General features: G+C 69.8%; 59 protein-coding genes and 1 pseudogene (1 of these 60 only partly in view). 27 read left to right on the forward strand and 33 right to left on the reverse strand.

The genetic code is table 11. The features are described from left to right. Positions 1–407: 407 nt before the first annotated feature. Positions 408–836: a type II toxin-antitoxin system VapC family toxin gene (locus tag PV396_RS41635; RefSeq protein ID WP_319213570.1), complete on the reverse strand. Its 429-nt coding sequence runs from the start codon at positions 834–836 to the stop codon at positions 408–410. After that, a complete protein-coding gene (locus tag PV396_RS41640) occupies positions 833–1105 on the reverse strand; it encodes a hypothetical protein (protein ID WP_319213571.1) in 273 nt (90 codons plus the stop codon). Before PV396_RS41640 ends, PV396_RS41635 begins: the two co-directional genes overlap by 4 nt. A 408-nt stretch (positions 1106–1513) precedes the next feature. On the opposite strand from PV396_RS41640, the gene PV396_RS41645 reads away from it, so the two are divergent. From PV396_RS41645 to PV396_RS41660, 4 genes are all read left to right on the forward strand, one after another. Next, positions 1514–2896 carry an alpha-amylase family protein gene (locus tag PV396_RS41645; protein ID WP_319213572.1) on the forward strand — a complete coding sequence of 461 codons (1383 nt, stop codon included), beginning with the start codon at positions 1514–1516 and terminating at the stop codon, positions 2894–2896. Positions 2897–3002: 106 nt separating this feature from the next. Beyond that, the gene (pulA, locus tag PV396_RS41650) at positions 3003–8447 is read left to right on the forward strand and encodes a pullulanase-type alpha-1,6-glucosidase (RefSeq protein WP_319213573.1); all 5445 of its coding nucleotides are present in this window, start codon (positions 3003–3005) and stop codon (positions 8445–8447) included. A 70-nt stretch (positions 8448–8517) separates the two neighbouring features. Continuing rightward, positions 8518–10161 carry a fused response regulator/phosphatase gene (locus PV396_RS41655; protein WP_319213574.1) on the forward strand — a complete coding sequence of 548 codons (1644 nt, stop codon included), beginning with the start codon at positions 8518–8520 and terminating at the stop codon, positions 10159–10161. Between the two features lie 48 nt (positions 10162–10209). Further along, entirely contained in the window at positions 10210–10566 is a 357-nt protein-coding gene (locus tag PV396_RS41660) for a 5-carboxymethyl-2-hydroxymuconate Delta-isomerase (protein ID WP_319213575.1), read from the forward strand. Between the two features lie 22 nt (positions 10567–10588). Here the strand turns inward: PV396_RS41660 and PV396_RS41665 are convergent, their stop codons facing one another. From PV396_RS41665 to PV396_RS41685, 5 genes are all read right to left on the reverse strand, one after another. Then, a complete protein-coding gene (locus PV396_RS41665) occupies positions 10589–11308 on the reverse strand; it encodes a TetR/AcrR family transcriptional regulator (protein ID WP_319213576.1) in 720 nt (239 codons plus the stop codon). A 56-nt stretch (positions 11309–11364) separates the two neighbouring features. Continuing rightward, positions 11365–12438, reverse strand: coding sequence for a PDR/VanB family oxidoreductase (locus PV396_RS41670; protein WP_319213577.1), 1074 nt, complete (start codon positions 12436–12438; stop codon positions 11365–11367). Next, a complete protein-coding gene (locus tag PV396_RS41675) occupies positions 12438–13316 on the reverse strand; it encodes a metal-dependent hydrolase (RefSeq protein ID WP_319213578.1) in 879 nt (292 codons plus the stop codon). Before PV396_RS41675 ends, PV396_RS41670 begins: the two co-directional genes overlap by 1 nt. A 154-nt stretch (positions 13317–13470) precedes the next feature. After that, a complete protein-coding gene (locus tag PV396_RS41680) occupies positions 13471–15399 on the reverse strand; it encodes a hypothetical protein (RefSeq protein ID WP_319213579.1) in 1929 nt (642 codons plus the stop codon). 50 nt (positions 15400–15449) lie between these two features. Further along, the gene (locus tag PV396_RS41685) at positions 15450–15959 is read right to left on the reverse strand and encodes a tetratricopeptide repeat protein (protein ID WP_319213580.1); all 510 of its coding nucleotides are present in this window, start codon (positions 15957–15959) and stop codon (positions 15450–15452) included. Between the two features lie 140 nt (positions 15960–16099). On the opposite strand from PV396_RS41685, the gene PV396_RS41690 reads away from it, so the two are divergent. Further along, positions 16100–16561 (forward strand): hypothetical protein, encoded by a 462-nt coding sequence (locus PV396_RS41690; protein ID WP_319213581.1) that lies wholly within the window; start codon positions 16100–16102, stop codon positions 16559–16561. A gap of 101 nt (positions 16562–16662) precedes the next feature. Here PV396_RS41690 and PV396_RS41695 read toward each other — a convergent pair whose 3' ends face one another. From PV396_RS41695 to PV396_RS41725, 7 genes and pseudogenes are all read right to left on the reverse strand, one after another. Continuing rightward, positions 16663–18360 (reverse strand): DUF1996 domain-containing protein, encoded by a 1698-nt coding sequence (locus tag PV396_RS41695; protein WP_319213582.1) that lies wholly within the window; start codon positions 18358–18360, stop codon positions 16663–16665. Positions 18361–18582: 222 nt separating this feature from the next. Continuing rightward, positions 18583–19236, reverse strand: coding sequence for a response regulator transcription factor (locus PV396_RS41700; protein ID WP_319213583.1), 654 nt, complete (start codon positions 19234–19236; stop codon positions 18583–18585). Next, complete coding sequence (locus tag PV396_RS41705; protein WP_319213584.1) at positions 19221–20528, reverse strand: sensor histidine kinase; 1308 nt, start codon at positions 20526–20528, stop codon at positions 19221–19223. The genes PV396_RS41700 and PV396_RS41705 overlap by 16 nt, the downstream gene beginning before the upstream one ends. A gap of 116 nt (positions 20529–20644) precedes the next feature. Continuing rightward, complete coding sequence (locus PV396_RS41710) at positions 20645–21244, reverse strand: winged helix-turn-helix domain-containing protein (protein ID WP_319213585.1); 600 nt, start codon at positions 21242–21244, stop codon at positions 20645–20647. 329 nt (positions 21245–21573) lie between these two features. Beyond that, positions 21574–22602 (reverse strand): glutamine synthetase, encoded by a 1029-nt coding sequence (gene glnII / locus PV396_RS41715; protein WP_319213586.1) that lies wholly within the window; start codon positions 22600–22602, stop codon positions 21574–21576. A gap of 259 nt (positions 22603–22861) precedes the next feature. Further along, positions 22862–23533: a hypothetical protein gene (locus tag PV396_RS41720; RefSeq protein WP_319213587.1), complete on the reverse strand. Its 672-nt coding sequence runs from the start codon at positions 23531–23533 to the stop codon at positions 22862–22864. 116 nt (positions 23534–23649) lie between these two features. Continuing rightward, positions 23650–23928, reverse strand: a pseudogene (locus PV396_RS41725) (ArsC/Spx/MgsR family protein); the annotation flags it as partial. A gap of 502 nt (positions 23929–24430) precedes the next feature. Here PV396_RS41725 and PV396_RS41735 point away from each other — a divergent pair. Together PV396_RS41735 and PV396_RS41740 are read left to right on the forward strand one after the other, a co-directional pair. Continuing rightward, entirely contained in the window at positions 24431–24739 is a 309-nt protein-coding gene (locus PV396_RS41735) for a hypothetical protein (protein WP_307625557.1), read from the forward strand. 299 nt (positions 24740–25038) lie between these two features. Further along, positions 25039–25296, forward strand: coding sequence for a hypothetical protein (locus tag PV396_RS41740; protein WP_319213588.1), 258 nt, complete (start codon positions 25039–25041; stop codon positions 25294–25296). Between the two features lie 36 nt (positions 25297–25332). Here PV396_RS41740 and pspAB read toward each other — a convergent pair whose 3' ends face one another. Continuing rightward, complete coding sequence (gene pspAB / locus PV396_RS41745) at positions 25333–25950, reverse strand: PspA-associated protein PspAB (RefSeq protein WP_319213589.1); 618 nt, start codon at positions 25948–25950, stop codon at positions 25333–25335. Between the two features lie 30 nt (positions 25951–25980). Continuing rightward, entirely contained in the window at positions 25981–26901 is a 921-nt protein-coding gene (gene htpX / locus PV396_RS41750) for a zinc metalloprotease HtpX (RefSeq protein ID WP_319213590.1), read from the reverse strand. Positions 26902–27213: 312 nt separating this feature from the next. On the opposite strand from htpX, the gene PV396_RS41755 reads away from it, so the two are divergent. Continuing rightward, on the forward strand, positions 27214–28545 hold the full coding sequence (locus PV396_RS41755; protein ID WP_319213591.1) for a chloride channel protein: 1332 nt from the start codon (positions 27214–27216) through the stop codon (positions 28543–28545). A gap of 36 nt (positions 28546–28581) precedes the next feature. Here PV396_RS41755 and PV396_RS41760 read toward each other — a convergent pair whose 3' ends face one another. Next, entirely contained in the window at positions 28582–28866 is a 285-nt protein-coding gene (locus PV396_RS41760) for a hypothetical protein (protein WP_319213592.1), read from the reverse strand. Positions 28867–29182: 316 nt separating this feature from the next. Here PV396_RS41760 and PV396_RS41765 point away from each other — a divergent pair, with 316 nt between their 5' ends. After that, complete coding sequence (locus tag PV396_RS41765; protein ID WP_319213593.1) at positions 29183–30601, forward strand: DUF2252 domain-containing protein; 1419 nt, start codon at positions 29183–29185, stop codon at positions 30599–30601. A gap of 78 nt (positions 30602–30679) precedes the next feature. On the opposite strand, the gene PV396_RS41770 is transcribed toward PV396_RS41765, so the two are convergent. Beyond that, positions 30680–31048: a carboxymuconolactone decarboxylase family protein gene (locus PV396_RS41770; protein ID WP_319213594.1), complete on the reverse strand. Its 369-nt coding sequence runs from the start codon at positions 31046–31048 to the stop codon at positions 30680–30682. 172 nt (positions 31049–31220) lie between these two features. On the opposite strand from PV396_RS41770, the gene PV396_RS41775 reads away from it, so the two are divergent. Further along, positions 31221–31631, forward strand: coding sequence for a hypothetical protein (locus PV396_RS41775; protein ID WP_319213595.1), 411 nt, complete (start codon positions 31221–31223; stop codon positions 31629–31631). Positions 31632–31811: 180 nt separating this feature from the next. Next, the gene (locus PV396_RS41780; RefSeq protein WP_319213596.1) at positions 31812–32003 is read left to right on the forward strand and encodes a DUF6381 family protein; all 192 of its coding nucleotides are present in this window, start codon (positions 31812–31814) and stop codon (positions 32001–32003) included. Between the two features lie 107 nt (positions 32004–32110). On the opposite strand, the gene PV396_RS41785 is transcribed toward PV396_RS41780, so the two are convergent. From PV396_RS41785 to PV396_RS41815, 7 genes are all read right to left on the reverse strand, one after another. Next, positions 32111–33475: a diacylglycerol/lipid kinase family protein gene (locus PV396_RS41785; protein WP_319213597.1), complete on the reverse strand. Its 1365-nt coding sequence runs from the start codon at positions 33473–33475 to the stop codon at positions 32111–32113. Positions 33476–33531: 56 nt separating this feature from the next. After that, positions 33532–33981: a hypothetical protein gene (locus PV396_RS41790; RefSeq protein WP_319213598.1), complete on the reverse strand. Its 450-nt coding sequence runs from the start codon at positions 33979–33981 to the stop codon at positions 33532–33534. Between the two features lie 30 nt (positions 33982–34011). Then, positions 34012–34476, reverse strand: a complete 465-nt coding sequence (locus PV396_RS41795) for an SHOCT domain-containing protein (RefSeq protein ID WP_319213599.1) — start codon at positions 34474–34476, stop codon at positions 34012–34014. Positions 34477–34554: 78 nt separating this feature from the next. Continuing rightward, positions 34555–35331 carry a ribonuclease BN gene (locus tag PV396_RS41800; protein ID WP_319213600.1) on the reverse strand — a complete coding sequence of 259 codons (777 nt, stop codon included), beginning with the start codon at positions 35329–35331 and terminating at the stop codon, positions 34555–34557. Positions 35332–35469: 138 nt separating this feature from the next. Next, positions 35470–36837 (reverse strand): hypothetical protein, encoded by a 1368-nt coding sequence (locus PV396_RS41805; RefSeq protein ID WP_319213601.1) that lies wholly within the window; start codon positions 36835–36837, stop codon positions 35470–35472. A gap of 132 nt (positions 36838–36969) precedes the next feature. After that, on the reverse strand, positions 36970–37644 hold the full coding sequence (locus tag PV396_RS41810) for an HdeD family acid-resistance protein (protein ID WP_319213602.1): 675 nt from the start codon (positions 37642–37644) through the stop codon (positions 36970–36972). A 278-nt stretch (positions 37645–37922) separates the two neighbouring features. After that, the gene (locus tag PV396_RS41815) at positions 37923–39119 is read right to left on the reverse strand and encodes an RNA-guided endonuclease TnpB family protein (RefSeq protein WP_319213603.1); all 1197 of its coding nucleotides are present in this window, start codon (positions 39117–39119) and stop codon (positions 37923–37925) included. A gap of 152 nt (positions 39120–39271) precedes the next feature. Here PV396_RS41815 and PV396_RS41820 point away from each other — a divergent pair, with 152 nt between their 5' ends. Beyond that, a complete protein-coding gene (locus tag PV396_RS41820) occupies positions 39272–39913 on the forward strand; it encodes a potassium channel family protein (protein ID WP_319213604.1) in 642 nt (213 codons plus the stop codon). A 21-nt stretch (positions 39914–39934) separates the two neighbouring features. Here PV396_RS41820 and PV396_RS41825 read toward each other — a convergent pair whose 3' ends face one another. The 7 genes from PV396_RS41825 to PV396_RS41855 all read right to left on the reverse strand — a co-directional run bounded on the left by PV396_RS41825 (position 39935) and on the right by PV396_RS41855 (position 47767). Then, positions 39935–40132, reverse strand: coding sequence for a hypothetical protein (locus tag PV396_RS41825; protein WP_319213605.1), 198 nt, complete (start codon positions 40130–40132; stop codon positions 39935–39937). Between the two features lie 126 nt (positions 40133–40258). Further along, positions 40259–40735 carry a hypothetical protein gene (locus tag PV396_RS41830; RefSeq protein WP_319213648.1) on the reverse strand — a complete coding sequence of 159 codons (477 nt, stop codon included), beginning with the start codon at positions 40733–40735 and terminating at the stop codon, positions 40259–40261. Between the two features lie 122 nt (positions 40736–40857). Next, entirely contained in the window at positions 40858–42468 is a 1611-nt protein-coding gene (locus PV396_RS41835) for an MFS transporter (protein ID WP_319213606.1), read from the reverse strand. Positions 42469–42574: 106 nt separating this feature from the next. After that, positions 42575–45259: a helix-turn-helix transcriptional regulator gene (locus tag PV396_RS41840; protein WP_319213607.1), complete on the reverse strand. Its 2685-nt coding sequence runs from the start codon at positions 45257–45259 to the stop codon at positions 42575–42577. Between the two features lie 46 nt (positions 45260–45305). Continuing rightward, entirely contained in the window at positions 45306–46169 is an 864-nt protein-coding gene (locus PV396_RS41845) for a class II glutamine amidotransferase (protein ID WP_319213608.1), read from the reverse strand. Positions 46170–46339: 170 nt separating this feature from the next. Then, complete coding sequence (locus tag PV396_RS41850) at positions 46340–46606, reverse strand: hypothetical protein (protein WP_319213609.1); 267 nt, start codon at positions 46604–46606, stop codon at positions 46340–46342. A 417-nt stretch (positions 46607–47023) separates the two neighbouring features. After that, positions 47024–47767 carry a GntR family transcriptional regulator gene (locus PV396_RS41855; protein WP_319213610.1) on the reverse strand — a complete coding sequence of 248 codons (744 nt, stop codon included), beginning with the start codon at positions 47765–47767 and terminating at the stop codon, positions 47024–47026. A 227-nt stretch (positions 47768–47994) separates the two neighbouring features. Between PV396_RS41855 and PV396_RS41860 the strand changes: the two genes are divergently transcribed. The 12 genes from PV396_RS41860 (at position 47995) to PV396_RS41915 (ending at position 53990) form a co-directional block, all read left to right on the forward strand. Next, on the forward strand, positions 47995–48240 hold the full coding sequence (locus tag PV396_RS41860; RefSeq protein WP_319213611.1) for a helix-turn-helix domain-containing protein: 246 nt from the start codon (positions 47995–47997) through the stop codon (positions 48238–48240). Between the two features lie 5 nt (positions 48241–48245). Continuing rightward, positions 48246–48734, forward strand: a complete 489-nt coding sequence (locus tag PV396_RS41865) for a DUF6907 domain-containing protein (RefSeq protein WP_319213612.1) — start codon at positions 48246–48248, stop codon at positions 48732–48734. Next, positions 48731–49183, forward strand: a complete 453-nt coding sequence (locus PV396_RS41870) for a DUF6907 domain-containing protein (protein WP_319213613.1) — start codon at positions 48731–48733, stop codon at positions 49181–49183. Before PV396_RS41865 ends, PV396_RS41870 begins: the two co-directional genes overlap by 4 nt. A gap of 94 nt (positions 49184–49277) precedes the next feature. Continuing rightward, on the forward strand, positions 49278–49472 hold the full coding sequence (locus PV396_RS41875) for a hypothetical protein (RefSeq protein ID WP_319213614.1): 195 nt from the start codon (positions 49278–49280) through the stop codon (positions 49470–49472). After that, positions 49469–50272, forward strand: coding sequence for a DUF2637 domain-containing protein (locus PV396_RS41880; RefSeq protein WP_319213615.1), 804 nt, complete (start codon positions 49469–49471; stop codon positions 50270–50272). The genes PV396_RS41875 and PV396_RS41880 overlap by 4 nt, the downstream gene beginning before the upstream one ends. Then, entirely contained in the window at positions 50269–50442 is a 174-nt protein-coding gene (locus PV396_RS41885) for a hypothetical protein (protein ID WP_319213616.1), read from the forward strand. The genes PV396_RS41880 and PV396_RS41885 overlap by 4 nt, the downstream gene beginning before the upstream one ends. After that, positions 50439–50756: a hypothetical protein gene (locus tag PV396_RS41890; protein ID WP_319213617.1), complete on the forward strand. Its 318-nt coding sequence runs from the start codon at positions 50439–50441 to the stop codon at positions 50754–50756. The genes PV396_RS41885 and PV396_RS41890 overlap by 4 nt, the downstream gene beginning before the upstream one ends. 2 nt (positions 50757–50758) lie before the next feature. Then, positions 50759–50947: a hypothetical protein gene (locus PV396_RS41895; RefSeq protein ID WP_319213618.1), complete on the forward strand. Its 189-nt coding sequence runs from the start codon at positions 50759–50761 to the stop codon at positions 50945–50947. A gap of 110 nt (positions 50948–51057) precedes the next feature. Further along, positions 51058–51240 (forward strand): hypothetical protein, encoded by a 183-nt coding sequence (locus PV396_RS41900; RefSeq protein WP_319213619.1) that lies wholly within the window; start codon positions 51058–51060, stop codon positions 51238–51240. Then, on the forward strand, positions 51233–51445 hold the full coding sequence (locus PV396_RS41905) for a hypothetical protein (protein WP_319213620.1): 213 nt from the start codon (positions 51233–51235) through the stop codon (positions 51443–51445). The genes PV396_RS41900 and PV396_RS41905 overlap by 8 nt, the downstream gene beginning before the upstream one ends. Positions 51446–51447: 2 nt before the next feature. Then, the gene (locus PV396_RS41910; RefSeq protein WP_319213621.1) at positions 51448–51783 is read left to right on the forward strand and encodes a DUF6257 family protein; all 336 of its coding nucleotides are present in this window, start codon (positions 51448–51450) and stop codon (positions 51781–51783) included. A gap of 86 nt (positions 51784–51869) precedes the next feature. Continuing rightward, positions 51870–53990 carry a cell division protein FtsK gene (locus PV396_RS41915; RefSeq protein ID WP_319213622.1) on the forward strand — a complete coding sequence of 707 codons (2121 nt, stop codon included), beginning with the start codon at positions 51870–51872 and terminating at the stop codon, positions 53988–53990. A gap of 154 nt (positions 53991–54144) precedes the next feature. Here PV396_RS41915 and PV396_RS41920 read toward each other — a convergent pair whose 3' ends face one another. Beyond that, on the reverse strand, positions 54145–54711 hold the full coding sequence (locus tag PV396_RS41920) for a hypothetical protein (protein WP_319213623.1): 567 nt from the start codon (positions 54709–54711) through the stop codon (positions 54145–54147). Positions 54712–54877: 166 nt separating this feature from the next. Between PV396_RS41920 and PV396_RS41925 the strand changes: the two genes are divergently transcribed. The 3 genes in view from PV396_RS41925 to PV396_RS41935 are tightly spaced (each overlapping or abutting the next) and all read left to right on the forward strand, a layout consistent with a single transcriptional unit that may run on beyond the window. Beyond that, positions 54878–55096 carry a helix-turn-helix domain-containing protein gene (locus tag PV396_RS41925; protein WP_319213624.1) on the forward strand — a complete coding sequence of 73 codons (219 nt, stop codon included), beginning with the start codon at positions 54878–54880 and terminating at the stop codon, positions 55094–55096. After that, complete coding sequence (locus PV396_RS41930) at positions 55093–55404, forward strand: hypothetical protein (protein ID WP_319213625.1); 312 nt, start codon at positions 55093–55095, stop codon at positions 55402–55404. The genes PV396_RS41925 and PV396_RS41930 overlap by 4 nt, the downstream gene beginning before the upstream one ends. Next, positions 55401–55410, forward strand: the 5' portion of a protein-coding gene (locus PV396_RS41935; protein WP_319213626.1) for a bifunctional DNA primase/polymerase. 860 nt of this gene lie beyond the right edge of the window; 10 of the gene's 870 nt are visible here — the first part of the coding sequence; its start codon is at positions 55401–55403; its stop codon lies beyond the right edge, outside the window. The genes PV396_RS41930 and PV396_RS41935 overlap by 4 nt, the downstream gene beginning before the upstream one ends.

Here is a 55410-nt window from a genome sequence, read left to right on the forward strand (position 1 = left end):
TTCATCGGCGAACGCCCCGTCAACGCCGCCATCCACCCTGCTGGCCTGCCCATCAACACCTCCGAGGACGAGGTGTTGCAACGACCAGTTGAATCCGCCCTTGAACGCTCCAGGCCTCGACGCAGCAGTTAGACCGGGTCAACGCCCGTTGTTGTGAAGAGATTCCGCGCGCGAGAAGAGGAGTGTCCCAAGGGTGGCGAACAGGTTTCGGTAGTTGTCGTTCCATACCTGAAGCGTTCCGGCTCATCCCATGGCCGACCAGAGCGCAAAGTACTCAGCTCCACCCGAGTACGGAGTACTTCGCTGATCACCGGCCTGGCGCAGGCCGCTGCCACTCGCGCCCCCCATGGTGAACGGGGCCACTGTGCCTCACGGACATCAGTACGGAGCACTGACGCTGCGGCCACCTACAGTTGCTGCTCCCACGGATTGACCACCAGAGCCCCGGTTCGGGCCATGTGCTTGATGTTGCGTGTCGCCACCGTCCAGCCGTTGGCCAGAGCGGTGGCGGCGATCAGGGCGTCCGGTGGGTCAATGCTGGTGCCAGCGGCCTTGAGCGTCTTGTGGATGGTGAGATATGCGGCCGCTTCCGGTTCGCCGATCGGCGCGATGCGGTCACGGAATTCGTGCCGTACCGCAGCGAGGGCTTGTGCGTAGCGGGCTTGCCGTACGGGATCCGGGGCGGCGGCAACGCCGACCTCGATCTCGGCCACGGTGATCACGCTCAAGAAGCGGTTGGGTCGGGCAGTGGACAGGAACCAGGCCAGGACGCGCGGGTCAGGCTTCGCCCGGGTCGTGAGCTCGGCGACGACATTGGTGTCGAACAGGTAGATCACTCGGCGTCCGTCTGCGCATCGTAGGAGCGGGCGCCGAACTCCAGACCCTCGAAGGGGCGGGAGAGCAGGAACTCCTCGAAGCCGTCGTTGCTCAGCGTCACCCAGCGTTGCAGCATCTCGGGCAGCGCCTCGATCTCCGTGTCGGCCAGCTCCGCGTCGAAGTGCCGACGCTGGTCCTCAGGAAGGGACTCCCGGATGTCACGAATGGTCCGCAGCGGGTGCGACGACGGAGGCGGCGGGTGAGGCACACCGCTCGGAGCTGTGGTCATCGGCATCCCCTCCGCGTGCTCGGGCTGCGTACTGCTGCTGGTCCCAGGTTACGGGAAGGGCCAGCTCAGGAGGGAATCCTTCCCGGCTGACCCTCAGCGTTTCGGGAACGCGCCGGGTCACCACCGTCGGTGTCGTGAAGCGACGGAAGGTCCTGTGTGAAGAAGTCGAGGTACTGGCTCCCGCATCCCGGTTGCGCAGGCTCCGCGCGCGCTCCTCGAATGCGCCCTCGGCTGCGATGAGGGAGGACTTCACCCGAGCACCGTGCACGCGTGAAGAGGAAGCGTCCCAAGGGTTGACCGTCCAACAAGTGGGCTCGTACTTTCTGCTCTGTTGAAAGTTTTCAGTCGTCTTGCAGCAAGAACCGGTAACAGATCTTGCCTGGACCTTCAACGGAGAAGGACCCCCACATGGCCAGAAGAACCCTTTCCGGCGCGCTCGCCCTCGCCGCGGGCGCGTCGATCGCGCTAGCCGTCCCGACGGGCGCCGCCCACGCCTCCCCGCCCGGTACCAAGGACGTCACCGCTGTCCTGTTCGAGTGGAAGTTCGCCTCGGTCGCCAAGGAGTGCACCAACACCCTCGGCCCCGCCGGCTACGGCTTCGTCCAGGTCTCGCCGCCCGCCGAGCACATACAGGGCTCGCAGTGGTGGACGTCGTACCAGCCCGTCAGCTACAGGATCGCGGGTCGGCTCGGTGACGCCGCCGGCTTCAGGAGCATGGTCGACACGTGTCACGCGGCCGGCGTCAAGGTCGTCGTGGACACCGTCATCAATCACATGTCCGCGGGAAGCGGCACCGGCACCGGCGGTTCGTCGTACAGCAAGTACAACTACCCCGGCCTGTACTCCGCGCCCGACTTCGACGACTGCACCTCGACGATCAGCAACTACCAGGACCGCTGGAACGTCCAGCACTGCGAACTCGTGCAGCTCGCCGACCTGGACACGGGCGAGGACTACGTCCGTTCGGCCATCGCCGGGTACATGAACTCCCTGCTCGGCTACGGCGTCGACGGCTTCCGGATCGACGCGGCCAAGCACATCCCGGCGGCCGACCTCGCCAACATCAAGACGCGGCTGAGCAACCCCTCGGTGTACTGGAAGCAGGAGGTCATCTACGGCAGCGGCGAGGCCGTCCAGCCCACCGAGTACACGGGCAACGGCGATGTGCAGGAGTTCCGTTACGCCTACGACCTCAAGCGCGTCTTCAACAACGAGAACCTCGCCTACCTGAAGAACTACGGCGAGGGCTGGGGCTACATGAGCAGCTCGGCCGCCGGTGTCTTCGTCGACAACCACGACACCGAGCGCAACGGCAGCACGCTCAGCTACAAGGACAACGCCAACTACACGCTCGCCAACGTCTTCATGCTGGCGTATCCGTACGGCGCCCCGGACATCAACTCCGGGTACGAGTTCTCCGACACGGACGCCGGGCCGCCCAACGGCGGTACTGTCAACGCCTGTTGGCAGGACGGCTGGAAGTGCCAGCACGCCTGGCCGGAGATCCTGCGCATGGTCGCCTTCCGTAATGCCACCCGTGGTGAGCCAGTCGGCAACTGGTGGGACAACGGGAACGACGCCATCGCCTTCGGGCGGGGCTCCAAGGGCTTCGTCGCCATCAACCACGAGTCGAGCAGCCTGAGCCGGACCTACCAGACCTCGCTGGCCGCCGGGACCTACTGCAACGTACAGAACAACACGACGGTCTCCGTGAACGGTTCGGGTCAGTTCACCGCGACCCTCGGCTCCAACACCGCCCTCGCGATCTACGCGGGCAAGTCCAGCTGTTGAAAATTCTTTCCATTGCTTTCAGGACCCTTGCTGTAAACCTTTCGGCGGCGATACGGTCGCGCGGGGTCGGACCCGCAAGAGCCGCGATCGCAAGGAGTCCACGTCCGTGATACCGAGATGGCCGGCGCAGCCGAGGCTTCGTACCACCCGTACCGCCCGTCCAGGCCGGGTCGCTGCGGTCACCGTGACCGCGTTGGCCGCAGCGCTCGTCCAGCCCCTGGCCGCCGGGGCGGACACCTCGCCCCCACCCCCGCCCCCACCGCCGTCCGACAGGAGGCTCGCCGCCGAACCGGCCCGGCACGACGCCACCCGCGAGCAGTTCTACTTCGTCCTCCCGGACCGTTTCGCCAACGGCGACAAGCGCAACGACAAGGGTGGACTCACCGGCTCCCGCCTCGCCACCGGCTACGACCCCACCGACAAGGGCTTCTACCAGGGCGGCGACCTCAAGGGCCTCACCAACAAGCTCGACTACATCAAGGGCCTCGGCACCACCGCCATCTGGCTGGCCCCGATCTTCAAGAACGCGCCCGTGCAGGGGACCGGGTCGGACGCCTCCGCCGGCTACCACGGCTACTGGATCACCGACTTCACGCAGGTCGACCCGCACTTCGGCACCAACCAGGACCTCGAGACCCTCATCTCCAAGGCGCACGCCAAGGGCATGAAGGTCTTCTTCGACGTCATCACCAACCACACCGCCGACGTCGTCGACTACGAGCAGAAGTCCTACGACTACCTCTCCAAGGGTGCCTTCCCGTATCTGACGAAGGACGGGAAGCCCTTCGACGACGCCGACTACGCGGACGGGAAGCATCACTTTCCGTCCGTCGACGCCGACTCCTTCCCGCGCACGCCCGTCGTCCCCGCCGCCAAGAAGAACGCCAAGGTCCCTTCCTGGCTCAACGACCCGACGATGTACCACAACCGGGGCGACTCCACCTGGGCCGGCGAGTCCGCGACATACGGCGACTTCGTCGGGCTCGACGACCTGTGGACCGAGCGCCCCGAGGTCGTCTCCGGGATGGAGAAGATTTACGAGAAGTGGGTACGGGACTTCGACATCGACGGCTTCCGCATCGACACCGTGAAGCACGTCAACATGGAGTTCTGGACCCAGTGGGCCACCGCCCTGGACAAGTACGCGGCTCGGCACGGCCGCGACGACTTCTTCATGTTCGGTGAGGTGTACTCCGCCGACACGTCCGTGACCTCCCCGTACGTCACCCAGGGCCGCCTGGACTCCACGCTCGACTTCCCCTTCCAGGACGCGGCCCGCTCGTACGCCTCCCAGGGCGGCAGCGCGCGAAAGCTCGCCTCCGTCTTCGGCGACGACTACAAGTACACGACCGACAAGGCCAACGCCTACGAGCAGGTCACCTTCCTCGGCAACCACGACATGGGCCGGATCGGGACCTTCATCGAGCAGGACAACCCGAACGCCACCGACGCCGAACTCCTCGCCAAGGACAGGCTCGCCAACGAGTTGATGTTCCTCAGCCGTGGCAACCCGGTCGTCTACTACGGCGACGAGCAGGGCTTCACCGGCGCCGGCGGCGACAAGGACGCCCGCCAGACGATGTTCGCCTCACGTGTCGCCGACTACCTCGACGACGACGAACTCGGCACGGATCGCACGCACGCAAGCGACTCGTACGACACGAGAGCACCGCTCTACCGGCAGATCAGCGCTCTCGCCAAGCTGCGCAAGGCCAACCCGGCCCTCACCGACGGCATCCAGACCGAGCGCTACGCGACCGACGGCGACGGCCCCGGCGTCTACGCCTTCTCCCGCACCGACGCCAAGTCCGGCACCGAGTACGTCGTCGCCCTCAACAACGCGCCCGAGGCGCGGACGGCGACCTTCGCCACCGGCTCGGCGGACATGCCCTTCAGCGGCATCCACGGCACCCACGCCAAGGTGACCAGCGGCACCGACAGGAAGATCACCGTCACCGTCCCGCCCGGCTCCGCCATCGTCCTCAAGGCGACCGGCAAGCTCCCGGCCCCAGCCGCAAAGCCCACCCTCACCCTCTCCGCCCCGCCCGCCGGCGCCACCGGCACGGTCGACATCACCGCCGACGTCGCGGGCGGCGGGCTCAACCGTGTCGTCTTCGCCGCCCAGACCGGCAACGGCAAGTGGCGGACCCTCGGCTCCGCCGACCACGCGCCCTACCGGGTCACCCAGACCATCGACACGGCAACCGCCCCCGGAACGCCCCTGCGCTACAAGGCGGTTGTAGTCGACCGCGCCGGACGCACCGCAAGTGCCATGGCCGCCTCCACCACGGGCACCCCGCCCGCCCCCGAGGTCCCCACGGCCTCCTCGCGCGACTACGCGATCGTCCACTACAAGCGCGCCGACGGCGACTACACCGACTGGCGCCTGTACGCCTGGGGCGACATCGCCGATGGCGAGGGCACGACCTGGCCGGCCGGCCACGACTTCGTCGGCCGGGACGCGTTCGGTGCCTTCGCCCATGTCAGGCTCAAGCCCGGTGCCTCCAACGTCGGTTACCTCGTCATCGACAAGGACGGCACCAAGGACGTCTCCGTCGACCGCTCGATCGACGTCACGAAGACGGGCGAGATCTGGGTCGAGCAGGGCAAGGAGGCCGTCCTGACCGAGAAGCCCACCGCCGACTATCCCGAACAGGACCCGACCAAGGCGGTCATCCACTACCACCGCGCCGACGGCGACTACGACGGCTGGGGCCTGCACGTCTGGTCCGGCGCAGCGAACCCCACCGACTGGGCCAAGCCTCTGGCGCCGGTACGCACCGACGCCTACGGCGCGGTCTACGAAGTACCGCTCAACTCTGGTGCCACCAGCCTCAGTTACATCCTCCACAAGGGCGACGAGAAGGACCTCCCCACCGACCAGGCCGTCGACCTCAAGGCCAACGGCCACGAGGTCTGGCTCCTGAACGGCCAGGAGAAGTACCTGCTCCCACAGCCCGCGGGCAGCGCCGGGGCCCTCGACCTGACCACCTCCAAGGCGATCTGGATCGACCGGAACACCGTGGCCTGGAACGGCGACGACACCACCGCCTCCACCCAACTGCTCTCCTCCCGCACCGGCTCGATCACCGCGAAGGACGGCACGCTCACCAGCACCGACGAGCGCTGGCTACGCCTCTCCAAGTCCGCCCTCACCGACGCCCAGAAGGCGAGGTTCCCGCACCTCGCCTCGTACACCGCCTGGACGGTCGACCCACGCGACCGCGACCGGGTCCGCGAGGCCCTGCGCGGCCAGCTCGTCGCCTCTCAACGGGCGGCGAACGGAGCTGTGTTGGCGGCGACAGGGGTTCAACTCGCGGGCGTACTCGACGATCTCTACGCCGGCGCCTCGCACGCCCACCTCGGACCGACGTTCAGCAAGGGCCGCCCCACGCTCTCCGTCTGGGCGCCCACAGCGCAGTCGGTGAAGCTCGACCTCGACGGCTCCACGGTCGCCATGAAGAGGAACGGCACCACCGGCGTCTGGTCCGTCACCGGCGCCAAGTCCTGGAAGAACAAGCCCTATCGGTACGTCGTGAAGGTGTGGGCCCCGAGCGTCGCCAAGATCGTCACCAACCGTGTCACCGACCCCTACTCCGTCGCCCTGACCACCGACTCCGAGCGCAGCCTCGTCGTCGACCTGGACGACAAGTCCCTTGCCCCGCACGGCTGGACGACCTACTCCAAGCCGAAGGCGGTACCCCTGCGCGACGCCGAGATCCAGGAACTGCACGTCCGGGACTTCTCGGTCGCCGACGACACCGTGCCCGCGAAGGACAGGGGCACCTACCTCGCCTTCACCGACAAGAACAGCGCCGGCTCGGGGCACCTGCGCGCACTGGCGAAGGCCGGCACCTCGTACGTGCACCTCCTGCCCGCCTTCGACATCGCCACCATCCCCGAGAGGCGGGCGGACCAGGCGACCGTCGACTGCGACCTGTCCTCCTACGCTCCCGACTCCGACCAGCAGCAGGCGTGCGTCGCGAAGATCGCCGCGAAGGACGCGTACAACTGGGGCTACGACCCGTACCACTACACCGTCCCGGAGGGCTCGTACGCGAGCGACCCGGACGGCACACGGCGCACAGTCGAGTTCCGGCAGATGGTGAAGTCGCTCAACAGCGACGGGCTGCGGGTCGTGATGGACGTCGTCTACAACCACACCCCCGCCAGTGGCCAGGCGAAGACCAGCGTCCTCGACCAGGTGGTCCCCGGCTACTACCAGCGGCTGCTCGCGGACGGCTCGGTCGCCAACTCCACCTGCTGCGCCAACACCGCGCCCGAGAACACCATGATGGGCAAGCTCGTCGTCGACTCGATCGTCACCTGGGCCAGGGAGTACAAGGTCGACGGCTTCCGCTTCGACCTGATGGGCCACCACCCGAAGGCCAACATCCTGGCGGTCAGAAAGGCCCTCGACGCACTCACCCTCAAGAAGGACGGCGTCGACGGCAGGAAGATCATCCTGTACGGGGAGGGCTGGAACTTCGGCGAGGTCGCCGACGACGCCCGCTTCGTGCAGGCCACCCAGAAGAACATGGCGGGGACGGGCATCGCGACCTTCTCCGACCGGGCCCGTGACGCGGTACGCGGCGGCGGTCCCTTCGACGGGGACCCGGGCGTACAGGGCTTCGCGTCCGGCCTGTACACCGACCCCAACTCCTCGGCCGCCAACGGTACTTCGGCCGAGCAGAAGGCCCGACTCCTGCACTACCAGGACCTGATCAAGGTGGGCCTGAGCGGCAACCTCGCCGCCTACCGCTTCACCGACACGGACGGCAGGGACGTCACCGGCGCCCAGGTCGACTACAACGGCCAACCCGCCGGTTACGCGGACGCCCCCGGCGACGCCCTCGCCTACGCCGACGCGCACGACAACGAGTCGCTGTTCGACGCGCTCGCCTTCAAACTGCCCGCCACGACGAGCGCCGCCGACCGGGCCCGTATGCAGGTCCTCGCCATGGCCACGGCGACCCTCTCGCAGGGACCGGCGCTCTCCCAGGCGGGCAGCGACCTGCTGCGCTCCAAGTCCCTGAACCGCAACTCCTACGACAGCGGCGACTGGTTCAACGCCATCCACTGGAACTGCGCGGACGGCAACGGCTTCGGGCGCGGACTGCCCCTGGCCGCGGACAACACCCCCAAGTGGCCCTACGCCAAGCCCCTGTTGACCTCGGTCGGTGTCGGCTGCGAACAGATCGAGGGCGCGTCCGCCGCGTACCGGGACCTGTTGAGAATCCGTACGACGGAGAGCGACTTCTCCCTCGGCACGGCCGGCCAGGTGCAGTCGAAGCTGTCCTTCCCGCTGTCCGGCAAGGACGAGACACCCGGCGTGATCACCATGGAACTCGGCGATCTCGTCATCGTGTTCAACGCGACGCCCCGGCCGAGCGAGCAGCGGGTCGGCCCGCTCGCCGGGATCCCGTACGAGCTGCACCCCGTCCTGCGGGCGGGAGCCGACCCCGTCGTCAGGTCGGCGACGTACGAACGGGAATCGGGCACGTTCGCCGTTCCGGCAAGGACCGTCGCGGTGTTCTCCCGTACCTCCTGAGAAGGGCATATCTTGGTGGGGCAGACGCGGATCCCGGTCTGCCCCACCGGTGTGTCCAAGGGCGGGCGGGATGGACAGCAACGGCAAGCGGACCGACATCACCGACATCACCGTGCTCGTCGTGGACGACTCCGCGGCCGGCCGGTACGCCATGAGTGCCCTGCTTCGCCGGGCCGGCCATCAGGTCGTCCCGGTCGCCGGCGGCCACGAGGCGCTCGCCGAACTCGACGTACGGCTCCGGAAGGGCACCCTGCCCGACGTGGCCCTCGTCGACGTGGACCTGCCCGACATGAGCGGGGCCGAGCTGTGCCGCCGGCTCAAGGCCCGGCCGCACATGGCGGGCCTGCCCGTCGTGCACTTCTCGGCCTCCGCCGTGTCGCCGGGCGCCCGCTGCGACGGACTCGACGCGGGCGGGGAGGCCCATCTGACGGTGCCGGCCGAGCCCGAGGAGATCGACGCGGTGCTGCGAGCCGCCGTGCGCGCGTCGCGGCTGCGGGCCGACGACCAGGCACTGGCGCGACGGCTGACCCTCCTGTCGGAGACGGTCTTCACCATCCAGGGGGCACGCTCCCTGCAGGAACTCGCCGACGCCGCCGCCGAGGGCACCGCCCGGCTCACCGGCTCGACCGCCGCCGTGTTCTTCCTCGGCCCGGACGACGAGCTGTACCGGGCCACCTCCCGCAACCGCACCTCGCTCGCCATGCCGGACGAGAGCGCCCACCGGGTCGTCGCGGGCCTGCTCCGCCGCCTCACCCGGGGCCACAGCGGCGTCCAGATCACCACGGTGCCCGCGCCCCTGTGGCCCGCCGGGTTCTTCCGGCCAGGCGTGGAGCACGACGCACGACTGGTGCTGATCCCCACCGAGGACGGCCGCGCCTCGGTGTGCCTTGCCACGCCCACCCGGGGGATGCGCAGAGTGAGCCCCGAGAAGGAGTCCCTGGTGGCCCGGCTCGCCCAGGCCACCGTCCTCGCCGCCGAACCGCTGCTCATGTACCAGGTCGAGCGCCATGTCGCCCTCACCCTCCAGCACAGCTTCCTGCCCCGCCCCGACCGGCTGCCCGAGCTCCCCGGCATCGACGTCGTCGTGCGGTACGTGCCCGCGTCCCGGGACGCCGAGATCGGCGGCGACTTCTACGCGGCCCTGCGCACCGACGACGGCGTGCTCACCGCCGTCGGCGATGTCGTCGGACACTCGCTGGACGCGGCCACCGTGATGGTCGAGATCAGGCACGCGCTGCGCGCCTACTGCGTCGAGGAGAGCGACCCGGCCGTGCTCGCCGAGCGGCTCGACCGGATGCTTCTGCGCTACCACCCCGAGGTCACGGCCACCGTCTGCCTGGTGCTTGTCGACCCGGCCACCGGACGCACCCGTATCGCAAACGCCGGCCACATCCCGCCGCTGATCATCCGGGACGGCGGCGGCGCCGACTACGCCAAGGCGGAGGGCCCGCTGCTCGGCGTGGGCCTCGCCCATCCGCCGCCCACCGAACTGTTCCTCGAGCCCACCGACCGGCTCCTCATGGTCACCGACGGTCTGATCGAGACCCGGGGCACCGACCTCGCGGACTCCCTGGAACACCTCCGCGCCGCCGCCTCCGGCGCGCTGCCCGGCCTGGACGCCCTGTGCGACACGCTGCTGGTCTCCTTCGGCCATGACCGGGAGGACGACATCGCGATGCTGGCACTGAGGGTGGCCGATCAGGGCTCCGGTTAGGGTGTGGTGGCCGTGCCGTCCCACAAGCCCTAGAACAGGGGATTTTCCATGCCGCAGATCACCGTCGACTACTCGGACTCGCTGGCCGAGGCCTTCGACCGGCGCGGGTTCGCGCTCGCGCTGCACGACGAGGTCGTCGCCACGGCGAAGGCGAAGCCCGAGGCGTGCAAGACACAGTTCCGTCGCACCGAGGACGCCACCGTCGGGGCGGACAGCGACGGCCACGCGATCGTGCACGTCTGGATCGGCATGCTCACCGGGCGCACCACCGAGACGAAGAACCAACTGACCGAAGCCGTACTGGAGTTGGTGCGCGCCCATGTGAAGCCGGTCGCGGACCTCGCCCTGCACGCCTCGGTCGAGGTCCGCGAACTCGACGACTCCTACCGGAAGTTCGACAACTGACCCGTCGGACGGGTCATGCGGGCTAGGACGCGAGTGAGATGAGCCGTGCGACCAGATCGCTGAACGGACCGTCGGCGGGCTCCTGTTTGAGCATCCGGCGCAGCAGTCCGGCCATCTCCTCGTCGTAGGCGGCGCTCACGGCGGCCAGCGCCGCGAAGTCGTGCACGAGCTGCGCCTCCAGCTCGGCGCGCGGCACGCGCCGCCCGTCCAGCCAGATCAGCGCGGTCGACTCGACGAGCGATATCCACGTCCGGATCACCAACTCGAGCCGGGCAGGCGCCTCTTCGACCTCCAGCTCCAGATGCGACAGGATCTGGACGTACGCGGCCTGGCGTACGGCGTCGATGAGCGCGTTCGTCGTCGGGGAGCTGTTGGCGCGCACCTCGTCGGCGGAGACCGCCGGGCCGCCGCGCATCAACGCCGCGAAGCCGGGACCGTGTTCGTCGACGAAGTCGAAGAACCGGCGCATCACCCGGAGCAGCCGCGCCCCCAGCGGACCCTCCTGCGGCTCCACGAACCGGCCCGCCAGATCGTCCGACGCACGCTTCAACGCGGCCTCGTACAGGCTGAGTTTGCCGGGGAAGTAGTGATAGACCAGTGGGCGCGAGATGCCCGCGGCCGACGCGATCTCATCGATGGAGACCTCGTCGGGCGAGCGGCGGCTGAACAGTTCGAGGGCGACGCCGATCAACTGCTGCCGGCGTTCCTCGACTCCCATTCTGCGGCGAACCCCGGTTGTCATGCGAACACCTTACCGATCGGATACGGCCCCCAATGGGCGGGTCCGACCATGGGTGTTCACAAGTCCAGCACAAGCGGACCGCCTCGTGCCCGTGACACACAGATCAGCATCGAGTCGGCCCGTTCGGCATCGGTCAGCAGCTCGTCACGATGGTCGATCTCCCCTGCCAGCACCCGCTGCCGGCAGGTTCCGCAGAACCCCTGCTCGCACGAGTACGCGGTGTCCGGCAACTCCGCCCGTACGGCGGCCAGCACGCTCGAGTCGGAGCTCACCGTCAACGTCCGCCCGCTGCGCCGGAGTTCGACCTCGAAAGCCTGGTCGTCCCCGATCGACGTACGCGGGGTGAAGCGCTCCGTACGTAGTACGGCGCCCTCGGGAATCCTCGCCTCGACCGCCGCCATCAGTGCCTCGGGGCCGCAGCAGTGGATGGCGGTGCCCTCGGGCAGTTCCGCCGCCACGCCCGCGAACAGCGCGTCCAGGTCGGGCAGCCCGTCCTCGTCCTCCGCGACGACGCGGACCCGGTCGGTCCCGGCCCCCAGTTTCTCGATCTCCGCGAGGTACGGCATCGAGGCCCGGCTGCGGCCCCCGTACAACAGCCGCCATTCCAGGCCGGGTTGGGCGTCCACGGCCCGGAGCATCGGCAGAATCGGAGTGATGCCGATACCGCCCGCCACGAAGACGTACGCAGGGGCCGGGGTGAGCGGGAAGCGGTTGCGCGGGCCGCGCACCTCCACGGTCATGCCCGCCCGCAGCCCTTCGTGCACCTCGCGCGAACCCCCGCGCCCGTCCGGCACCAGCCGCGCGGCGACGGTGTACGAGGAGGTGTCCGCCGGGTCCCCGCACAGCGAGTACTGCCGTACGAGCCCCGACGGCAGCAGCAGGTCGAGATGCGCGCCGGGCTCCCAGCCCGGCAACTCCCGTCCCTCCAGCCGAAGTTGTACGACCTTCTCGGCGACCGTCTCGTGCGCGGCGACCGTCAGCCGCAGGGCCCGTGAACGCGGCCGTCCGGAGACGGGCTCCGCCAGCGCGGGCAGCGGCCACAGCGGCGAACCCTCGATCCGGCGGCGCACGGCCCGCCGCGCGAGCAGCGCGGCACCGGCGGTGAGCGCGAGAGCCAGCGGTCGGGCCATCAGGCGGCGCCTCTGTCGGCGGCGACGGCAGCGGGGGAGGAGGCCAGATAGGCGACGGCCTGCTCGGTCGAGCCCTCCTGGGAGGGGTGATAGCCACGGGCGAGATAGCGCGGCACCGACCTCAGCATGGCCGGGGTCGACGGCAGCAGACCTCGCTTCCCGCGCACGTAGAAGCCCCGGAAGGTCGGCTTGCTCAGGCCCGGGGCCGGGTCGTTCGCCATGAAGAACCGCACCCCGCGCTGCCACAGGAAGAACATCGCCAGCAGCCCGGTCAGCCAGGTCCGCACGCGCCGCCCGTAGCCCCCGTCGACATGCGTGAACAGGTCGAAGGCGACCGACCGGTGCTCGACCTCCTCGGCGCCGTGCCAGCGCAGCAGGTCCAGCATCGTCGGATCGGCGCCGCGCCGGTCGAGCTCCGACGCGTTGAGTATCCAGTCGCCGAGGAACGCCGTGTAGTGCTCGATGGCCGCGATGACGGCGACCCGTTCCATGAGCCACCACTCGCGGGCCCGGCGGCCCGGCAGGGGGAACCGGTCACCGAGCAGCTTCTCGAAGATCCAGTCGAGCTGGGCGGTGTACGGCGTCGGGTCGAGCCCCGACTCCCGCAGATGCGGGAGGACTTCGTCGTGCGCCTGGGAGTGCATGGCCTCCTGGCCGATGAACCCGAGGACGTCCGCGCGCAGTCGCTCGTCCCTTATGTAGGGCAGCACCTGCTTGTACACGTGCACGAACCACCGCTCACCGGCGGGCAGCAGCATGTGCAGCACGTTGATGGTGTGCGAGGTGAAGGGGTCCCCGGGTACCCAGTGCAGCGGGGTGTCCTTCCAGGAGAAGGACACCTTGCGTGCCTTGAGGCGTATGTGCGGTGGGTTGGACATGGCGTCAATGTACTGAGGGGTAGGGGGTGGGGGAACCCTTGTGCGAGGGCTTGTTGACGTGAGTGTCAGCGAGGCGCTCCGCAGGGTGGGTTGTTTGTCGTCCGCGGGGCGGTGGGGGCTTGTCGCGCAGTTCCCCGCGCCCCTATGGGGCGCTTTACCGCAGGCCTGAGATTTGGCGGCCGTCCTTGAGTGTCCCCTTCAGCTCGGCCTGGGTTCCCTGCTGGGTCTTCGCCGTCAGTAGAGATCCTCGGCTGGATGCGCTCATTCCGCCCGTTGCCGTGATCGTCGCGGTGTTCTCCGCGCCGGCGGCCAGCATGTACCACTCGCCTGCCCCCGACTTCCACAGCACGCCGGCGAGTACGTTCGGGTCCCGGGGGCCGCAGGCCGGCGTGTTCGCGGACTTCGCCGCTACCGCCCCGTACTGGCCGCCCGGCGTGTGGAACTGGGCCAGTACCTGTGCCCCGTCGCCCCGCCAGGTCTCGGCGCGGGTGCACACCCAGTCGGCGACGCCGCTCGCGTCGGGCATCGGCTGACGCGCGTACAGCCAGGCGTTCACGGAGCGCACGCCCTGGGAGTGCATGGCGGCGAGGGAGCAGGCGAACGGCGACCACCTCGCCAGCGCGTCCGGAGCCGAGGCCTCGCGAAGGGAGGCCGGGCGGCCCGTGGTGAGGTGCGCCGGGACCAGTTCGGCGAGGTCGCTCAGCAGCCGGGGGGTGCCCCCGGCGACCGTCACCTGGAGCGTGTTCCAGGACTGGCAGGCGCCCTTCTGTGCGACGGGGCTGGCCAGCGGCCCGCTCACCCCGTCCTTCAGCCCGAGGTCGATCGGCGTCGCGGCCGGCCTGCGCAGGTCCCGCATCTCCGTCCTGAGCACCCAGGGGGCCGTCAGATAGCGGACGTTGCCGTCGGCCCGGTCGAGGACCACCGCGTCGGCCTCGGCGCCGCTCGCGCCGTCGACGCGGGCGAAGTCGAGGGCGGCCCCGCTGGTGCCGTCCCTCGGTTCGGCGTACCGGGCGATGCGCAGACCGTCGTACAGGATCACCACGCGGGCCGCGTCGACCGTGCCCGCGTACAGCAGCTGGGGCGGGCCGGCCGGGCCGCCGGACGGGGTGCCCGGGGTCGCCGAGACGAGGACCCTCTCGCCGGGGCGGGCCCAGACGGCGAGGGCGCGGCGCAGCAGCGCGCTGTCGCCGGTCAGGTCGCCGCGCGCGGGCCAGACGGAGAAGTCGGTGCGGGTGGAGGACTTCCAGGCGGCGGCCGGTACCAGGGACAACCGGGCCGGATCCAGGGCGGCTTCGGCGGCCGGGTTCTGCGCGTACGCGGGGGCGGCGGCACCGTTCGGGGCCCAGCCGTCGCCCGGCAGACCGAGCAGCGTGCCGCACACCGCGACGGCCGCGGCGGCGACGAGCGCGGCCTTCAGGTGCTGCCTGCGCCGCATCAGGTCGGTGGGGCGGGCCTGGAGCGAACAGGCGTCGAACTCCGCGGACTCGAGCAGCGCGTACCGCGCCGGCACCTCGTCCGCCTCCCGCAGCGCGTCGATCGGCCGGTCGACCCCGGCGGCCTCCAGCGCCGTGCGTACGTCGGAGTCCGCGAGCTTCTCCAGACCGCGCAGGACGTACGCGGCCCTGGCCGGGCCGGAAAGCGCCGACAGCCTTTGGTCCAGGGCGAGTTCCTCGGCGCCACCGGACCGGGGAAAGAGCCGCAGGCCCCACACCTGGGGAAGCAGCGGCAGCTGCGACCGCTTCGGCAGAGTGCGGCCCCGCCACGGCCGCCCCGCCTCGAGTGCCGTACGCAGCACCTGGAGGCGGACGAGCGCGTAACCGGGGTCGCCCGCACGGCCCTTCGACTGGCTCGGCAGTACCGGCGTGGCCGTGCGGCCCCTGGGCAGCGCGCGCTGGGTGAGGGCGTGCGCGGTCAGGACACGGCGGCCCAGGCCCAGGCTCGGCGGCAGCACCAGATAGGCGAGCCGGACGAGCCGGGGGTAGTGCTCGACGAGCGCGGCCTCGGCCTGCTCCACGTCGACGACGGGGCGGCCCTTGGCGCTCTTACCGGTGGCGGGGCTGAAGGCGACATCCTGTGACTGCACGTTCAGCAGAACGAGCGAATCGTTGGATGGTCACCTCGCCCTGGCGGGAGTTACTCCCCGGGGTCGGTCAGCAGCCGTGCGTAGTTCGCCATCGACCGCTGATAGCGCGGCAGATGGGGAGCGAGGGCGCCGAGGACGAGCGAGAGACCCTCGCGGTCGCGGCCGAGACTGGAAAGGCACAGCGCCAGGCACGCCCGTACGGCGTCGTCCAACTCGTCGGAGGGGGCGTCCAGTTCGGGTGTGAGCAGCTTGACGCCCTCGTCGGCCTGGCCGATGTTCCGCAGCGAACTCGACAGCTGGATCTTGGCGCGGCGTCCCTTGTAGCCGCTGGTCTCGCTCAGCCCGAGCGCGAGTGCCTCCCGGTAGAGCGGTACCGCTCGGTCGGAGTGGCCCGTCGAGTCCCAGGCGGAGGCCTGTTCGAAGGGGGCCAGGGGGCTGTCGGCGGGCAGTTCGGCGACGAGTGTGTCGATCAGGGCGCGGAAGTCCGCCCCGTGCTCCTCGTCGTAGTCGTCGATGGTGGCCCAGGCGGCGGCCACACGCTCTTCCCAGTCTGCGTTCACTTGCCCACTCTCGCACGCCCGTTCCCTGATTGAGTGGTCTGTGCCCGGCAGCCGTATCGAGAGGGAGGGCTCCTCGACGGAGTCTCCCGCGGCATGGGCCGAGAATGATGTCGGCGCCGAACGGACCGGAGGAAGAACAGATGATGGTGACGCGACCGAAGCTCGCGGCTGCCGCGGTCACAGCCGTGGCGGCGCTGGCCCTGACCGGCTGCTCGGGCGGCGACAGCGACCGTGCGGGCGCGGAGATCGACGCCACGCCGGTCGCCGCCACCGGCAGCCTGGAGCACATCGCGAGCGAGGCGGGCTGCGAGCCCGTCATCCAGATCGACGCGGACGAGCTCCGGCAGGCGGCCTGCAAGACCAGCACCTACGGCAAGTTCCTGCTCCTGACCTACGCCACCGACCGAGGCCAGCGCGAGTGGATCAACGGGGCCAAGGACTACGGCGGGTTCTACCTCCTGGGCCGCAAGTGGACGGCGGTCGGTGACCAGAAGGTGATCGCGAAGCTGCAGGGCAAGCTCGGCGGGACCACCGAGGTGGGCGCCGACCACCACGCGGGCGCCGGCGCCGAGGCGAGCCACTCCGCCGGCCACGAAGGCTGAACCCGCGGGAAGCACAACAGAAAGCCGGTGGCGGGAGAACCCGCCACCGGCTTTCTCAGGTGGAGCTCAGGTGGACCACCATCGGTGGTCCACCGGTGGAACTACTGGCACTTCTTGCCGGTGTTGATGCAGTTGACCATCTTGTTCATCGTGTTCACGGAGAAGAAGTTGATGAAGTCGTTGTGGTCGGTGATCGGCTTGTGCAGGTTCTCCGGGAAGGTGTCCACCGCGTACGGGTTCACGACCGTTCCGTTCTGCAGCTTCGGGGCCGGGACGTTGTAGACCAGACGGACCTGGAGCTGGGGGATCGCCTTGAAGCCGTTGGCGCACTGGCCGTTGCCCTGGACGAAGGCCACGTGGGTGCGGTGGTTGGCGCTGTCGATGTTCTGACCGTCCCAGCAGCTCTGGAAGTTGGTCGTGCGCACCACCTGGCTGCCCTGCGGGCAGATCGGGTACTTGTCCTTCAGCTGCACCTTGTTCTCGAAGCCGGTGCAGCTCCAGTTCACGTTGGCGTTCGCGTTGCCGTTGACGAAGGCCTTCGCGTCACCGGTGATGATGCGCAGGGCGGTCGGCATCGCGACGACGTTGCCCGTCTTGTTGCCGACGAACTTCAGCTGGGCCTGGGCCGGCTGGAGGATCTTGCCGACGTTGCCCTCCTTGCCACCACCGTCGTTGTTCTGGTCGAAGTCCTGCGAACCGTCCTGCAGACGCAGCACCGGCCAGAAGTACGACGACTTGTCGCCCTGGTTCTGGCAGCTGGTCTGAGCCGCGGCCAGCTCCTGGTCGCTCGCGAACGCGTCGTTGCTCTGGTTGCCGACGTAGTCGTGCAGGTGGTGAGCACCGTTGCTGACACCGGGGGCGACGATCACGTTGTCCGTGTTGTGGTTGTCGTTCCCGTTGGTGCCGCACTTCGTGGTGAAGGAGCCGCGCGAGCCGCTGTTGCCGTTCGCGGGGAGGCCGTTCTGGCCCACACCCAGCTGGGCGTTGCCCTGGACCTGGGTGATGTCGACGAAGTCGGCAGCCACCGGGCCGTTGCCGCCCTGACCGCCACCGGCGTTGCCCTGGCCCTGGCCCTGGCCGTTGTTGCCCTGGCCGTTGTTCTGGCCCTGGCCGTTGTTGCCCTGGCCCTGACCGTTGTTCTGGCCACCGTTGTTCTGGCCGTTGTTGTTCTGACCCTGGCCGTTGTTGCCCTGGCCGTTGTTCTGACCCTGGCCGTTGTTGTTCTGGCCCTGGCCGTTGTTCTGGCCACCGTTGTTCTGGTTGCCGTTGTTGTTCTGGCCGTTGCCCTGGTTGTTGTTGCCCTGGCCCTGGCCGGCGTTGGTCTGCGGCGCGGCCGCGACACCGGTGCACTGGGCGAGCTGCCCCAGGTTGTCGGCCCCGGAACCACCGGCCCGCTGGATGTTGATCCGGATCCGGTCGATCGCCGCGAAGCGCTTGTCCTTCAGCGGACCGACGATCGCGTTCTGCACGAAGCCCGGGTCACCGGCCTGCGCCTGCCGCGTGGAGGCGAGACGGGCGTAGGCCTCGGTGATCTGGGTGTCGAGGTTCGCGAGCTCCCTGTCCACACCGGCGCGGGCACCCGCCGGGACGTTCGTGAGCTTCTGGCCCACGTCAGGGCAGTCGATCGTGGCGATCTGCGCCGCGGCGGCCTTGGTCTGGTTCTGGGCGCCGTTCTCCTCATGTGCGGAGGCGTAGAAATTCGCCCAGACAAGTCCACCACCACCGATCGCGAGGGCCGCGGATGCGGCCACGGCGCGAACGGCCAGTGGTGAGCGTCGTTTACGTGCATTGCGTCCCATGGAACTCCTCTGGCTTCCTTGCGGGGCTATCGAGGCGCCCGACAGGAGTGAAGCGGCGCCATCCATTACGAGGAGGACCTCAGGAGTGTTCAGCCGCCTCAGAAATTGATGAGAGATTCGTAGGACAATTCATCCTCAACTCCGCCGGGGATACCGGGAGTTGCGGATCTCTTACGGCAAGTGTTCGGCCGGGGCACGGATATCTCCGAATTTGGCGTGCTTTCAACGCCCCTGGTCGAGATGGGCGAGTACCGCCAGGACGCGCCGGTTGTCGTCGTCCGACACCTCGAGTCCCAGTTTGGCGAAGATGTTCGACGTGTGCTTGGTGACCGCCCGCTCCGTGACAACGAGATGCCCGGCGATCGCCGCGTTCGAACGTCCCTGGGCCATGAGTTCCAGCACCTCCAGCTCCCGGGGCGTCAGCCGCCCCAGCGGCCGGCCGTCCCCGGCCCGCCCCGCCAGCAGCTGCCGGATCACCTGCGGATCCATGGCGGTACCGCCCGCCGCGACCCGTCGTACGGCGTCCACGAACTGTTCCGCGTCGAACACCCGGTCCTTGAGCAGATAGCCGACCCCGCCGTCCCCGTCGGCCAGCAACTCCCGCGCGTACAGCCGCTCCACGTGCTGCGACAGCACCAGCACCGGCAGCCCCGGCCGCGCCCGGCGGGCCCGCAGCGCGCACCGCAGCCCCTCGTCGGTGTGCGTCGGCGGCAGCCGTACGTCGACCACGGCGACGTCCGGGGCCAGTTCGGCGAGCGCACGGTCCAGCTCGGGGCCGGTCTCCACCGCCGCGGCGATCTCGAAGTCGTACGCCTCCAGCAGCCGGACCAGTCCGTCACGCAGCAGGAACAGGTCTTCGGCTAGGACAACTCGCAAGGAATCTCCATGGTCACCGTGGTGGGACCGCCAACCGGACTGCTGACGGCCAGGACGCCGTCGAATGTACCGAGCCGCCGCTCCACCCCGGCCAGCCCCGACCCGCCCCCGACCCGTGCCCCGCCCCGCCCGTCGTCGCGGACGGCGATCCGCAGCGAGCCGTCCGCATACCGCACGTCGACCGACACGCGCTCGGCGCCGGAGTGCTTGACGGCGTTGGTCAGTACCTCGCTCACCGCGAAGTACGCCGCCGACTCGACGGGCGCGTCCGCCCGGCCGTCCTCCACGTCCCCGGTGACCTCGGTGTCGACGGGCAGCCGCAGTGCCAACGCCCGTACGGCGTCGCCCAGTCCACGCTCGGCGAGCACCGGCGGATGGATGCCATGAATCAGGTCGCGCAGCTCGGCGAGCGCGTCGGCGGAGGACTGCCGGGCCCGCGCGAGCAACTCCCGTGCCTTCCGCGGGTTCTTCTCGATCAGCGCCTCGGCGGTCCCCAGATCCATCCCCACGGACACCAGCCGCGCCTGCGCACCGTCGTGCAGATCCCGCTCGATACGCCGGAGTTCGGCGGCGGAGCTGTCCACCGCGTCCCTGCGTGTCTGCGTCAACACCCGTACCCGCGCGGCCAGTTCATCGCGCTCGCCGCCCAACAACGCCCGGGTGGACAGGAAGTGGAACCGCAGCAGCGGGGGCGTCAGCCAGTAGGAGGAGACGAGGAGTACGGCCCCCAGGGCGCCGGCGGCGAGCGCGCTGCCCTGCCCGCCGATGGGCACGAACCCGTACCACCAGCCGACGTACGTCCCGTCCGTGAACACCCGCCAGCCCCCGAGGGCCAGCGCGAACCCCTCGAGGGGATAGAAGAGCAGCGCGGCCGGTACCAGCGCGGTGAGCGACCCGAGCAGCGCGTCGAGCGGCAGCCACGCCGACTCCCGCCAGGTCGCCGGATCACGCAGCACCCGCGCCCCCCGCCCCGCGTCCGCCGACGGCACCCGGTGCCGGGGAGGAATCCGCACCCCACCCCACCGCACGGCGACCAGCCGCCGCCAGTCGACCCACGCCCGCACCCACTTGACGACCACGGGAGTGGTGAGGAGACCGAGCCCCAGGACGGGCACGAGCGCGAGGGAGACGAGGAAGAGCACGAGGAGCGGCGTCGACACGGCGAGCGAGGCGACGGCCAGCAACAGGGCCCGCACCCCGGCGACCACGACCGTGCGAACCCGGTCCAGAACCCGAACCCGAACCCGAAGGTGAACTCGCGCGGAGAGGGTGTCGGCGCCGGCGTCATCCATGCGGTCAGTCTCGCCGAGCGCACCCTGCCGGGTCACGGGACCGAACACCCGTACAAGGGGGTGGTGTCAGCCCCACCCCCCGGTACGGGCGACCGGTCAGCGCACGCTCGGTTCGGTCAACGGGCGGTCGGGGGCGTGTACTTGTAGCCCACCCGCCGTACGGTCTGGATCGCCTGCCGGTGCTCCGCGCCGAGCTTGCGGCGCAGTCGGGCGATGTGGACGTCGACGGTACGGCCGTCCCCCACATGCCCGTAGCCCCACACCGTGGTGACCAGCTGGTCGCGGGTGTGCACCCGGCCCGGGTGGGCGACCAGGTGGGCGAGCAGTTCGAACTCCAGGTACGTGAGGTCCAGTGGACGCCCGTCGACCTCGGCGGTGCGCTGCACGTCGTCGACACGTACGAGGGGACGGTCGCCGTCGCCACGCGCCACCTCGGGGGCGGCCGAGGCGGGTTCGGGCGCCGGGAGCGCGAACGGCAGTACGGGAGGCTGCTGGTCGGCCGGTACGAGCACCAGGTAGCCGACCATCGGCGGCTGGCCCGGCAGCGTGGGCAGGGTGTGCGGGGGAGCCGGCAGCCAGGTGGCCCCCGGCGGCAGGAAGTCCGGGACGTCGATCACCTCGTCCCGGTCGACGGCACGCAGCCGGGCCCGGGCAGAGGTGCTGGGGGAGAGGGGAGCGAGAGGAGAGAGGGGGGAGAAAGTACGAGTGGTCGCCATGGCAGGTCAGCTCTTTCGCGCGAGGAGTTCGTCGGGGACGTACGTCGTGCGCGTGGGCCGAAGACCGAGAGGTACGGCGTCAGAGGGGCCGTACGGCTGGTGTTAGAGGGCCGACGCGTTCATCGCGCGACAACACACCCGGTCGAAGTCGTGGTGCTGGCGGGAAGGCCAGAAGGGCTCGAGGTCGTGGCGACCTGTCGCGATGCACTTCTGGAAGCTGGCCATGGGTCCATTGAAGCAGAGAAGGGGAGAGACGGAGAAGGGGTGTCCACCATGAGGTGGACACCCCTTCTCACTATCCGGGACGATCATCCTGGATCAGCTGAAACTCAGACCTGGCCGGCCTTCTCCAGCGCCGAGCAGCAGGTGTCGACGATCAGCCGCGTCACGACGTACGGGTCGACGTTGGCGTTGGGACGGCGGTCCTCGATGTAACCCTTGCCGTCCTTCTCGACCTGCCACGGGATACGGACCGAGGCGCCGCGGTTGGAGACGCCGTACGAGTACTCGTTCCACGGGGCGGTCTCGTGCAGACCGGTCAGGCGGTCGTCGATGCCGGCGCCGTAGTTCTTGACGTGGTCGAGGGGCTTGGAGCCCTCGCCGAGGGACTCGCACGCGGTGATGATCGCGTCGTAGCCCTCGCGCATCGCCTTGGTGGAGAAGTTGGTGTGCGCACCGGCGCCGTTCCAGTCGCCCTTGACCGGCTTCGGGTCCAGGGTGGCGGAGATGCCGAAGTCCTCGGCGGTGCGGTAGAGCAGCCAGCGGGCGATCCACAGGTGGTCGGAGACCTCCAGCGGGGAGACCGGTCCGACCTGGAACTCCCACTGACCCGGCATGACCTCGGCGTTGATGCCGGAGATGGCGAGACCGGCCTTGAGGCAGTTCTCCAGGTGGGCCTCGACGATCTCGCGACCGAAGATCTCGTCGGCGCCGACACCGCAGTAGTAGCCGCCCTGGGGGGCCGGGAAGCCGCCCTCGGGGAAGCCCAGCGGACGGGAGCCGTCGAAGAAGGTGTACTCCTGCTCGATGCCGAAGATCGGCTCCTGAGCGGCGAACTTCGTCGCGACCTCGGCCAGCGCGGCACGCGTGTTGGACGAGTGCGGCGTCATGTCGATGTCGAGGACCTCGCACATGACGAGGATGTCGTCGCCGCCGCGGATCGGGTCCGGGAAGGAGGCGACCGGCTTGAGCACGCGGTCCGAGGAGTGCCCCTCGGCCTGGTTCGTGGAAGACCCGTCGAAGCCCCAGATCGGCAGCTCGGCGCCCTTGGCGTCGTCGGCCAGGATCTTGGTCTTGGAGCGGAGCTTGGCCGTCGGCTCGGTGCCGTCGATCCAGATGTACTCAGCCTTGAAGGTCACGGGACCATCCTTCGGGTGTGTCTCTAGGCGCACTTGCGGGTGCTGCGGCGCTGCGGCACTGAGGCGCCGCTCTTTGATACCCGCGAGCCTGTCAACAGGCGATTTCCCGGTCGTTGCTCGAATGTGAACCCCGTGTTACCTGGTGTTCCTGTGGCGCGTCTCACGTGCGGAGAGAGTGCCAGAACGAAGCGGACGGGCCCTGCCGCCCCTGGCCGGGAGCGACAGGGCCCCTGTCCGAGCAGGTTTCAGCGCCGGGACGTCACCCCACCTTCTCGATCAGCGCCCGGCGGATCAGGAACTTGCCGGGCTCGCGTACCTGCTCGAAGGCCGCGTTGTTGAGCAGGGCGCAACTGCCGGAGACCGAAGTGACCTCGACGGTCGTCGACTTGTTGTTGTCCAGGTTGGTGACGCGCAACGTGGTCCCGGCGGGGAACTGGTTGCTGGACGCGGCCGGGGCCCCGCCCTCCCCGGACAGGGTGACGGTGGACCCGTCGCAGACCTGCTGACCGTCGCCGGGCACGCCGGGGTCGGCCGGCGCGTCCGGTGCGGCGGGCGGGGCGGTCTGGGCCGGCGACGAGGACTCGGCCCCGGGTACGGGCTCGGTGACGGGCTGCGTGATCTGGGAGTCCTGAGCCGACTCCCCAACCATGCACCCCGACGCCTCCTGCTGGACCTTGATCTGCGCGACGACCGCGTCACGGTTGGCGATCCGGGCGGCCGACTGGGCGTCGGGGGCGGCCCGTTGGTCCGCGATGAACTTCTGGTTGTTGCCCAGGGCGGTGGCGAGCCCCTGGCAGACGGTCGAATCGGCGGCGGTCTGCGCCGCGTTGGAGGTGGCCGCCATCGCGAAGGCGCCACCGCCCGCCACCAGCCCGGCACCGACCAACAGGGCGAGCTTCTTCTTCGTACTGACAGTTCTCCTGCGCGACATGCGCGCCTCCTGAAGAGATAGGGGAGCGTACGCCGCTATGTACGAGATACCGAACGAGGCTACTCAGCGGTCACCGGAGCCATCGAAGTGACGTACGTCACGCGGGATGACGTACGTCACGCGGGTGGACGCCGTGACATCGCGTCCCGCACGGCCTCCTCCGTACGGCCCACCACGGCGCTGCCGTCGTCGGCGGTGATGATGGGCCGCTGGATGAGCTTCGGATGCGCGGCGAGAGCCGCGACCCACCGCTTCCGATCCGCCGCCTCCCGGCCCCACTCCCGCACCCCCAACTCCTTGGCGACGGCTTCCTGGGTCCGGGTGATGTCCCAGGGCTCGAGCCCGAGACGGTCGAGCACGTCCCGGATCTCGGCCTCGGTGGGCACTTCCTCCAGTTGACATCCTCGCCTGCGTGAACGCAGGCGATTCCGGTCAGCACTGCTACGCGGTGCTCCCTCGGGTTCCTGCTTCATCGGCCCCTGCCACCCGAGGGTGGTCTGACAAGGTCTCCACAGGCTTGACGTCCCGCCAGTCCGGCGGTAGGTCCGCCAACTACGTTGCCGGACAAGGCGACTCTAGCAATGGCATTGCGGCTCTCCGGGCCGCTATGGGCAGGATGCCCTTCACCTCCCCCCTGAAGGGTGGAGCGCTGTGCAAGTGTTCGGTAGCGGCGGACGGTGTATTCGGCGCCCTCGGCGTCGAGCAGCGACAGGGCTCCACGGCACTTGGAGCAGGCCGGGTTGATCCAGATTTCCATGGGGCTCACGGTACGCCAGGGACCTTCCAAAGGCCTTGTGGCCAGGGCCTTTTGTCAGTGCCGGGTAGTAGAATAGAAGCAGTGTTCGAGGGTGTCGCCGGGGGTTCCGGCGCCACTCTGACCGCGACAGGAGGATGCCTGTGCCCGCTGCCGCTCTCAAGCCGTTGCCCACCCAGTCCACCGCGAGGAGAGGGGTCGTGCTCGACCTGCCGTACGCCCCCGTGGAGAAGCGCCCGCTGCCGCCGGGCCGCCCGCGCGAGTGGTACGTCACGCACAACCGCCGCCTCAAGGCGATGCGGCTCGCGATCGCCCTGCTCGACTCCGGCGTCCACATGCCGAACCAGGCCCGCAACGAGACGATCCGCAGCGCGGCGGACCTGATCGGCGTCCACCCGCCGTCGGACACGACGTGCCACATGGTGCGAGCCCTGATGCGCTACTCCCGCTGAACGCAAACGCCGAACGCTGAACGCTGAACGGAGCGACGGGTGTCCTGCTCACCGCAGGGCACCCGCCCGCCTTTCCGGGGCGCGCCGGTAATACGGATGCGCGGCCTCCCCCGCCGTCCCTACGCTGGGACACGCACGGCGAGCCGTTCAACCGCCTCCCGCCGCACAGGCACCACCTGGGCAACTCGGGGCTGATCTCTACGCACCGGCGGGTGGACGCCACCCCAAGCGTCCCGTCGGCTCGCACCGTCGCGCACCTCACCGCTCAGCCACCCACGCCACCCACAAGGAGTCTGGTCATGGGCACCTTGATCGTCTCCGCGACCGTCGTCCTGGTCGTCATGGGCTTCAACGACAACGTCCTGTGGCTCGCCGCCGCCGGCCTCGTCTTCGTCTACTTCCGCTACGGCCGCACGGGGAGCGGCTCGGCGGCACCCTCGTCCGGGGGTGGCACCCCGGCCGCCGGTTCCGCACCGGCCACCTACCGCGCCTACCGCCAGCGTCGTGACCAGCAGGCCAGGTGGGAGCGCCGCTACCGCCGCGAGCGGGGCCAGTAGGACCAGCAGCGGTAGGGGGTGTGCCCCCGGTCCGTCTCAGAGACCGGGGGCGCCCCACACCGGGAACCACCGGCTCAGATCGTCCTCGATCCGCAGATCGCCGGCCAGCGCGGCCCGTATCTGCAACTCCAGGGCGTTGTCCCGCCGTTGACGCTCACCGCGACCCTCGCGACCCTCGCCGTCCGCCGACGGAGCGAAGGGATAGAAGGTCCCGCGCTTGTACAGATAGACAAGCCCGAGCGGTACCACGTCTCCGCTGTCCGCGCGCTCGAACCAGAGCACCGAACACAGCAGTTGAGGCCCGAACCCGGCCGCCTCCAACGCGCTGTTGACCGCGTGCAGATCCCCGACGAGCGCCGGCAGCTCCTCCGCCCCGCGCCGCGACACCAGCCACGAGTACCCGTACTCGTCCCGTACGAGTTCCACCGGCGGCCCGGTCCGCTCCGCATCCGCGTCGAGCAGCGCCTGAACCTCCCGGCGTACGTCGTCGAAGGCCGCGCCCTCCACCGTGGCGAAGCACACCGCGCCCCCGCCCGTGGGCGTGAAGCCGGCCGCTGCCTGGAGCGTCACCGCGGCCGACGGCAGCCCGAAGAGCCGGTCGAGATCCGGCGCGACGGGCCTGGTGCGCCCCAGCAGAATGTCCAGCAACCCCATACAGCCACTCCCAGCCTTGCCGAGCCTCGTTCACTTCCCGGAACCGGGAGCCGCCGCCTCACCCAACTCGGCGGACATCCGCCCCAGTTGGTCGATCCGCTGCTCCAGACTGGGATGGGTGGAGAAGTACCGCGCCAGCCCCGGCTCCTTGCCGAGGGCGGGCGTGAAGTAGAAGGCGTTGAAGGCCTGCGCGGTCCGCAGGTCCTTCGACGGGATCCGCGCGATGTCGCCGGAGACCTTGGTGAGTGCGGAGGCCAGTGCCGAGGGGCGCCCGGTGAGCTGCGCGGCGGAGCGGTCGGCGGCCAGTTCGCGGTACCGGGACAGGGCGCGGATCAGCAGGAAGCTGATCGTGTAGACGGCCGCGGAGACACCCATCACCGCCGCGAAGACGACGGCGGTGTTCTGGTCCCGCCGGCCCCCGCCGAACAGCTGCGAGTAGAACGCGAACCGGACGATGAGCCCGGCGATGACACCGAGGAACGACGCGACGGTGATCACGGCGACGTCCTTGTGCGCGACATGGGACAGCTCGTGCGCGAGCACCCCCTCCAGCTCCTCCGGTTCCAGCCGCCGCAGCAACCCGGTGGTCACGCACACCACGGCGTGATCGGCGTTCCGCCCGGTCGCGAACGCGTTCGGCATATCCATGTCCGAGACGGCGACCACCGGCTTGGGCAGGTCCGCCACGGCACACAGTCGGTCGATCACCCCGTGCAGCTGTGGGTACTCCTCGCGCTCCACGACCCGCCCGCGCATCGCGAACAGGGCGACCCGGTCGGAGAACCAGTACTGGGCGGCGAGGAACCCCGCCCCGACCACCACGACCAGTACCCAGGACTTCAGCAGCACGATCAACGCGGCGACGAAGGCCACGTACAGCAGTCCGAGCAGAAACAGCGTGACCGTCATCCGCACGGTCAGTCGCCGGTCGCTGTGTATCCGGTTGGACATCCGCATCACCCCGCAGTCAGGCACTCGCCCCACTGTCAGTGTGCACCCGCCCTGTCCCATGAAGCGGTCGCGATCTGCCCTGGGCGGGGCAAAGGGAAACGGCGAGCGGCACGCTCGCCTCCGCTACGGCGGGCGGGCCGCCGTGAGGCGTCGGGGTCAACCGCACGGGCGGCGTCGAAATGCCCGCACGGGAACGTCGTGCCAGGCTCGCAACAGCGCCTGCCCGTCGTGTCAGGTGGCGGAGCGTTCCAGGTTCGCTGAACGCGGCTCCGGGACCCCGAGCGAGGTCAGCATCGTCTGGAGGCAACGCGCATGCCGGTCGCCACGGCGGGAACCGAGACCGCGTCACCGCCGGACCCGCGGGCCCTTCTCCGGAGCCGCGCGTACCTGGTGCTTCTGGCGATGTCCGCGCTGATCGGCGTGCCGGTGTCCGCGGCGGCGTTCGGCTTCCTCGCGCTGATCGGCGAACTTCAGCCACTGATCTACACGGATCTGCCCAAGTCACTGGGGTTCGACCGAACGCCACCGTGGTGGCCGTTGCCGCTTCTCGCCGTAGGGGGGTTGCTCACGGGGCTGGCGGTCAGGTATCTGCCGGGGTCCGGCGGCCATGAACCGTCGGCCGGGTTCAAGGCGGCCGGCCCGCCCACACCCATCGAGCTGCCCGGCATCTTCCTCGCGGCTCTGGCGACGCTCAGCTTCGCCGCCGTCCTCGGACCCGAGGCCCCCCTCCTGGCGCTCGGCGGCGGGCTCGCCGCCGGCACCGTGCGGATGGTCAGACGAAACCCCCCGGAGCAGGTGATCACGGTGCTGGGGGCGGCGGGCAGTTTCGCGGCCGTCAGCTCCCTGCTCGGATCACCGCTGCTCGGAGCGTTCCTCCTGATGGAGGCCTCGGGGCTGGGTGGGCCGATGATGGCGGTGGTGCTGGTGCCCGGCCTGCTCGCCGCGGGCATCGGCGCACTCATCTTCGTCGGGCTGGGATCCTGGACCGGCCTGGGCACCTACTCGCTGGCACTGAACGACGTCCCCAAGGCCTCGGACCCGACAGCGGCGGAATTCGGCTGGGCGCTGGTCATCGGAGTGTCGGCCGCACTCGTGGGCGTGGGAATCCGATGGCTCGCCGTCCGGCTCAGGACGCACGTCGAGAGACGACGGGTTCCGGCCACGGTGGTCATGGGCCTGGTCGTGGCGGGGCTGGCGATCGGCTATGCGGAGGGCACCGGCAAAACAGCGACCGACGTGCTGTATTCGGGGCAGACGGCGCTGGATCCGCTCCTCAGGCACAGCGCCGGGTTCTCGGTGGGAGCCTTGTCGCTGTTGGTGCTGTGCAAGGGCCTGGCCTACTGCGCGTCGCTCAGCTGTTTCAGGGGAGGCCCGATCTTTCCCGGGATGTTCGTGGGGGCGGCGGGCGGCATCCTGTTCTCGCACCTGCCGGGGCTGAGTCTGGTCGCGGGGTTCGCGATGGGCGTCGGGGCCATGAGCGCCGCGATGCTGGGGCTTCCGATGGTCTCCGTCCTGCTCGCCACGCTGCTGATCGGAGCGCAGGGGCTGACCGTCATGCCGCTGGTGATCGTCGCGGTCGTGGTCTCGTACGTCGCGACGGCGAAGCTGGCGCCTCATCGGCAGGAGCAGCCGCCACAGCGTTAGCCGCCGCAGCCAGGGGAACCTGCGAGCGGCCGGCTTCTAGCGGGCGAGCGACCCGTTGTGGGAGTGGGACGCGGACTGCCACGCCTGCGCACCTGCCCTGGAGGCCTCTTTGGCCTGCTGCCACTTCTCGGCCACCTGCTGGGCCCGGGGCATGTCCATGTCGTGGATCATGCGCCGACCTGCGGTAAGCACGGCGAAGGCACCGACCGCCATACCGGCGCATGCCACCACGGCGCCGGCCGCGGTCAGCACGGCACCGATCCTGACGAGCCGGATGTCGATGTCGATCGTCCGACGGGACTGCTGGTCGTGCTGGTTCATGACTTCACCATCCAACGGGGGGGGGAACCGCCTCGTGACCGCCGCTCCCTGACGTATGGCCAAGAAGCCCTCGCGAGGGGGCCGGGGTGCCCCGGCCCCGGGCCGCCAGGGTTCTCGAACGGGGATATGCTCTATTTTAGGCCGTTTTCTCATTGGCTCGGCAAAATCGGAGCACGCTCCGGGCAACCGTGGCCGTGGGCCCCGGTTGTGGCACCGGTCGAGGCAAGGCCGCTGCGGGGCATCGGAGCGGTCGATCCCCGCTGACGGCCGTCGCCGGGATCCCGCGCGGCGGTGTCCACCCCCTTGGAGCGGCACCATGACCCCACACCACCTCGACGGATACGCGATACGGGACCACACCCCGCAGGAGAGGGCCGCGCTCGGCAAGGCCGCGCGGAAATCCGTACCCCGTAGCAGTCACGCCGAGTTCGACCCCGGACCGAAGCGGCCGGACCCCTTGGAGATCATCGAGAAGCAGTCGGCGGCCCGGGTACCCGAACTCGTACCGATCCGCTACGGCAGGATGACCGAGTCGCCCTTCCGCTTCTACCGGGGAGCGGCCGCCATCATGGCCTCCGACCTCGCGGACACGCCGAGAACGGGAATCACGACCCAGCTGTGCGGCGACGCGCACATGCTGAACTTCCGGCTGCTGGCCTCGCCGGAGCGCCGCCTCATGTTCGACATCAACGACTTCGACGAGACGCTGCCGGGCCCCTGGGAATGGGACGTCAAGCGTCTGGCCGCCAGTTTCGTGATCGCCGGCCGACTGAACGGCTTCAGCACCAAGGAGCGGGCCAAGATCGTACGGGCGGCCGTGCGGTCCTACCGCGAGAACATGCGTGCCTTCGCCGAACTCGGCAACATGGCCGTCTGGTACGCCCAGTTCGACGTGGACTGGGTACGTGAGCGGTTCGGGGCGGATCTGTCCGCGCGGGGCCGTGACCGCTGGGCGCGGGCGGTGCGGAAGGCGCGTTCGCACGACACCCAGCAGGTTTTCGAGAAACTCACCCACGTCGTGGACGGCAAGCGGCGGATCACCCCCGATCCACCGCTGATCACCCCCCTCCAGGACCTGATGACGGAGGCCCGACGCGCCAAGCTGGAGCAGCTGATCCGCCGGCTCATCGAGCGCTACGGCCAGAGCGTGCAGTCGGACCGGCGCTTCCTCCTGGAACAGCACCGGGTCGCCGACATGGCGCGCAAGGTGGTCGGCGTCGGCAGCGTGGGGACCCGCTGCTGGATCGTGCTCCTGCTGGGCAAGGACGACGAGGACCCGCTGTTCCTGCAGGCCAAGGAGGCCGACGAGTCGGTGCTGGCACCCCACGTCGGGGGCAGCGTCTACCGGAATCAGGGCGAGAGGGTCGTCTCCGGGCAGCGGCTGATGCAGGCCACCAGCGACATCCTCCTGGGCTGGGAACGGGTCGAGGGGCTCGACGGCCGGCGACGGGACTTCTACGTACGGCAGTTGCGGGACTGGAAGGGGGTCGCGGTGGCCGAGGACATGGTGCCGCGGGGCATGCGCACCTTCGGCGCGCTCTGCGGCGCGACCCTGGCCCGGGCCCACGCGAGGTCCGGCGACCGGATCGCCATCGCCTCCTATCTGGGTGGCGGCGACTCCTTCGACCGGGCACTCGTGACGTTCGCGGAGACCTACGCCGACCAGAACGAACGGGACCACCAGGCACTCGTCGACGCCGTCCGCAACGGGCAGGTGGCCGCCGAGCCGGCCTGAGCTACGCCACGCGGGAAGGGCGTGACCTCCGCTCGGAGGTCACGCCCTTCCCGCGTGGCGTATGGCGGTACGCCGAATTCACATGGCCGACCCGGCGGCGTCCCCGCCCTCGTCGTGGTCCAGGGCCAGGCCGAAGGCCTCCCCGATGCTTCGCGCGGCGGACACCACGCGGGCGCTGCCGACCACCGGGGCGACCGCCACGAGAACACCCTGAACCCTCTCCAGGGGCACGCCGAGCCCTTCCGCGGCGCCGACGTTGAGCATGTACGAGGCAGGGGAGGCGTCCATGGCCACCAGCGCCGCGATGCGTGCCAGCAGATAGGTCTCGGGGTCCAGCCCCGATCGCTCGAACGTGTCGAGGGTCATCTGGACAAGTGTTTCGAACACGGGGGCGTCCGCCTCAGCGAGGGCGCTGACGCCGGCAGTTCCCATCATTTCGTCGGCCATAACCGGCTCCTTCTGCAGCGGGTGTGGTGTCGCTGTTCCTGGAATCCCAGGTCATCAGCGATCCGCCTCGCAGGCTTCACCCGCCACGGGTGATCACGCCGGGCGTGGCCTCCGGCACGCTCGGAAACGCGGCACATGTGTCGCGTCTCCCTCAGGAAGTGAGGAATCCGTTATGGCCACCACGACCCACCACCGCAGCATGGACAGGGCACCGGCAGGCGCCGGCGGACTGGTGACGTTCGCCGGCGTCATGCTGTTCATCGCCGGCATCCTCGACCTGTTCCGGGGCATCATGGCGATCGCCGACGACGACGTCTACGTGAACACCCCGAACTACGTCTTCAAGTTCGACCTGACCAGCTGGGGCTGGATCCAGCTCGTCCTGGGCGTGATCGCCATGTCTGTCAGCGCCGGCCTCTTCTCGCGCGCCACGTGGGCCCGGGTCGTCGCGGTCGGCATCGCGGGGCTGCTGATCATCGCCAACTTCCTGTCGATCCCGTACTACCCCGTCTGGTCGCTCACCCTGATCGCGCTGTACGCCTTCGTCATCTGGGCCCTGTGCGTCGTGCGGCGGGAGGACTGAAGCGGCGCTCCGAAGCACCCCGCCCGAGGTGAGGAGGGGGAGACCTGCTCTCCCCCTCCCGCCGTACGAGGTGGCTGTGAGCTGCGGAGACAACAGAGGGTGATCGTCTGAGATGCGCGGGAGCGCCGGCGCTGTTTCGCTGGTGTGGCCCGCTCTCCCCACATCACCCAAGGAGTGATCATGAGCGTTGCAGGTGAGTCCCGCGGCCGAGCCCAGCAGATGCGGCAGAAGGCTCAGGAGATGGAACAGGCCGCGGAGCGTGCCACCGACCCGGACGAGCGTTCTCGGCTGAAGGAGAAGGCTCGTCGGCTCATGGAGCAGAGCGAGCAGCAGGGCGGCACCGGAGGCCGGGACAACGACTCCATGGTGTAACAGCCCCACCCGGGTGTAACAGCCCCACCCGCACCGGCCGGTGGCTGCCGCGCGAACTTCCGTGCGCGCGAGGCCACCGGCCGGTCACTCATGTCCGCGCCCCACAGTCAGCCATGTGTCGCGTCGTCCGCCGGACTCCTGCTCAGCGCCAACCGTGCCACCCGCGGCCAGTCGGCCGCCCCGCCACCGACCCGCCGAGCGCGGGGGCGGTGTCGTGGCACACGGACCCGGAGTGCCCCGGGCGCGATACGGCACACCACGGGTGCCGGCACAACGACGTGTTCCCCGTCGATGCCGACCGGGAGGGTGTCCGTGCCCGCTTCGACGACGACCTCCCCGGCACTCAGCCGGACGAATCCCCCGGAACGCGGACCGCGCACCAGACGCGCCGCCTGAGCGGTGTTGCCGACCCGCACGCACACCACGCCCAGGAGACCCGAGTCCAGCCGCTCCCTGCGCCCCGGACGGGCGGCGTCGACGGCACGCCCGTAGGGATTGTTGCTGACGAGCAGCGCCTGAAGTCCGTCGACGTGCGTCCGGTCGGCCCGCATCCGCATCCGGGGCGCGTCCTTGCCGGTGAGGAAGCCGGGGAGGGTCCGCAGGGTCGTGCGGGCTTTGGCATCGCGGTACGCGGGGTCGGTGACGACGGACGCGTACGTGCCGAACGAGGCGTTGTTGACGAAGACCCGGCCTGCGGCGAACCCGAGGTCGACGCGGAGTTCCACGCCGTCGGCAAGGGCTTCCAGCGCCTTCGCCGGATCCTCGCGGTCGAGGCCGAGATCGAGGGCGAAGTGGTTGCGGGTACCGGCGGGAATCACCACGAAAGGCAGGTCATGGGCCGCGGCGACCTCGGCCACCAGCGCCTGGGTGCCGTCGCCGCCCGCCACCGCCAGCAGATCGGCCCCCTCCGCGACGGCCTGCCGGGCCAACGCGGAGACATCCTGGCCGCCTTCGAGCAGGACCACCCGGCAGCCGGCCGCCCGCGCCTTCCCCACCAGGCCGAATCGGTCCACCTTGCCGCCACCGGAGCGCGGGTTCATGAGGACCCAGGGATGCCAGGGCGCCTCCGCGACCGCCTGTTCGGCGGCGACGTGCCCGGGGGCCAGGGCACTGCGTGCCGTCGCGACGGCCAGCGCCCACAGAGCGAGCGACACACACGCCGCCCACAGAATGCCGGACGTCGCGTACAGCACGAGGACGGCCACGGGTGCGAGCAGCGAGACAGCCACCCCGAGGGCGCGGAGAGCACCGGTGTGCGCCAGGGTCCACCACACCCCGACGGCGGCGACCGCCAGCCCGGCGATACCGACCAGCACCCACAGCACGCTCCGCAGACCGGCGGCGACGAGCGGCACCAGCATGCTTCCCAGAAGGGCCAGCACGGCCAGACGAGCCCGGCCGGGACTGTTCTCGCGCACGGTCGCGGCTCCTGCCTCCCCCGGGTTGCCCGTGTGCCCGCCGTCTCGTCCCATGTGCCGGCCCTTCTCCTCACGGGCCCGGGCGCCGTCGGTTCCCTGCCCGGGCTGCCTCAGTCGCGGCGGGGTGTGCCCTCCTCGGAGAGGTCGAAGAGGTTGGTGCGCGGGACCACGCACAGGGCCCAGATGATGAAGCCCGAGAGCGCGATCATCACGACCGACCACACCGGGTAGTACGGCAGGGAGAGGAAGTTGGCGACGATGACGAGTCCGGCGATGCCCACGCCGACGACGCGCGCCCACATCGCGGTCGTGAGCAGCCCGAAGCTGACGATCAGGGCGATCACGCCCAGAACGAGGTGGATCCAGCCCCAGCTGGTCAGGTCGAACTCGAAAACGTAGTTGCGCGTCGTGACGAAGATGTCGTCATCGGCGATGGCCATGATGCCCCGGAAGATGTCGAGCAGGCCGACGAGGGAGAGCATCACGGCCGCGAAGGCCGTCAGACCGGTTGCCCATTCCTGCTTCGCCGTGTATTCCGGCCGAGTGTGTGTCGCGGTCATCTTGCGCCTCGATTCGGGTGGTGCGGATGCTCAGCGATGGGAGGTGCCGGTGGCGGAGCCCGTCTGCTGCGCCGAACCGTGGCCGGTCAGGACCAGTTCCTTGGCCCTGCGGAACTCCTCGTCCGTGATGTCGCCGCGGTCGCGGATCTCGGAAAGCCTGGCGAGTTCGTCGACGCTGCTGGGCTGGCCGCCGGACGCGGTTTCCCTGATGTACGCCTTGAACTCGTCCTGCTGCGCACGCGCCTGCTTGATCTCCCGGCGGCCCATGCTCTTGCCGCGGGCGATCACATAGACGAACACGCCGAGGAAGGGCAGCAGGATGCAGAACACCAGCCAGCCTGCCTTCGCCCAGCCGCTCAGCTGGTCGTCCCGGAAGATGTCGCCGATGATCCGGAACAGCAGGACGAACCACATGATCCACAGGAAGAACACGAGCATGGTCCAGAAGGCGCCCAACAGCGGATAGTCGTACGCCAGGTAGGTTTGCGCGGTCATCTCGGCCTCCGTCCCGGGCGTGGGCCCGGCAGCAGTTCTGTGCCGCACCAGCCTGCCCACGGCCGTCTCCGGGCGGCCTCACCCGGCGCGGGTGAGTGCGCGCGCCGCGACCGTTCGATACCAGGTGGTGGAGGCGACGTACTCGCCGAGGGCCAGGCCCGAGACGGCCGTCAGGAAGACGGCGATCAGCCAGGAAAGAAACGTGAAGACCGGGCCGAGCGGGCCGAACTCGTCCAGGCTGTGCTCCATGGCCGTGGGCATCAGCACGCGGGCGGCCCAGCTCAGCAGGACCGTACCGGTGCCTGCCAGCAGCGCTCCCGGCAGCAGACTCAGCCAGCCGATACGCCCGCCCAGCAGCAGATGCTGCGACCACCACCACAGCAGCGTCGCCGAGAGCAGGGACAGCACCAGCCCGGTCACCGCTCCCGCACCGAACCCGTCCCGCAGCGGTGCCTGGAACAGCAGGAAGGCCAGCCAGACGACCGGCCAGAGCAGCCAGCGCCAGACCGCGGCCCGCACCGGTGCGCGCGGCAGCTGCCAGCACCGCTCGCACACCGCCTGCAGTGCCCGGCTGAACGCCGTGGCCGAAACGAGCGTCACCACCAGGCCCACCGCTCCCACGGTGTCCCGCGTCGTACCGGTCGCGGAGAAGACCTGACGCATCTCGTCGAGGGTGTCGCCGCGCATTCCCAGAACCGCGCGGAGAGAGTCGGCCAGCAGGTCCTGCATCCAGCCGGGGGCGAACGCGGCGAAGGTCATCAGCAGCGGGAGCGCGGTGAGGAACGCCTGTGCGGCCAGCCGTACGGCGCCCTCCACCAGGTTGAGGGCCGACAGACGGGACAGCAGCCCGGCCATGGTCCCCGACCGCAGGCCCGCCACGGCCCGCGCGGCCGCGCGCCTCAGGGATCGTGTGCGCTCGGGTGAGGTCGTACGCCTGCGTGACGTCGTGCGGCTGAGTGACGCGCGCCCCGGGCCGGGTTTCCCGACCATGGATCACGGACTGGTCCGGCCCGCCACGCGGCCCGCCGCCCGGTCGGCCGGTCCGGCGGCGGCCGCGACGATCGCCAGGCCGAGCAGGACGGCCACGGCAACGCAGAGAACGAGCGCCACCGCTCCGACCGTGGGGTGGTTCCAGAGCAACAGCGTCAGCGCTCCGGCCGCTAGGACCCCGGCGGTGGTCCACGACCGGTGGCCCGCGAGCCAGCGTCCGGTGGATCCGGTGGGCACCCCGGAGCGGTACAGCGCCTGGCCGGTGGCCGTCGTGCCCCGGTCGGCCAGGGCGCGGACGGCGCGAGCCGGACGGCCGGGACCGTACAGGTACGCGATCAGCACGATGATCACCGCGACGATCAGCAGGGTGCGCGTGCTGTCGCGAAGGAACCGGACGAACGTGTCGTAGATCGCCGAGGCCGCGTCGGTGGGCAGCACGGTGGACGGGACCGAGTCCAGATAGACCCGTCGGAGCACGGCCAGCGCGACGAGCAGCACCACCATCATCAAGCCGACCCCCGCCGCGGTGATCATCAGCATCACCCTGCGGGCCGGAGCGGTCCACACCGCGAGAGCGGCGAGGACGACGGTCAGAACGGGCAGCCAGGTGCCGAGAACGTCCAGCAACCGCATCGCGTCCTGCGCCTTTACCAGCTTGTCGGTCTTGAACAGCGTGACCGTCTTGTCGGTGTCCGGGATGGCGGACGCCTTGTCGAAGCCCGCGTCGACGAGCCGCTCCCGCACCTGGTCGACGACATCTCCCAGGTTCAGTTCGACGGCACCGTCCTTGGCGCTCACGGCACCCTTGCCGTCACCGGTGAGCATGCCGACCACCGCGCCGTGAGCGCGCCGGTTGGCGCCCTCCCACACCTGCTGGAAGGCGTCGCTGGTGATCACACGGGTGACAGTGCGGTCCACGACCGACTTGACCGCGCTCCGCAGCGGACCCTCCAGGGCCTCGGCCCCCGCCACGACGCGGGGTTTGGCCCCGGCGTCCTTGAGCGTCTCGGCGAGCGAGTCCGTTATCGCCTTGACGTCCACGTTCTGCACCACGCGGTCCGTGAGCCGGTTGATCACGACCTCCTGCACGGCCGGGTCCGACGCCAGCGGCCCGACGGTCTTCACGTACCTGCCGGTGTCGGAGACCGTGTCCTGGACCCAGGCCGCGACGACGGCCACGGGCGCGAGCAGCAGGGCCAGCAGCAGGAGGACCGACGAGACGACCCGGCGTAGTCGCCGGTGGCGTATCGCCGCGTGCCGGCGCATCCGCTCGTACTCCGCCCGCTCCTCGGCGGTGATGACGTGCGTGGCGTTCGGGTCTCTGCCGGAGTCCGGCGAATCGGGCGAATCGGGGGTCGAGGCCGGGTTCATGGGGGCTCCTGTCCGTGGGTGCGCCGCCCGGCGCGACGATCGCCCGTGACGATCACCGCTCGGGATGACGGAGGTGGAGGGAGGTCCGGGTGTGCCCGCCGCGTCGTGCCCGCCTGAGCGGCGGGCGCGGTGTCAGGCCGTACCGGCAGGCGGGTCCGACTCCGTGGTGGGTGTCTTTCGGAGCGCGGTCCGCAACGCGAGGGCGACCGCCGTCTCGGCCAGACCGAGCAGGACGAGCCACAGGCCCAGCAGCCGGGTCAGGGCGCGGGCGGACTCCGTCGGCAGGGCGAGCACCACGATCCCCGCGACGATGCCGAGCACCGCGACACCCACGACGACGCCGCGGTGCGGCATGTCCTGGGTGGCGAGCGCCGAGTAGAGGGTGAGGACGCCGGACACCAGCCAGACGACGCCGACGATCAGCGAGAGCGCGTCGATGGTCTGCAGCGGGTTGCGCAGGCACAGCACTCCGGCCAGTACGTACAGCACGGCCAGGAGCAGTCCCGGGAGCCGTTCACCGTGCTCCTCCCGGCCGAAGACGGCCACGAACCGGAACGCCCCGGTCACCAGCAGGTACAGGCCGATGAGGACCGCGAGGACGTGCAGGGTCTCCTCCGGCCAGACCAGTACCAGGATGCCCAGCACCAGCGTCGCGAGGGCCGGTCCCAGGAGCCAGATCCATGAACGGCCGAGCCGCGCGAGCACGTCCGCGGAGTCGCCCATGGGGCCGACGCCGGGGCGGGGGCCCGCCCTGTCGGGCTCGTGTTCCTGTCCGGTGTGGGATGCCGGTCCACGCGGCATGGTCATGGCTCCTCCTCGCGTGATCGACGAGTGGTCGCTTCCGGACCGCCGACAGGGCGTGTGGGAAGGGGCGCCGTGCCGGGAACTGACCGCTCCAGGGTCACGCCTGTCACCGGGTGCCCGGGTCACCCACCACGGGTGATCCCTCGGCGCCGGGGTGGAGGTGAGGTGGGAACCAGCAAGGTGCCAGTCCCTTCGGCCCTTAAGGACGGGACCGATGGATGGAAGGGGGAAAACGAAGAGACACGAGTTGACTTCCTCCCTCTCGTGAACGAGGGGGATTCCTACGGCTCGCGCCGTGGGGTTTTCTGCTTCATCGCCGACCGCCCCGTCCGGGAGGACTCCCGTTGAGGTCTTACACCGGCTCCCCAGACAGACACCGCCAGCCCGGCGGCCAGAAGGTTCTCCGCGGCGTTCACGTCCCGGTCATGGACCGCACCGCACTCACACGTCCACTCCCGGACGTCGAGCGGCAGCTTCGCCCGGATCGTGCCGCAGGCACCGCACAGTCTCGAGCTGGGGAAGAAGCGGTCGACGACCACGAGTTCCCGCCCGTACCAAGCGGTCTTGTACTCCAGCATGCTCCGCATATCCGTCCACGCCGCATCGGAGATGGCGCGGGCGAGCTTGCGGTTTTTGACCATGGTGCGGACGGTCAGGTCCTCGATCACGACCGTTTGGTTCTCACGGACGAGACGGGTGGTCAGCTTGTGGAGGAAGTCCCGGCGCCGGTCGGCGATCCGGGCATGAACACGCGCCACCTTCCGGCGGGCCTTCGCCCGGTTGGCGCCGTCACCCTTGGCCTTGCGCGACAGTTCCCGCTGGGCTTTGACAAGCCGGGCCCGGTCCTTGCGCTCGTGCTTGGGGTTGGTGATCTTCTCCCCGGTGGACAGCGTCGCCAGAGACGTGATCCCCAGATCGATACCGACCGCGTTCGTGGTGGGCGGGGCGGGGGTGATGGTGTCGTCGCAGAGCATCGACACGAACCAGCGTCCGGCCGCGTCCTGGGACACCGTCACCGTGGACGGCGTGACACCCTCCGGCAGCGGCCTCGACCACACGATGTCCAGCGGCTCGGTCATCTTGGCGAGAGTCAACTCGCCTTTACGGAATCGGAAACCGCTGGTGGTGTACTCCGCGCTTTTCCGGGACTTCTTCCGCGACTTGAAGCGCGGATACTTCGCCCGCTTGCCGAAGAAGTTCGTGAACGCCAGCTGCAGGTGCCGCAGCGCCTGCTGGAGGGGGACGCTGGACACCTCGTTCAGGTAGGCGAGTTCCTCGGTCTGCTTCCACGCCGTCAGCATCGCGGACGTCTGGTTGTAGTTGACCCGCTCCTGCCGCGTCCACGCCCGCGTACGGGCGTCGAGCGCCATGTTGTAGACCTTCCGCACACATCCGAAGGTGCGCGACAGCTCAGCCGCCTGCACATCCGTCGGATAGAAGCGGTACTTGAACGCCCGCTTCACCTGCATCGTGGTCATGCTCACAAGCTAGAGCACCTGTCGGTGAGGGCCAAATCTACTGGTCAAGGCACTGCGATTCGCCCTGGCGGCGAATCCCAGCCCCTGGCCCTGCTCCGCAGGAGTCCGATCCCTCCCCCGCCTGAAGGCCGGGGTTTCCTCGGAGGAATCCGATGAGCGATCCGAGCACGCCCCGGCCGGGCCGCACCCGGCCCGAACCGGACGGCCGCCGACGGTCTCTCGATGCCCGTCGGCGGTCTCTGCGCGCCCGTCGGCGGGCGGCGGTCGTCGCCCTGATCCGCGCCGTACTCATCGCCGCCGGCCTCGTCACCGCCTACTACCTGCTGCCCCTGGACGAACACGGCACGGTGACCTCGTCGGCGCTGCTCGTGTGCGGCTTGGTGGGGGTGCTGATGGTGTTCGGGTTCGAGGTGTGGGCCATCGCGCGCTCACCCCACCCGCGTCTCAAGGCAGTCGAGGCCCTGGCCGCCACGCTGGCGCTGTTCCTGGTTCTCTTCGCGGGCGCCTACTACATGGTGGACCGCTCCACCCCGGGCTCCTTCAGCGAGCCGCTGACCAGGACGGACGCCCTGTACTTCACGCTGACGACGTTCAGTACCGTCGGCTACGGGGACATCGCGGCACGCTCCCAGGCGGGGCGCGTGCTGACGATGGCGCAGATGGTGGGAGGACTGCTGCTCGTGGGCGTCGCCGCACGGGTGCTGGCGAGCGCGGTCCAGGCCGGGCTGCGCCGACAGGGCCGAGGGCCGGCGCAGCCGGGTTCCGACAGCGACGCCGGGACACCGGACCAGTAGCCCGGACGATGACCGTCCCCGTCACTCCGGCAGTTGGCGCATCTCCAGGACACACAGTCCCAGCGACTGGCAGCGTGCCAGCAGCCCGTACAGGTGCGCCTCGTCCACGACCGGGCCGAACAGGACGGTCTGGCCGGACATCACTACGTGGCCCAGCTCCGGGAAGGCTCGGGCCATCGCTTCCGACAGGTGTCCCTCGACGCGGATCTCGTAGCGCACGAGCTGTCCTCCTACGGGCTTGCCGGGACAGGCGGACGGCGCCTTACCTGCGATCGTCCGGCCTCCCCGGCGTTTCGGGCCTCACCCGGGAGAGGTGACCCGGCGCCGGACGACGGACGCCACGGATCAGTGCGTCAGGAAGATCTTGACGGAGATGATCAGCAGGCCGAGCACCAGGTTGACCGACGCGGTGACGGCCAGCAGCAGCCGAGAGGCACCGGCGCGGCGCGCCGCGGCCACCGACCAGCCCACCTGACCGGCCACGGCGACCGAGAGAGCCAGCCAGAGGGCACCGGGCACATCCAGTCCCAGGACCGGGCTGACCGCCACCGCGGCGGCCGGCGGGACGGCGGCCTTGGCGATCGGCCACTCGTCGCGGCACACGAGCAGCACGACCCGGCGGTCCAGCGCCCGTTGTGCCAGGCGCGCCCCGAACAGCTGGGCGTGCACGTGCGCGATCCAGAACACCACCCCGGTGAGCAGCAGAAGCAGCACGAGTTCGGTGCGGGGGAACGAGCCCAGGGAACCGGCGCCGATCAGTACGGAGGCCGCGAGCATGGATCCGTAGACGCCGCCCGTGTAGTCCGCTCGGGCCCGGTGCACGGCCCGGTGCTCGGCCCTGCGCGCTCTGTGGGCCGAGGCCGGGCCGGTCGTGGTCGTTGGTGTGTGCGTTGTTCGGGTTCTGGACACCGGCGACTCCCTCCGGACTGGGTGCGTCGATGCGGTCACCTCGGCTGAAGCGTCGGCTCCGAGCGGCGCGGACGGGTCTCCCGTGCGGTCGGGAGGTGTGGTGTGACCAGGAAACTGGCGAGAGCGATGCCGCCGGTGGCCAGGATCGCCGCCTTCAGACCGTCCAGTTGCGCGGAGGAGTAGGAGTCCGCGACGGCGTCGACCTCGGACGGCGGCAACCCGGCGCGCTCGGCCGCCGAGCGCACCTGATCGGTCGGGACGAACGCGATCCCGGCCTCAAGAGCGACACCGACCTGCTGCCGCGTCTCCTCCGACAGACGCGGGTTGTCCGCCACCTGCGTGGTGAAGGCGTGGGCCAGCGCACCGATGAGGATCGACCCGATGAGAGCGGTACCCAGCGCCGAGCCCAGATTCTGTGCCGTGAACTGAAGCCCTCCGGCCTCACTGCGTGCCTCGTCGCCGACGCTGGACTGGACGACGTTGCCCAGTTGCGAGGCGAGCAGGCCGACGCCCACGCCCAGCAGCGCCATCGCTCCGGCGAACTGGGCGTCGTCGATGACCGGGTCGATGGTCGCCAGCAGCCACACGATGGCCGCCGCCAGGGTGAGCAGGGCCAGCCGGACCACCCGGCGCGGTCCCATCGTCCGCCCCAGCGAGGACGCGGACAGAGAGGTGATGAGCATGGTGGCGGACACCGGGAGCAGGCGCAGGCCCGTCTCGAAGGCGTTGAACCCCTGAACCACCTGCAAGTACAGCGGGATGGTGAAGAACAGCCCCAGCAGGATGAGGTTCTGGCTCAGCAGCGTCAGAAGGCCGGACCGCAGCACGGGCCTGCCCAGCAGGGACAGGTGGAAGAGGGGGTCGGCGCCTTCTTCGTCCCGCCGTCGCTCCCACCGGCGGAAGAGCGCCAGGACAGCCACACCCGCGCCTACGACGAACAGTGTAGGGGCGAAGCCGAAGACGGTGAAAGGAGGATTGCGGGGCTGCACCCATCCCCAGGTGCTGCTCTGCAGGACCCCGAGCACACCCAGCCCCAGCCCGGCCGCGGACAGGACCGCGCCGACCCAGTCCAGCCGGGGGCGCGGGCCGGTCGGAGCGGGCGTGGCGATGACCCGGCGGCACAGCAGGACGGCCACGACGACCACGACCTCTCCGGCGAAGACCAGCCGCCAGGTCAGATACGTGGTCACCCAGCCGCCCAACAGGGGGCCGACCGCGATCCCGGCGCCGGCGAGCCCGCCGATGACCGCATAGGCGACGGCCCGGTCCCGCCCGTGGTACGACTCCGCGACGAGGGCGGCCATGGCCGGCAGCACCATGGCGGCTCCGAGCCCCTCGATGACGGACCAGCCCAGCGTGAGGACCCACAGGGTGGGTGCCGCGGCGGTCAGGGCCGACCCCACGCCGTACACGACCATCCCCATGAAGAACATGCGGCGACGCCCCAGGATGTCCCCGAACCTGCCACCGATGATCATGAAAGCGGCCATGACCAGCGCGTACAGCGTGATGACGGCCTGGATGGCGGTGACCTCGGTGTCGAAGTCCTCGACCAGCTGGCTGATGGAGACGTTCATGACCGAGGTGTCCAGGACCATCAAGAACTGGGCCGCGCCCAGGACGATCAGAGCCCGCCAGTGCTTCACCGCGTCCACCTCGCAAAGTCGGCCGTCCGCCGCCCCTCCCATCGCATCCGAAGTACGAGTCCGGTGCCTCACCCGCCACGGGGGAACAACGGGCACCGACGCGCGTTCAGAGCAGCCGGAGTTCCCGCGCGCGCCGCACCGCTTCGCCCCGCCGGCTCACCGCCAGCTTCCGGTAGACGCTCTTGAGGTGGGTCTTCACCGTGTTCACCGACACGTAGAGGTCGACGGCGATCTCCTCGGTCGACATCATCCGGGCCAGTCGCTCCAGCACATCCTGCTCGCGTCCGCTCAGCTCCGCGGCGACGAGCGGTGGCGGCGGGGAATCCGGCCGGGATTCGTCGTGGCGCGGCGAGCCGGGCGTGAGCCAGCCCGCGGCCAGCCCCTGCAGCGGAGCCGTGGCCAGCAGGGGCCGGATCCACGCCCCGGCATCGAGGAACGGACGCCGCAGCCGCTCACGCCGGGCGTCGAGGAGCGCCTGTGCCACGAGCCTGCGGGCAACGGCGGTGTCTCCTGCCCTCTCCGCGCTCTGAGCCCTGACCAGCGCCGCCCGCACGGTCACCCCGGGCCCGGTCCGCCCCTCGGCGCGGATGCTGTCGAGCAGGTCGATGGCCGCCCCGCGATGCCCTGTGGCGAGCTGGATCGCCGCGGCCTCCACGGCGCACATCGGCTGGTCGACGGCGACTTTCTCAAGCACCTCGACGGCTTCGTCGGGCCGGCCTTCGGCCAGGTGGGCGGCGGAGGAGACGAGCAGTTCACGGCTTGCCGCCCAGGGCGAGGGCACCGCGGGGGAGAAGGCCGGGTCCGCCGCCGTGGCGGCGGCTCCTGTCTTGCCCCTGGCCAACAGGAGGTGAGTTGTGGCAAGGGTCAGCCCCGCCGCCAGGACCGGATCACGCGTTCCCGACGGGAGCCGGGTCGTCTCGTCGAGGAGGGCCTGGGCCCGGCCCAGCTCGTGGCGGTCGACAGCCACGGCGGCCAGGACCAGCCGTCCGATGCCGGAGCGGGGCTGCTGGTCCTGGCCGCCCCGCTCCGCCTCCGACACCGCCGCCAGTGCCTTGCGCTCAGCCCGGCCGAGCCAGCCGTTCAGATAGTCGAGCAGTGCCAGGTGCCCCATCGACTCCTCCCGGGGCAGCAGGGTGGCGGCGCCGCCCGGAGTACCGGCCACCGTGGTCAGGACAGCGCGCGCCTCCTCGAAGTGCCCGGCCCACAGGCGTGCCGAGCCCAGATGGGTCAGCAGGAGAGCGGTGAGTTCGGGATGCTTGTCCAACAGGTGCGCCGGGACCGCCTGCCGCAGTTCACCGGCCGCCTCGGCGGCCTTCTCGACGCGTGGGGGACACCCGGTCAGCCGTGCGGCCAGTGCTTCGAGCAGCGCGCAGCTCAGCTGGGCGGCCGCCAGGCCGGGGCTGTCGTCCGCCAGTCGCTCCTCGGCGTGGCGAAGGCGTGCCTGGCCGTGTTCGAGGTCGCACCGGGACAGATCGCGCGCGGCGCGCACGAGGTCGGTGGCGGGGCTCCGGGCCTCGGACCCCATCTGCGAGAACAACCGGTCCAGGACGTCCGAGCGCAGGCCGGTGAAGAGCTGGCCGATCGCGAGGTCGTCTATGAGGGAACCGGCAGCGAAGTCCCAGTCGCCCACGGCGGCGCTGTGGTCGAGGGTCTCCGGCAGATATCCGGAACGGCGCAGCCAACGTGCGGCCCGCCGGTGGAGTTCCGGCTCCACGCCCGGCAGGCGTACCCGCAGATGAGCCCGGAGTATCTCTCCGAACAGCGGATGGAGCTGGTACCACGAGTGGCCGAGAGGCTCGACGAACGCGTTCTCGTGGTGCAGCCCGGCGAGAATGGGCTCGGCATCGGCCCGGAGGGTCAGTGCGTCGGCCAGATCGGGACAGAAACGCTCCAGGACGCTCACGCGCAGCAGGAGGTCCTGTGTCTCCCGCGTCTGGACCTTCAGGACCTCGGCCAGCAGATAGTCCGCGACCGTACTTCGGTCCGCCTCGAATTCCTTCAGGTAGAGCTCGGGGTCGGCGCTCTCCCGAGCGGCCAGGGCGGACAGGCGCAGGCCGGCGGCCCAGCCCCGGGTGCGGTCCACCAGGACCTCGGCGGCGTGGACCGGCAGGCGCAGACCGTGCAGCTGCAGCAGTGCGACGGCCTCCTCGGGGGTGAAGGCCAGTTCGGCGGCGCGGATCTCCGTCAGATCGCCGGCCGCCCGGTAGCGGTGCAAGGGGAGCAGCGGGTCGGTGCGGGTGACGAGGACGAGGCGCAGGCCCCGCCCGGCGTGGTGCAGGACGAACGCCAGTTGCTCCGAGATCTCCGGCGTGGTCACGCGCTCGAACTCGTCGAGTACGAGGACCAGGGGCCGGTCCCGGTCGTTCAGTTCGGCGGCGAGCGCCACCAGTAGCCTGCGGTCCACCCCGGAAGCGTCCGCGGGGGTCCCGACCGCGTCGGACACCGGTGCACCGCACGCGCTCAGGGTCTCAAGGACGTACGCCCAGAACACCCCCGGACGACAGTCCCCCGCTTCGACGGTGAGCCAGGCGACCGGTGACCGCAGCCCGGCGGCCCAGTCGGCGGCCAACAGGGTCTTGCCGGCCCCGGCAGGGCCGTTGACCAGCGTCAGCCGGGTCCCGAGAGCCTGGTGGAGGTGGTCGACGAGCCGCTGCCGCCGCAGGAACGTGGCGGGCCGCGCGGGCAGGGCGAACCGGGTGCGCAGAAACGGGTCTCCCAGAGGGTCGGCGCACGGAACGGTCGAAACGATGGGAAGGGTCGGTCCCCGAGCGTTCGCATGGGTCTCCGGCACCGCTGTCACCTCGCAGTCCGTCAGGGCCCACCCCGGGCAGTGCTGGTCAGCTCCTGGCCGAGGCGCCCTGGAGGTCGGGCTGGAAGGCACGGATCAGATCGTGGCCCGGCTGGATGACGCCGTAACTGCCCTCGGGCACCGCGTTCCAGGCGCCGGGAAGGTTGCCCAGCGGCTCGGACACGACGAGGCGGGTTTCGTCGGAGACCTCACGGAGGAACTCGGCATCGGGGTGGAGCGCGCGCAGGGTGTCCACCCTGGTGCTGAAGAACAACGACCGTGAGCGGCCCTCGCTGGAGTAGCGGAAGGCCCACACCCGTTCGCCGTCGGCCACCGCGACGGTCATCTGAAGGGGGTCCTTGATGCCGTGCTCGTGGCCCTTCCTCTCGACCAGGCCCGCCATGCGTGCCACGGCACCGGGAGGATCCTCCGTCAGGCCGAAGGTGAGGGCGAGGTAGAACATGAGCTCGGAGTCGGTGGAACCCTCGATGTCGGCATACAGGGCCGGATCGACGGCCAGCGCGAGGTCACGCCGGAGCACGGGGAACCCGTTGATCATCCCGTTGTGCATCCACATCCACCGGCCGTAGCGGAAGGGGTGGCAGTTGGACTGCTGCACGGCTGTCCCGGTCGTCGCCCTGATATGGGCGAAGAAGAGACCCGAGCGGACGTGGTGGGCGACCTCCCGCAGATTGCGGTTGTTCCACGCCGGGCCCACGTCACGCAGGACAGCAGGGGTGGCGGCTGCGTCCTCGCCGTTCTCGCTGTACCAGCCGAGGCCGAAGCCGTCGCCATTGGTCGTCTCCACCCCCATACGGGAGTGCAGGCTCTGGTCGATCAAGGAGTGTGCGGGCTTGAACAGCACCTGGCTGAGAAGGATGGGGGTACCCGAGTAGGCGATCCAACGGCACATCGTGGGTCCCTTCACCTCTGGGACGGCCGACTCGGATGTGGCAGCGCCGGAGCGTCCTCGTGCGAGTAGTCACCAGTATCGCTTTCAGGATCCCCTCGGGCACGTCGACCGTCCCGTCTTCGCCGGCTGCCGCGTCCCCGGCACCCGGCTCGCGGGCGTCGGCGTCGGTACTAGTACGGCGCCCGGAACTGCGCGTACCCCAGCAGCAGGATGACCCCGGCGACGCAGCCGAGGACCACCGCCGTCGATATCCACGACGATCTGCGCGGCCCCGAACCCTCGGGCTCACCCCGGAACGGCACCGGCTCCGGAGGGTTTTCCTTCCAGCGGGCCGCGAGCATACGGGCCCGGGCGGAAGGCTCCTTGTGCGGGGCGTCGCGCGCCCACCGGTAGTCGAACTCCCGCTCGCTGTCGTCGTGTTCGGACTTCCCCGTCATCCCCGTTGCCTTTCGTGTCGTGTGCGATCCCATGCCTGTGCGAGGTCCCTTCAGAATAGTGCGCCCCTCTGACACCGCCCCGGTCGGCCCGTGCGACCGGTCCCGAACACGACAACAGCGCCCCCGCACCGGCGAACCGGGGCGAGGGCGCTGACGTACACCGTTACCGGGCACCTGACGGCGCCGGCCGACTCACACGTCGAAATACAGCTCGAACTCTAACGGCACCTTTGCTACCTGCGGCGAAGCGTGTGCACTGCGCTGACCTGGGTATTTGAGTGTTGGCACACGTTGATGAATATCAAGTGCGTTGGAATGTCCTGCGGACTGTCTGCGGACCGCTAACGGACACGCACTGTCATGAGAGAGGCCCCCGCCCTGAGTGATCAGATTGGGGGCCTCTTTTGCGTTGTGGCGCTATGGCTTCTCGCCCTCGACCTGCCACAGGCCCGGCGCATAGATGTCCTCCCACACTTCGAGCGGCCCGTCGTCGTCGTGGAAGACGTTGACCAGTACTAGGACCGGCACGGCTGCAGTCTCCGGCACGTGGATGTCGAGCATGTCGAGTTCGTTGGACGCGGCGAGACGGGCGGTACGCCGCTCGGGTGATTTGGTCGTCTGGCGTCCGGTGCGTTCTTTGTAGATCTCCTGCCAGAAGCGCTCGAACGGTCGCGGCTGCAGCAGCTCGGGCACGTCCGCCAGGGCTCGCATGTGGATGACGGACAGGGCGGCCACGGCCGGCTTGTCGTCGCGTAGGAAGACTCGAGTGCGCACGATGACCTCGTCGCCAAGCTCGATGCCAAGGTGATCCGCCACCATCGGGTCGTGGCACGAGCGGAGGTGCGCCGTGTGGTTGATGGACGTCTCGCCGGGGGCGTAGGTCTCCCCGGTGCGCGCGATGCGCTCAAGCCGGGCCGCTGCGGTGGCGGCCACGTTCGGACGTTCGGCGACGACGGTCTCGGCGCCGGGTCGGGGGGTGGTTAGTCCCTCGTCCTTGAGGAGTCGGTAAGCGCGGTTGACGGTGGTGATGCTGACGCTGAACTGCTCCCTCACCTGGCTCATAGGCGGCATGGTGTCGCCGGGCTGCAGCTTGCCGTCCTCGATGAGCTTCCGGAAGTGCGCGGCGATGTCGGCGTATCCGGCGCTGTCTTTGTCGACCATGGTCTCTACCTCCTCCAGGTATAGCGCTCCGTGTTTTCTTCAAGATACTCCGTAGAGCGCTTGACCTTTGAAGGTAGAGCGCTCTACCTTCTTCTTTAGCGGCACTTTCTGCACAAGCCGCAAGTTCAGCTCTGCCCGAGATAACGCAAAGGCCCCGACGGGGCTGTCCCGGTGCTCGCAACACCAGGCCCGTCGAGGCCAACGCATCAGAGAGATTGGGTCTCCGAATGCAGCACGAGCTTACTGCGCCTGCCCTGACGCAGGTTCCCGAGGGCGAACCGCTCAAGGTCAAGGACATCGCCGGCGCCCTGCGCGTCGACTCGACCACCGTCTACCGCGAGATCACCGCGGGCCGCCTCGACGCGTACCGCGTCGGCTCGGGCCGCGGCACCTTCCGCGTCTCCCGTACCGCGTTCGCCGCGTACCTCGCCGCCCGCGGCATCCCGACGAGCGAGCTGGCGGTGACGCTGTGATCTCCATGTCCAAGCAGTCCATGCCGCGTCCGGCTCACCGGATGGTGCCCGCCGTCGTCGGCTGGCCCGGCCGTCAGACGACCGTCCTCATCGAAGACCCCGACTGGTGCAACATCGACCACGTCGACCTGTGGGTCCACGCCCTGGAGGACGTCGACCACTACTCCGACTTCACCGGATGGAGCACCGACTCCATCCTGCAGCCCGGTGACGCGGTCATCGAACTGCTCACCCGGGTTCACTCCGACCCGCTCGCCGAGGACGCGGCGCTGCGCGACGCGCACGTCATCATCGACGACGGGCATGCCGGGAGCACCTGCTACCTGACGCCGGAGATGGCGGAGCGTGCCGCTGACGAGCTGATCGCGATGGCGGCGGACGTGCGGCGTGCGGCCCAGGCTGCCCGCCAGTCCAACGCGCTCGCCGGCCGTCAGCGCCGTAACCGCTCGCAGGCCGACGAGTCGCTGCGCCGGGTCCGTGGGGGTCAGGCATGAGTGACGAGGACGAGCGCGCTCGCCGTTTCGTCGAGCGGCACTTCCCGAAGCCGGACCAGGCGGCTACGGCGCGGCCTGTTGGCGGCGACGGGCCCACGGTGACCCTGGACACCCTCGACCACGGCCGCGTCACCGTCGACGAGCCGGCGTGGTGCATCGGGCATGCGGGCGAGCCGGTCGGCTACAGGGCGGACATCACGCATAAGGGCCGTGTGGTGGCCGCCGAGGTGGAGACGGACTGGGCGACGTTCGAGTTGCTGCCCGCCCGTATCTCGTGGGCGCCGTTCGGCGAGTTGCAGCCCGAGCCGTACCCGGTGGCGGACATCGAGGATCTCCCGCCCCTCGACCCCGACCAGCTGCGGGAGCTGGCCGCCGAGGTCGCCTTGCACGCCGGCCGCCTCTACCGCCTGTCGAACGAGCTGGACCGGATCCGCAGGGGGCAGTCGTGACCGCCTCGACGATCCACCGGCTGACGGACGCCGAGCGCGACGAGCTGTCCCGCAAGGTCGCCGAGGCCAATAAGCGGTCCGAGGAGCGGCCGCGGTGAGCCGCTACCCGATCCCGCGCCCGACCGAGCACGCCGCGATCCGTGCGGTGTGCCGGTCGGCCCGGCCGGCCCTGAACATTCCGGCGATCCTCGCCGACCTGATCACCGCACAGCGGCTCGGAGACCAGCACGGGATGAACCTGTGCGGCCACCTCGTCGCCCGCGCCGCCCTGAAGGAGGTAGGCGAATGAAGAACGCTGATGCCCGTCAGGGTCTGGCGTCTGGGGCCGCCGTGGTCACCGTCGCCCTCACCGCTGCCGCATTCTGGCTGAGCTACGAGCACTTGCACGATGTCGCCGACGCGAACGGCCTCGACGGCATCCGGGCGTGGGCGTGGCCCGGCACGGTAGACCTGTTCATCGTCGCGGGGGAACTGCTGATCCTGCGGGCGGCCCTGCGGGGTGGCTTCGATTGGTTCGCCTACCTGCTCGCTGGTGTCGGCTCCCTCGGCTCCATCGCCCTGAACGTGGCTGGCGTGGGTGCGGGTGCGGACCGGATGGAGTACATCGTCGCCGCCGTACCTCCGGTGGCTGCCCTGCTCGCCTTCGCCGCGATCATGCGGCAGGTACACGAACGCCTCGCCGGACACTCCGAGCCGATCAAGCTGGATGTTATCCAGCATGAAACGGCGCCCGAGGTGACCGACCTCGTAGACGTTATCCACGAGGTTCCGCCTGCCCCGGAGCCTGCCCCGGTGGTCATCCCGACTGCGACCGCGCTGACGGCCGCGCCGTTCCTGTGGGAGTCCGTCTCCCCAGAGAAGACCGATCAGGTGACCGTCGCAGTACCCGCCGAGACGGCCCGGCAGGTGGTCACCGAGTCGGTCACGCTCACCCCGTCCGATCTGCGCCGTAAGGCCCGCAGCCTGCACCGGGAGGCGGTCAGGTCGACTCGCCGCCCGGTGACCATCAAGGCACTGCAGGACGAACTCGGCTTGTCCCGCCGTGAGGCGACCGAACTGCGCCGCGAAGTAGTGGAGGCCCGGTCATGAAGTGGGTACTGCTCGGCGCCCTGTTGGGTCTGCTGCTGGTCTTCCCGCAGCTCCTCGCCCTGGTCGTCACCGTGGTTGCGGCGATCCTCGCAAAGCCTGTCCTGGTGGCGTTTGCCCTCGGTCTGGCCGTCCGTGTCCAGCTGCCCTGCATCCGGAGGCGGGCGCGATGAGTGACGCCCTCGACAAGGCCGAGGCCGCAGTACGGGAAGCCTCGACCGACACGGCCGCCGTACAACTGGCGTTTGCCGCAATGGAGTTGGCCAAGCTGGCACAGCAGCAGCCCGTCCAGCAGCCGGCCTGCCAGCACCAGGCCCGGACAGGCCGCAGCGCGGGTGAGTGGCTGGCGATCGGCGGCGCCGTCTGCGTCGGCAGCATCGGCCTTGCCTTCGCGTCCATCGCGCTCGCCATCGCCGCGTGCTGCGCCACTGGCTGCTTCCTCATCCTGCGCCGCCTGTGGCAGGACATGCAACGGAAGGGCCGCTGACCATGGGCTTCTTCCGCCGTACCGAGACCGCCGACCACGACGACGCCCGCACCCGCGGCCTCCTCGACGCCGCCGACACCGCTTTCGAAACCGACGACTCGGCGTTCGCAGACGTCGTCATGGACGGCCTCATGGGCGACAAGGCCACCCGCCCCTACCCGCCCGCCGGACACGGCTACCCCCGCCGCTGACCTGCCCTTCCGTGCCAACCGGGGCGGAACCTCTTGTACGTCGTACAAGAGGTTCCCTCCCGGCAGGTGCGGTAGGGCCGGACAGCCCGGCCCGCGACCAGGAGGCCCGCATGCGCAAGCCCGTGGACTACCAACACCCCGAAGCCCGCCTCATGGGCAGCACCGTCCGCCACGAAGGCCACAACTGCACGGTCGTCGGCCTCCAGGGCGGATACGCCACCGTCAGCCGCAGCGACGGCTTCAAGCGCAGCATCCCCATCTACGCCATCACCAACGGGAGCAAGAGTGTCTGAGCCGACCACCCGCCGATACTGCCTCGACACCGCCGCCCACGCGCTGCGTGAGGCCGTCCTCCATGCCAAGCGCGCGGGGACCGCCGCCTACGGACGCCCCCACGAGACACAGGCGCACGCCGCCGCCGGCGCCTTGTGGGCCAGCGTCGCCCGCACCGCCACCGCCCTCGCCGCCACCCTGCCCGACACCACCACGGAGGCCTGACCATGCCCAGTTCCTATTCCCGAGGCGAGAAGGTTCGGCTGGCTTGGCTGGTCGCCAAGGCCGCGAAGCAGTCCCTGGCCGGAGACCGCAACGTCGACACCATCGACGACAAGGTGAAGCGGGAAGTCGACCGCATCGAGGAGCGCGCCCAGGAGCGCGGCGCCCGTGAGGTCGCTGCCCTCGAGCGCCGCCTCGACGACACCCGCAAGGCCGCCGCCGCAGCCAAGACCAGCATGCGCACCAGCCGCGGCAGGGACCGTGCGGCCGCCCGCACCGAAATGCAGCAGCACGAGCAGGCCGCCCGCCGCGTCGAACGCGAACTGCGCCGCTACCAGTAGCCATACCCCGGGGCGGCCGTCACCGGCCAAGGAAGCCGGCCGCCCCGGGCCCCGGACCGCCCATCTGAACGACCGGAGAGACCAGCATGACTGACACAGTCCCTGAGCAGATCAACGGGCACGCCCGACCGCAGGTGTCCCTCCTCAAGCTCGCCCCCGAACCGTCGGCCGAGACGGAGCCGGCCGCCGTCGAGGAGAAGCCCCGTACGCGCCGCCGCATCCGCATCGACTCACTGCGCCGCGTCGTCGTCGAGGTCCGCACCAACAGCGGATACCGGGCCGTCGTCCGGCACGGCGCCTACACCTGGGGTGGGGCCCGCATCCTCACCCGACGGGCCTGGGACTCCCGCACCACCGCCCGCCACGACCGGATGATGCGCATCGCCGAAGCATCTGGGAACGAAGAGCTTGTCCGGGAGTGGGAGCAACGCTCCCAGGCCTACCGGGCCGCCCGGCAGAAGCGGCGTATCGAAATGCTGCAGATGGCCGTGAACGCCCCGAAAGCGATCGCCATGGGCGCGGCCGGCACCGCAGGCCTCTTGCTGATGCTCGGCATCCTGCTGGCTTGGGCCAACCACGACGTGCACGACGTCCTGACTCCCATCAAGACCGTGGTGCAGCTGGTCGGATGGGCTGCGTTCATCGCCGGTGTCATCTGGGATCCGCTGCTGGCGGCCCTGCCGTTCCTCGCCCTCGCCGGCGCCTGGGCGGTCGGCCGCAACCAGCACACCGCACCCACGTGGGCGCTGCCCGTCGACGGCGACGAGCGGGACGTCGTCCCGGATGAGAACGCCATCATGCGGGCCCTGGGCAACCTGGGCATTGCGCCGCTGAACAGGGTCATCAAGGAGGGCTGGAAGCCGCGCTGGGTACAGCCGTCCATCCGGTCCGGGAACGGCTGGCACGCGCAGCTGCAGCTCCCGGAGGGCGTGCCCGTCGAGATGATCGCCGACAAGAAGCAGACGCTCGCGCACAACTTGCTGCGCAAGCCCATCGAGGTGTGGCCGACCGAGCCACGCGACCAGGCCGGCGTACTGGACCTGTGGGTTGCAGACCCCGGCGTCCTCACCAAGCCGGTACCGCCGTGGCCGCTCCTGACGGAGGGAACGACCGATTTCTTCAAGGGCGTGCCCGTCGCGCTCAACGCCCGCGGCGAGCAGGTCATCGGGCGGCTGATGGCAGCGAACTACCTGATCGCCGGGATCATGGGCTCGGGGAAATCATCGCTCGTCGTCGCCCTGCTCCTCGGCGCGATGCTCGACCCGCTGGTTGAGATCGACGTGCACGTCCTGGCGTACAACTCCGACTACGACCCGATGCGGCCCCGTCTGCGGAGCCTGGTCAAGGGCGACGATGACGAGCATGTGGTCGCGGCTATGGACACGCTGCGCGCCCTGGCCGGTGAGGTGTCCCGTCGTGGGCAGGAACTGGAACGCCTCGGCACGGACACCAAGGTCACTCGGGAGATGGCGGAACGCGACCCGTCCATGCGGCCCCGGATCGTCGTGTTCGACGAGGTTCACGAGCTGTTCTCGCACAAGGAGTACGGCAAGGAAGCCAAGGAACTGGCGCTGAAGGTCACCAAGAAGGCCAGGAAGACGGCCATCATGCTGCTGTGGATCACCCCGGATGCCGATGCGGCGAGCCTGCCGCGCGGGATTTCCAAGACCGTGTCCCACCGGGTCGCGTTCGCCATCAACGACCACCAGGGCAACGACGCGATCCTCGGCACCGGCATGCATAAAAACGGGTATTCGGCGACCACCCTCGTCGCAGGTGAAGACGTCGGCACCGCCATGGCCGCCGGCTTCGGGAAGACCCCCGGGCTGATCCGCTCCTACTTCGTGCGGAAAGAGGCAGGCATCGACGAGGTCACGCCGGTCGTCGAGCGGGCGATGCAGATGTACGAGGGCGGGCCGGCCGACGCTCCCGCGTTCGCCCCCGTCGACCACCTCGCCGACATCGCGGCCGTCCTCGGGCACGAGACGAAGATGCTCACCCTGGACGTGCTGCACGGCCTCAAGGACCGCAACCCCGTCGAGTACGGCTCGTGGTCACCACGGGACCTCAAGGCCGTCCTGGACGACGCCGGACACGGCGAGTACAAGACCAACGGCGGCAAAATGCACGTCGGTCTCGACCGGATCCTCGACGCCATCGCCGCCCGGGACGACGTCCTCGACGACGAGGGAGGCACCGAAGAGTAGGGGAGTTCTCCCTACCCGCCTCCCCGCCCTGCCTCCCTGTACATGACCTGCGGAAATGGCCAGTCAGGGAGGCAAGGGAGGCGGGGTTCGGAGGACCGCCGAGACCCTGGGAAACGGGGTCCTGGCCTCCCCCCTCGCCGCCTCCCTCTCTCGCTCAGGAAGAGCGGCCAGGACGACCAGGCGGAAGCAATTCGAGCTCGCGAGCCCGAGCCGTCCACCGCTGAACCGTCCGGGGCGTTACGCCCTCAGCCTTCGCCAAGTCCGTGGCCGGCCGCGACGAGTTGGCGGCGACCCGCAGATACCGGAGTGCGACCCGCGCGAAGAACTGTGTGTCGTCCGGGCCGGTCGGATTGCCGAGGGGGCCCTCGTGGGGGTCACCGGGGCCAGCCATCACCGCGGCCTGCACCGTGGCGCCGGCAGTAGCTCGCCGGGACCGCACGGCCGCCTCGATGGCGGCAAGCGGGAACAGCCGCAACTCACGGATCCCGACCGCGTCAGGACCGGGCACGTAGACGCCAGTAATCACGATCCCGCTGTCGTCGACACCGAACCGCAGCATCAGGCGCCGACCACTCTCGGAGTTCTCGATCAGATCCCACGAGACCGGATCCTCAACTCCCGTGTTCAGCCCCGCGACTGCATCCAGCTGGCTGGAGCTCTCCTGAGTGATCGGGGAGGCGACTACGCGCCACGGTTTCGGCAGGTCCTGGTCAGTAATCACGGGCCGACGGTATGCCCGATCCCAACGCCAGTCAACGTGATGGCCCCATGGTGACAACATGCTGGCGCCATCGCGACAACCTCATGTATAACAAGGGCATTGCCGGGTGTCGCGATGGCGCCGTCATGACGACCCTGGCTAAGTGCGACACATCCCGAGAGGCGACATGGACCTCGCAGCACGCACGACGCTTCAAGAACGCATCGACAAGTACCTGACCACCGAGGAGGTAGCCCGCCGCTACCGCGTGGCGCCGGGAACGGTCCGCTACTGGCGGCACATCAACTACCTGCCCGAAGGCGTCAAGCGCGGCCGGCGCGTCCTGTACGACCCGGACGTTCTCGACCGGTGGGACGCCGAGCAGGCCGGAGGCGCCGCAGCATGACCCGAAACAGCAACGAACCCGGGATGGTCGAAACATCCCGGGTTCGTGAAGACCGCGGTGGCAGGTCTGTTGCGAACACGGTAACGCAGACCCCCGGCAACGCACAGCAGACCGCACTCTTCGCCGCACCGGCCGCCAAGACCGCAGCCCGCCCGCTCGTACTCGTCACCCGCGGCCGAACCGAGTTCCTCGCCCGCTGCCCCAACTGCCGCCAGATGCACCGACACGTACACCTCGGCGACGTCACCGGCGCCTGCGGAGCCACCTACCAACTCCAGCCCAAAGCCAAGCGGAAGGGGGCAGCGTGAGCAACC

Source organism: Streptomyces sp. ME02-8801-2C (genome assembly GCF_033793965.1).
Taxonomy (GTDB): domain Bacteria; phylum Actinomycetota; class Actinomycetes; order Streptomycetales; family Streptomycetaceae; genus Streptomyces.

Excerpts from the sequence above, each read along its gene's own strand:
- PV396_RS41655 (WP_319213574.1), top strand. The coding sequence starts at position 8,518 with ATGGACAGCAACGGCAAGCGGACCGACATCACCGACATCACCGTGCTC.
- PV396_RS41740 (WP_319213588.1), top strand. The coding sequence starts at position 25,039 with ATGGGCACCTTGATCGTCTCCGCGACCGTCGTCCTGGTCGTCATGGGC.
- PV396_RS41710 (WP_319213585.1), bottom strand. The coding sequence starts at position 21,244 with ATGGCGACCACTCGTACTTTCTCCCCCCTCTCTCCTCTCGCTCCCCTC.
- PV396_RS41805 (WP_319213601.1), bottom strand. The coding sequence starts at position 36,837 with ATGAACCCGGCCTCGACCCCCGATTCGCCCGATTCGCCGGACTCCGGC.
- PV396_RS41850 (WP_319213609.1), bottom strand. The coding sequence starts at position 46,606 with ATGACGGGGAAGTCCGAACACGACGACAGCGAGCGGGAGTTCGACTAC.
- PV396_RS41775 (WP_319213595.1), top strand. The coding sequence starts at position 31,221 with ATGGCCACCACGACCCACCACCGCAGCATGGACAGGGCACCGGCAGGC.
- PV396_RS41690 (WP_319213581.1), top strand. The coding sequence starts at position 16,100 with ATGATGGTGACGCGACCGAAGCTCGCGGCTGCCGCGGTCACAGCCGTG.
- PV396_RS41925 (WP_319213624.1), top strand. The coding sequence starts at position 54,878 with ATGGACCTCGCAGCACGCACGACGCTTCAAGAACGCATCGACAAGTAC.
- PV396_RS41910 (WP_319213621.1), top strand. The coding sequence starts at position 51,448 with ATGCCCAGTTCCTATTCCCGAGGCGAGAAGGTTCGGCTGGCTTGGCTG.
- PV396_RS41675 (WP_319213578.1), bottom strand. The coding sequence starts at position 13,316 with ATGTCCAACCCACCGCACATACGCCTCAAGGCACGCAAGGTGTCCTTC.
- PV396_RS41665 (WP_319213576.1), bottom strand. The coding sequence starts at position 11,308 with ATGACAACCGGGGTTCGCCGCAGAATGGGAGTCGAGGAACGCCGGCAG.
- PV396_RS41720 (WP_319213587.1), bottom strand. The coding sequence starts at position 23,533 with ATGTCGCGCAGGAGAACTGTCAGTACGAAGAAGAAGCTCGCCCTGTTG.
- PV396_RS41900 (WP_319213619.1), top strand. The coding sequence starts at position 51,058 with ATGCGCAAGCCCGTGGACTACCAACACCCCGAAGCCCGCCTCATGGGC.
- PV396_RS41695 (WP_319213582.1), bottom strand. The coding sequence starts at position 18,360 with ATGGGACGCAATGCACGTAAACGACGCTCACCACTGGCCGTTCGCGCC.
- PV396_RS41885 (WP_319213616.1), top strand. The coding sequence starts at position 50,269 with ATGAAGTGGGTACTGCTCGGCGCCCTGTTGGGTCTGCTGCTGGTCTTC.
- PV396_RS41770 (WP_319213594.1), bottom strand. The coding sequence starts at position 31,048 with ATGGCCGACGAAATGATGGGAACTGCCGGCGTCAGCGCCCTCGCTGAG.
- PV396_RS41865 (WP_319213612.1), top strand. The coding sequence starts at position 48,246 with ATGTCCAAGCAGTCCATGCCGCGTCCGGCTCACCGGATGGTGCCCGCC.
- PV396_RS41810 (WP_319213602.1), bottom strand. The coding sequence starts at position 37,644 with ATGACCATGCCGCGTGGACCGGCATCCCACACCGGACAGGAACACGAG.
- PV396_RS41915 (WP_319213622.1), top strand. The coding sequence starts at position 51,870 with ATGACTGACACAGTCCCTGAGCAGATCAACGGGCACGCCCGACCGCAG.
- PV396_RS41795 (WP_319213599.1), bottom strand. The coding sequence starts at position 34,476 with ATGACCGCGCAAACCTACCTGGCGTACGACTATCCGCTGTTGGGCGCC.
- PV396_RS41640 (WP_319213571.1), bottom strand. The coding sequence starts at position 1,105 with ATGACCACAGCTCCGAGCGGTGTGCCTCACCCGCCGCCTCCGTCGTCG.
- PV396_RS41890 (WP_319213617.1), top strand. The coding sequence starts at position 50,439 with ATGAGTGACGCCCTCGACAAGGCCGAGGCCGCAGTACGGGAAGCCTCG.
- PV396_RS41705 (WP_319213584.1), bottom strand. The coding sequence starts at position 20,528 with ATGGATGACGCCGGCGCCGACACCCTCTCCGCGCGAGTTCACCTTCGG.
- PV396_RS41845 (WP_319213608.1), bottom strand. The coding sequence starts at position 46,169 with ATGTGCCGTTGGATCGCCTACTCGGGTACCCCCATCCTTCTCAGCCAG.
- PV396_RS41880 (WP_319213615.1), top strand. The coding sequence starts at position 49,469 with ATGAAGAACGCTGATGCCCGTCAGGGTCTGGCGTCTGGGGCCGCCGTG.
- PV396_RS41780 (WP_319213596.1), top strand. The coding sequence starts at position 31,812 with ATGAGCGTTGCAGGTGAGTCCCGCGGCCGAGCCCAGCAGATGCGGCAG.
- PV396_RS41790 (WP_319213598.1), bottom strand. The coding sequence starts at position 33,981 with ATGACCGCGACACACACTCGGCCGGAATACACGGCGAAGCAGGAATGG.
- PV396_RS41755 (WP_319213591.1), top strand. The coding sequence starts at position 27,214 with ATGCCGGTCGCCACGGCGGGAACCGAGACCGCGTCACCGCCGGACCCG.
- PV396_RS41820 (WP_319213604.1), top strand. The coding sequence starts at position 39,272 with ATGAGCGATCCGAGCACGCCCCGGCCGGGCCGCACCCGGCCCGAACCG.
- PV396_RS41645 (WP_319213572.1), top strand. The coding sequence starts at position 1,514 with ATGGCCAGAAGAACCCTTTCCGGCGCGCTCGCCCTCGCCGCGGGCGCG.
- PV396_RS41930 (WP_319213625.1), top strand. The coding sequence starts at position 55,093 with ATGACCCGAAACAGCAACGAACCCGGGATGGTCGAAACATCCCGGGTT.
- PV396_RS41860 (WP_319213611.1), top strand. The coding sequence starts at position 47,995 with ATGCAGCACGAGCTTACTGCGCCTGCCCTGACGCAGGTTCCCGAGGGC.
- htpX (WP_319213590.1), bottom strand. The coding sequence starts at position 26,901 with ATGTCCAACCGGATACACAGCGACCGGCGACTGACCGTGCGGATGACG.
- pspAB (WP_319213589.1), bottom strand. The coding sequence starts at position 25,950 with ATGGGGTTGCTGGACATTCTGCTGGGGCGCACCAGGCCCGTCGCGCCG.
- PV396_RS41870 (WP_319213613.1), top strand. The coding sequence starts at position 48,731 with ATGAGTGACGAGGACGAGCGCGCTCGCCGTTTCGTCGAGCGGCACTTC.
- PV396_RS41760 (WP_319213592.1), bottom strand. The coding sequence starts at position 28,866 with ATGAACCAGCACGACCAGCAGTCCCGTCGGACGATCGACATCGACATC.
- PV396_RS41785 (WP_319213597.1), bottom strand. The coding sequence starts at position 33,475 with ATGGGACGAGACGGCGGGCACACGGGCAACCCGGGGGAGGCAGGAGCC.
- PV396_RS41895 (WP_319213618.1), top strand. The coding sequence starts at position 50,759 with ATGGGCTTCTTCCGCCGTACCGAGACCGCCGACCACGACGACGCCCGC.
- PV396_RS41660 (WP_319213575.1), top strand. The coding sequence starts at position 10,210 with ATGCCGCAGATCACCGTCGACTACTCGGACTCGCTGGCCGAGGCCTTC.
- PV396_RS41800 (WP_319213600.1), bottom strand. The coding sequence starts at position 35,331 with ATGGCCGGGCTGCTGTCCCGTCTGTCGGCCCTCAACCTGGTGGAGGGC.
- PV396_RS41855 (WP_319213610.1), bottom strand. The coding sequence starts at position 47,767 with ATGGTCGACAAAGACAGCGCCGGATACGCCGACATCGCCGCGCACTTC.
- PV396_RS41815 (WP_319213603.1), bottom strand. The coding sequence starts at position 39,119 with ATGACCACGATGCAGGTGAAGCGGGCGTTCAAGTACCGCTTCTATCCG.
- PV396_RS41670 (WP_319213577.1), bottom strand. The coding sequence starts at position 12,438 with ATGGCCCGACCGCTGGCTCTCGCGCTCACCGCCGGTGCCGCGCTGCTC.
- PV396_RS41765 (WP_319213593.1), top strand. The coding sequence starts at position 29,183 with ATGACCCCACACCACCTCGACGGATACGCGATACGGGACCACACCCCG.